The 54,825-nt window shown below is 73.0% G+C and carries 53 protein-coding genes, 1 other RNA gene, 2 pseudogenes and 1 riboswitch (1 of these 57 only partly in view); of the genes and pseudogenes, 30 read left to right on the top strand and 26 right to left on the bottom strand.

What is annotated here, in order from left to right; translation table 11 throughout:
• The 6 genes from ACFZCP_RS18170 to ACFZCP_RS18145 all read right to left on the bottom strand — a co-directional run.
• Window positions 1-122, bottom strand: the 5' end (the start) of a protein-coding gene (locus ACFZCP_RS18170; RefSeq protein WP_391428018.1) for an ECF transporter S component. Its footprint begins 706 nt before the window's first position; only the first 122 of its 828 coding nucleotides appear in the window; its start codon is at window positions 120-122; its stop codon lies off the left edge, out of view.
• A complete protein-coding gene (locus ACFZCP_RS18165; protein WP_391428017.1) occupies window positions 119-1,981 on the bottom strand; it encodes an ATP-binding cassette domain-containing protein in 1,863 nt (620 codons plus the stop codon). Before ACFZCP_RS18165 ends, ACFZCP_RS18170 begins: the two co-directional genes overlap by 4 nt.
• Complete coding sequence (locus ACFZCP_RS18160) at window positions 1,978-3,159, bottom strand: CbiQ family ECF transporter T component (RefSeq protein WP_391428319.1); 1,182 nt, start codon at window positions 3,157-3,159, stop codon at window positions 1,978-1,980. Before ACFZCP_RS18160 ends, ACFZCP_RS18165 begins: the two co-directional genes overlap by 4 nt.
• Before the next feature lie 451 nt (window positions 3,160-3,610).
• Window positions 3,611-4,273 (bottom strand): SCO2322 family protein, encoded by a 663-nt coding sequence (locus ACFZCP_RS18155; RefSeq protein WP_391428016.1) that lies wholly within the window; start codon window positions 4,271-4,273, stop codon window positions 3,611-3,613.
• Window positions 4,270-5,493: a prenyltransferase/squalene oxidase repeat-containing protein gene (locus ACFZCP_RS18150; protein ID WP_391428015.1), complete on the bottom strand. Its 1,224-nt coding sequence runs from the start codon at window positions 5,491-5,493 to the stop codon at window positions 4,270-4,272. Before ACFZCP_RS18150 ends, ACFZCP_RS18155 begins: the two co-directional genes overlap by 4 nt.
• A 113-nt stretch (window positions 5,494-5,606) precedes the next feature.
• Window positions 5,607-5,733: riboswitch (cobalamin riboswitch) on the bottom strand.
• A gap of 329 nt (window positions 5,734-6,062) precedes the next feature.
• Complete coding sequence (locus tag ACFZCP_RS18145; RefSeq protein ID WP_391428014.1) at window positions 6,063-7,106, bottom strand: hypothetical protein; 1,044 nt, start codon at window positions 7,104-7,106, stop codon at window positions 6,063-6,065.
• A 248-nt stretch (window positions 7,107-7,354) separates the two neighbouring features.
• On the opposite strand from ACFZCP_RS18145, the gene ACFZCP_RS18140 reads away from it, so the two are divergent.
• Window positions 7,355-8,071, top strand: a complete 717-nt coding sequence (locus tag ACFZCP_RS18140) for an XRE family transcriptional regulator (protein WP_391428013.1) — start codon at window positions 7,355-7,357, stop codon at window positions 8,069-8,071.
• 26 nt (window positions 8,072-8,097) lie between these two features.
• Here the strand turns inward: ACFZCP_RS18140 and ACFZCP_RS18135 are convergent, their stop codons facing one another.
• Entirely contained in the window at window positions 8,098-9,129 is a 1,032-nt protein-coding gene (locus ACFZCP_RS18135) for an ornithine cyclodeaminase family protein (protein ID WP_391428011.1), read from the bottom strand.
• A 350-nt stretch (window positions 9,130-9,479) separates the two neighbouring features.
• On the opposite strand from ACFZCP_RS18135, the gene ACFZCP_RS18130 reads away from it, so the two are divergent.
• The 4 genes from ACFZCP_RS18130 (at window position 9,480) to ACFZCP_RS18115 (ending at window position 13,300) form a co-directional block, all read left to right on the top strand.
• Entirely contained in the window at window positions 9,480-10,130 is a 651-nt protein-coding gene (locus ACFZCP_RS18130) for a helix-turn-helix domain-containing protein (protein ID WP_391428010.1), read from the top strand.
• Window positions 10,131-10,360: 230 nt separating this feature from the next.
• On the top strand, window positions 10,361-10,894 hold the full coding sequence (locus ACFZCP_RS18125) for a toxin (RefSeq protein ID WP_362679123.1): 534 nt from the start codon (window positions 10,361-10,363) through the stop codon (window positions 10,892-10,894).
• Window positions 10,891-12,069: an MAB_1171c family putative transporter gene (locus ACFZCP_RS18120; protein ID WP_391428008.1), complete on the top strand. Its 1,179-nt coding sequence runs from the start codon at window positions 10,891-10,893 to the stop codon at window positions 12,067-12,069. The genes ACFZCP_RS18125 and ACFZCP_RS18120 overlap by 4 nt, the downstream gene beginning before the upstream one ends.
• A 55-nt stretch (window positions 12,070-12,124) precedes the next feature.
• Window positions 12,125-13,300 carry an MAB_1171c family putative transporter gene (locus ACFZCP_RS18115; RefSeq protein ID WP_391428007.1) on the top strand — a complete coding sequence of 392 codons (1,176 nt, stop codon included), beginning with the start codon at window positions 12,125-12,127 and terminating at the stop codon, window positions 13,298-13,300.
• A gap of 76 nt (window positions 13,301-13,376) precedes the next feature.
• On the opposite strand, the gene ACFZCP_RS18110 is transcribed toward ACFZCP_RS18115, so the two are convergent.
• Window positions 13,377-14,405: an MBL fold metallo-hydrolase gene (locus tag ACFZCP_RS18110; protein ID WP_362679131.1), complete on the bottom strand. Its 1,029-nt coding sequence runs from the start codon at window positions 14,403-14,405 to the stop codon at window positions 13,377-13,379.
• Window positions 14,406-14,605: 200 nt separating this feature from the next.
• On the opposite strand from ACFZCP_RS18110, the gene ACFZCP_RS18105 reads away from it, so the two are divergent.
• The 4 genes from ACFZCP_RS18105 to ACFZCP_RS18090 all read left to right on the top strand — a co-directional run bounded on the left by ACFZCP_RS18105 (window position 14,606) and on the right by ACFZCP_RS18090 (window position 17,846).
• Window positions 14,606-15,400 (top strand): RHS repeat-associated core domain-containing protein, encoded by a 795-nt coding sequence (locus ACFZCP_RS18105; protein ID WP_391428006.1) that lies wholly within the window; start codon window positions 14,606-14,608, stop codon window positions 15,398-15,400.
• A 100-nt stretch (window positions 15,401-15,500) separates the two neighbouring features.
• Window positions 15,501-15,962: a hypothetical protein gene (locus ACFZCP_RS18100; protein ID WP_391428005.1), complete on the top strand. Its 462-nt coding sequence runs from the start codon at window positions 15,501-15,503 to the stop codon at window positions 15,960-15,962.
• Between the two features lie 196 nt (window positions 15,963-16,158).
• Window positions 16,159-17,610, top strand: a complete 1,452-nt coding sequence (locus tag ACFZCP_RS18095) for an aldehyde dehydrogenase family protein (RefSeq protein WP_391428004.1) — start codon at window positions 16,159-16,161, stop codon at window positions 17,608-17,610.
• A gap of 2 nt (window positions 17,611-17,612) precedes the next feature.
• The gene (locus ACFZCP_RS18090; RefSeq protein WP_391428002.1) at window positions 17,613-17,846 is read left to right on the top strand and encodes a 4Fe-4S domain-containing protein; all 234 of its coding nucleotides are present in this window, start codon (window positions 17,613-17,615) and stop codon (window positions 17,844-17,846) included.
• Between the two features lie 360 nt (window positions 17,847-18,206).
• On the opposite strand, the gene ACFZCP_RS18085 is transcribed toward ACFZCP_RS18090, so the two are convergent.
• The gene (locus ACFZCP_RS18085) at window positions 18,207-18,839 is read right to left on the bottom strand and encodes a TetR family transcriptional regulator (protein WP_362679143.1); all 633 of its coding nucleotides are present in this window, start codon (window positions 18,837-18,839) and stop codon (window positions 18,207-18,209) included.
• Window positions 18,840-19,059: 220 nt separating this feature from the next.
• Here ACFZCP_RS18085 and ACFZCP_RS18080 point away from each other — a divergent pair, with 220 nt between their 5' ends.
• Genes ACFZCP_RS18080 through ACFZCP_RS18070 form a run of 3 tightly spaced genes read left to right on the top strand, consistent with a single transcriptional unit; the run spans window position 19,060 to window position 22,249 of the window.
• Entirely contained in the window at window positions 19,060-20,436 is a 1,377-nt protein-coding gene (locus tag ACFZCP_RS18080) for a glycosyltransferase (protein ID WP_391428000.1), read from the top strand.
• Window positions 20,430-21,182 (top strand): class I SAM-dependent methyltransferase, encoded by a 753-nt coding sequence (locus ACFZCP_RS18075; RefSeq protein WP_362679149.1) that lies wholly within the window; start codon window positions 20,430-20,432, stop codon window positions 21,180-21,182. The genes ACFZCP_RS18080 and ACFZCP_RS18075 overlap by 7 nt, the downstream gene beginning before the upstream one ends.
• Complete coding sequence (locus ACFZCP_RS18070) at window positions 21,179-22,249, top strand: prenyltransferase (RefSeq protein ID WP_391427999.1); 1,071 nt, start codon at window positions 21,179-21,181, stop codon at window positions 22,247-22,249. The genes ACFZCP_RS18075 and ACFZCP_RS18070 overlap by 4 nt, the downstream gene beginning before the upstream one ends.
• Before the next feature lie 4 nt (window positions 22,250-22,253).
• On the opposite strand, the gene ACFZCP_RS18065 is transcribed toward ACFZCP_RS18070, so the two are convergent.
• Window positions 22,254-22,544 (bottom strand): hypothetical protein, encoded by a 291-nt coding sequence (locus ACFZCP_RS18065; protein WP_362679155.1) that lies wholly within the window; start codon window positions 22,542-22,544, stop codon window positions 22,254-22,256.
• Window positions 22,545-22,693: 149 nt separating this feature from the next.
• Between ACFZCP_RS18065 and ACFZCP_RS18060 the strand changes: the two genes are divergently transcribed.
• Entirely contained in the window at window positions 22,694-23,260 is a 567-nt protein-coding gene (locus tag ACFZCP_RS18060; protein ID WP_391427998.1) for a hypothetical protein, read from the top strand.
• On the opposite strand, the gene ACFZCP_RS18055 is transcribed toward ACFZCP_RS18060, so the two are convergent.
• The 5 genes from ACFZCP_RS18055 to ACFZCP_RS18035 all read right to left on the bottom strand — a co-directional run bounded on the left by ACFZCP_RS18055 (window position 23,257) and on the right by ACFZCP_RS18035 (window position 28,842).
• The gene (locus ACFZCP_RS18055) at window positions 23,257-24,267 is read right to left on the bottom strand and encodes an LLM class F420-dependent oxidoreductase (RefSeq protein ID WP_391427997.1); all 1,011 of its coding nucleotides are present in this window, start codon (window positions 24,265-24,267) and stop codon (window positions 23,257-23,259) included. The two genes, ACFZCP_RS18060 and ACFZCP_RS18055, sit on opposite strands and share 4 nt — an antisense overlap.
• A gap of 104 nt (window positions 24,268-24,371) precedes the next feature.
• On the bottom strand, window positions 24,372-25,226 hold the full coding sequence (locus ACFZCP_RS18050) for a hypothetical protein (protein WP_391427996.1): 855 nt from the start codon (window positions 25,224-25,226) through the stop codon (window positions 24,372-24,374).
• 83 nt (window positions 25,227-25,309) lie between these two features.
• The gene (locus tag ACFZCP_RS18045) at window positions 25,310-26,266 is read right to left on the bottom strand and encodes an N-acetylmuramoyl-L-alanine amidase (protein WP_391427995.1); all 957 of its coding nucleotides are present in this window, start codon (window positions 26,264-26,266) and stop codon (window positions 25,310-25,312) included.
• 10 nt (window positions 26,267-26,276) lie between these two features.
• Entirely contained in the window at window positions 26,277-26,939 is a 663-nt protein-coding gene (locus ACFZCP_RS18040; RefSeq protein WP_362679170.1) for a class I SAM-dependent methyltransferase, read from the bottom strand.
• Window positions 26,940-27,099: 160 nt separating this feature from the next.
• Entirely contained in the window at window positions 27,100-28,842 is a 1,743-nt protein-coding gene (locus ACFZCP_RS18035) for an MFS transporter (RefSeq protein WP_391427993.1), read from the bottom strand.
• A gap of 163 nt (window positions 28,843-29,005) precedes the next feature.
• On the opposite strand from ACFZCP_RS18035, the gene ACFZCP_RS18030 reads away from it, so the two are divergent.
• The 4 genes from ACFZCP_RS18030 to ACFZCP_RS18015 all read left to right on the top strand — a co-directional run bounded on the left by ACFZCP_RS18030 (window position 29,006) and on the right by ACFZCP_RS18015 (window position 33,309).
• On the top strand, window positions 29,006-30,193 hold the full coding sequence (locus ACFZCP_RS18030) for a beta-ketoacyl synthase N-terminal-like domain-containing protein (RefSeq protein ID WP_391427992.1): 1,188 nt from the start codon (window positions 29,006-29,008) through the stop codon (window positions 30,191-30,193).
• 258 nt (window positions 30,194-30,451) lie between these two features.
• Window positions 30,452-31,900, top strand: a complete 1,449-nt coding sequence (locus tag ACFZCP_RS18025; protein ID WP_362679180.1) for an MFS transporter — start codon at window positions 30,452-30,454, stop codon at window positions 31,898-31,900.
• 51 nt (window positions 31,901-31,951) lie between these two features.
• Entirely contained in the window at window positions 31,952-32,491 is a 540-nt protein-coding gene (locus ACFZCP_RS18020; protein ID WP_391427991.1) for a SigE family RNA polymerase sigma factor, read from the top strand.
• Window positions 32,491-33,309, top strand: coding sequence for a hypothetical protein (locus ACFZCP_RS18015; protein ID WP_391427989.1), 819 nt, complete (start codon window positions 32,491-32,493; stop codon window positions 33,307-33,309). Before ACFZCP_RS18020 ends, ACFZCP_RS18015 begins: the two co-directional genes overlap by 1 nt.
• Window positions 33,310-33,333: 24 nt before the next feature.
• On the opposite strand, the gene ACFZCP_RS18010 is transcribed toward ACFZCP_RS18015, so the two are convergent.
• Window positions 33,334-33,945: a response regulator gene (locus ACFZCP_RS18010; RefSeq protein WP_391427988.1), complete on the bottom strand. Its 612-nt coding sequence runs from the start codon at window positions 33,943-33,945 to the stop codon at window positions 33,334-33,336.
• A 109-nt stretch (window positions 33,946-34,054) separates the two neighbouring features.
• Window positions 34,055-35,341, bottom strand: coding sequence for a histidine kinase (locus tag ACFZCP_RS18005; RefSeq protein ID WP_391427986.1), 1,287 nt, complete (start codon window positions 35,339-35,341; stop codon window positions 34,055-34,057).
• 493 nt (window positions 35,342-35,834) lie between these two features.
• Between ACFZCP_RS18005 and ACFZCP_RS18000 the strand changes: the two genes are divergently transcribed.
• From ACFZCP_RS18000 to ACFZCP_RS17990, 3 genes are read left to right on the top strand one after another with little or no spacing between them, the layout of a single operon-like run.
• The gene (locus tag ACFZCP_RS18000) at window positions 35,835-36,710 is read left to right on the top strand and encodes a MaoC/PaaZ C-terminal domain-containing protein (RefSeq protein WP_362679201.1); all 876 of its coding nucleotides are present in this window, start codon (window positions 35,835-35,837) and stop codon (window positions 36,708-36,710) included.
• A gap of 29 nt (window positions 36,711-36,739) precedes the next feature.
• Entirely contained in the window at window positions 36,740-37,816 is a 1,077-nt protein-coding gene (locus tag ACFZCP_RS17995; protein ID WP_391427984.1) for an alcohol dehydrogenase catalytic domain-containing protein, read from the top strand.
• A gap of 11 nt (window positions 37,817-37,827) precedes the next feature.
• A complete protein-coding gene (locus ACFZCP_RS17990; protein WP_391427983.1) occupies window positions 37,828-38,766 on the top strand; it encodes a 3-oxoacyl-ACP reductase in 939 nt (312 codons plus the stop codon).
• Window positions 38,767-38,968: 202 nt separating this feature from the next.
• On the opposite strand, the gene ACFZCP_RS17985 is transcribed toward ACFZCP_RS17990, so the two are convergent.
• Together ACFZCP_RS17985 and ACFZCP_RS17980 are read right to left on the bottom strand one after the other, a co-directional pair.
• Window positions 38,969-39,127 carry a hypothetical protein gene (locus ACFZCP_RS17985; protein WP_391427982.1) on the bottom strand — a complete coding sequence of 53 codons (159 nt, stop codon included), beginning with the start codon at window positions 39,125-39,127 and terminating at the stop codon, window positions 38,969-38,971.
• A 94-nt stretch (window positions 39,128-39,221) separates the two neighbouring features.
• Window positions 39,222-40,427, bottom strand: a complete 1,206-nt coding sequence (locus tag ACFZCP_RS17980; RefSeq protein ID WP_391427980.1) for a hypothetical protein — start codon at window positions 40,425-40,427, stop codon at window positions 39,222-39,224.
• A gap of 188 nt (window positions 40,428-40,615) precedes the next feature.
• Between ACFZCP_RS17980 and ACFZCP_RS17975 the strand changes: the two genes are divergently transcribed.
• From ACFZCP_RS17975 to ACFZCP_RS17965, 3 genes are read left to right on the top strand one after another with little or no spacing between them, the layout of a single operon-like run.
• A complete protein-coding gene (locus ACFZCP_RS17975) occupies window positions 40,616-41,524 on the top strand; it encodes a Nif3-like dinuclear metal center hexameric protein (RefSeq protein WP_391427979.1) in 909 nt (302 codons plus the stop codon).
• A complete protein-coding gene (locus ACFZCP_RS17970) occupies window positions 41,521-42,264 on the top strand; it encodes a C4-type zinc ribbon domain-containing protein (RefSeq protein ID WP_391428318.1) in 744 nt (247 codons plus the stop codon). Before ACFZCP_RS17975 ends, ACFZCP_RS17970 begins: the two co-directional genes overlap by 4 nt.
• 12 nt (window positions 42,265-42,276) lie before the next feature.
• Window positions 42,277-43,806 (top strand): bifunctional RNase H/acid phosphatase, encoded by a 1,530-nt coding sequence (locus ACFZCP_RS17965; protein WP_391427978.1) that lies wholly within the window; start codon window positions 42,277-42,279, stop codon window positions 43,804-43,806.
• Here the strand turns inward: ACFZCP_RS17965 and eda are convergent.
• Complete coding sequence (gene eda, locus ACFZCP_RS17960) at window positions 43,778-44,440, bottom strand: bifunctional 4-hydroxy-2-oxoglutarate aldolase/2-dehydro-3-deoxy-phosphogluconate aldolase (protein ID WP_391427977.1); 663 nt, start codon at window positions 44,438-44,440, stop codon at window positions 43,778-43,780. The two genes, ACFZCP_RS17965 and eda, sit on opposite strands and share 29 nt — an antisense overlap.
• 263 nt (window positions 44,441-44,703) lie before the next feature.
• Window positions 44,704-45,495 (bottom strand): peroxide stress protein YaaA, encoded by a 792-nt coding sequence (gene yaaA / locus ACFZCP_RS17955; RefSeq protein ID WP_391427976.1) that lies wholly within the window; start codon window positions 45,493-45,495, stop codon window positions 44,704-44,706.
• A 141-nt stretch (window positions 45,496-45,636) separates the two neighbouring features.
• Between yaaA and ACFZCP_RS17950 the strand changes: the two genes are divergently transcribed.
• Entirely contained in the window at window positions 45,637-47,070 is a 1,434-nt protein-coding gene (locus ACFZCP_RS17950) for an RNB domain-containing ribonuclease (RefSeq protein WP_391427975.1), read from the top strand.
• Here the strand turns inward: ACFZCP_RS17950 and ACFZCP_RS17945 are convergent.
• From ACFZCP_RS17945 to ACFZCP_RS17935, 3 genes are read right to left on the bottom strand one after another with little or no spacing between them, the layout of a single operon-like run.
• Entirely contained in the window at window positions 47,021-47,623 is a 603-nt protein-coding gene (locus ACFZCP_RS17945; RefSeq protein WP_391427974.1) for a hypothetical protein, read from the bottom strand. The genes ACFZCP_RS17950 and ACFZCP_RS17945 overlap by 50 nt on opposite strands.
• Window positions 47,620-48,375 (bottom strand): MerR family transcriptional regulator, encoded by a 756-nt coding sequence (locus ACFZCP_RS17940; RefSeq protein ID WP_391427972.1) that lies wholly within the window; start codon window positions 48,373-48,375, stop codon window positions 47,620-47,622. The genes ACFZCP_RS17945 and ACFZCP_RS17940 overlap by 4 nt, the downstream gene beginning before the upstream one ends.
• A 33-nt stretch (window positions 48,376-48,408) precedes the next feature.
• Window positions 48,409-49,980 carry an FAD-dependent monooxygenase gene (locus ACFZCP_RS17935; protein ID WP_391427971.1) on the bottom strand — a complete coding sequence of 524 codons (1,572 nt, stop codon included), beginning with the start codon at window positions 49,978-49,980 and terminating at the stop codon, window positions 48,409-48,411.
• Window positions 49,981-50,027: 47 nt separating this feature from the next.
• Here ACFZCP_RS17935 and ACFZCP_RS17930 point away from each other — a divergent pair, with 47 nt between their 5' ends.
• The 6 genes and pseudogenes from ACFZCP_RS17930 (at window position 50,028) to rnpB (ending at window position 54,253) form a co-directional block, all read left to right on the top strand.
• Window positions 50,028-50,768 (top strand): TetR family transcriptional regulator, encoded by a 741-nt coding sequence (locus ACFZCP_RS17930; protein WP_391427970.1) that lies wholly within the window; start codon window positions 50,028-50,030, stop codon window positions 50,766-50,768.
• 104 nt (window positions 50,769-50,872) lie between these two features.
• A complete protein-coding gene (locus tag ACFZCP_RS17925; protein WP_391427968.1) occupies window positions 50,873-51,316 on the top strand; it encodes a DUF4260 family protein in 444 nt (147 codons plus the stop codon).
• 4 nt (window positions 51,317-51,320) lie between these two features.
• Window positions 51,321-51,830, top strand: a complete 510-nt coding sequence (locus ACFZCP_RS17920) for a WHG domain-containing protein (RefSeq protein ID WP_391428317.1) — start codon at window positions 51,321-51,323, stop codon at window positions 51,828-51,830.
• A gap of 270 nt (window positions 51,831-52,100) precedes the next feature.
• Entirely contained in the window at window positions 52,101-52,919 is an 819-nt protein-coding gene (locus ACFZCP_RS17915) for an AraC family ligand binding domain-containing protein (protein WP_391427967.1), read from the top strand.
• Window positions 52,920-52,944: 25 nt separating this feature from the next.
• Window positions 52,945-53,730: pseudogene (locus ACFZCP_RS17910) on the top strand (DMT family transporter); the annotation flags it as partial.
• 118 nt (window positions 53,731-53,848) lie between these two features.
• Window positions 53,849-54,253: RNase P RNA component class A (rnpB, locus tag ACFZCP_RS17905), an RNA gene on the top strand.
• A 38-nt stretch (window positions 54,254-54,291) separates the two neighbouring features.
• Here rnpB and ACFZCP_RS17900 read toward each other — a convergent pair.
• Together ACFZCP_RS17900 and ACFZCP_RS17895 are read right to left on the bottom strand one after the other, a co-directional pair.
• Window positions 54,292-54,645 (bottom strand): MazG-like family protein, encoded by a 354-nt coding sequence (locus ACFZCP_RS17900; RefSeq protein ID WP_391427966.1) that lies wholly within the window; start codon window positions 54,643-54,645, stop codon window positions 54,292-54,294.
• Between the two features lie 80 nt (window positions 54,646-54,725).
• Window positions 54,726-54,825, bottom strand: a pseudogene (locus ACFZCP_RS17895) (IS481 family transposase); the annotation flags it as partial.

The following is a 54,825-nucleotide window of genomic DNA, read 5'->3' as shown; positions in this document are numbered from 1 at the left end:
TCCGGCGGCGCGAGGAAGGGCCAGCAGAAGGCGACCACACCCACCGCGCTGACCAGCACCAGCGCGGCGAGCGAACGGGCGCCGAGACGGACGGCGCGGACCCGGGCCCGCGGGGCCGTCATGCCAGGGCCTTTCGGACCTCGGCCACCGTCAGCCACTGCTGCGGCGCCAGGATCTTGGTGACCTGCGGGGCGAAGGACGGCGAGGAGACCACGATCTCCGCGGTCGGCCCGTCGGCGATCACCTCGCCGTCGGCGAGCAGCACCACCCGGTGCGCGATCTCGGCGGCCAGCTCCACGTCGTGCGTGGCCAGGACGAGCGCGTGCCCCTCGGCGGCCAGGGCGCGCAGCACCGTCACCAGGCGGGCCTTGGCCGCGTAGTCCAGGCCGCGGGTCGGCTCGTCGAGCAGGAGCAACGGAGGACGGGCGGTCAGGACCACCGCGAGGGCGAGCGCCAGACGCTGGCCCTCGGAGAGGTCCCGCGGATGTGTGTCGTCCGTGATGCCCGGCAGCAGCTCGGACACCAGGGCCCGGCAGGTGCCGGGCTCGGCACCCGCGTCCCGGTCGGCGGCCGTGCACTCGGCGCCCACCGTGTCGGCGTACAGCAGGTCGCGCGGCTCCTGCGGGACGAGGCCGACCCGGCGCACCAGCTCGCGGGGCGCGGTGCGGTGCGGGACGGCTCCGCCGACGCGGACCGTGCCGGACGACGGCTCCACCAGCCCGACCAGCGAGCCCAGCAGAGTGGACTTCCCTGCGCCGTTGCGGCCCATCAGCGCGATGGTCTCTCCGGGGGCCACGGCCAGGTCGACGTGGCGCAGCGCGGTGATCCGGCCCCGCCGGACGGCCAGGGCGCGCACCTCGGCGACCCGCTCGGGCACTCCCGGGCCGGGCACGACGGCCCGCCGGAACAGCCGACGAAGCGGACCGCCGGTGCCGGGGGCCGCCTCGGTCGCCCGGTCCCCGGCGGCGGACACGGTCCCGCGCGACGGAATCCCGACGGCGGACGACGCCGACTGCCGTCCCGGGACTTCGTCGGTGGGGGCCGTCTGCTGGGCCGGGACCCCGCCCGTGGGCGTCGGCTGCTGGGCAGGGGCCCGGGTGCCGGGCGCGGGCCGATGCGTCGCCCGGGCTCCGATGCCGGACTGCGGCTCGTTCGGGTCGTGGGCACCCGTCAGCCGTTCGCGCAGCTCACCGGCGCGACGGCGGGCGTCCCGCACGGTCAGCGGCAGCGGGGACCAGCCCGCCAGCCGCCCCAGGTCCACCACCGGCGGGTACACCGGCGAGAGGGCCATCACCTCGGCCGGGTCGCCGCACAGCGGGGCGGCGCCGGGAGCGGGCAGCAGGACGACCCGGTCGGCGTACTGGATCACGCGTTCCAGACGGTGCTCGGCCAGCAGCACCGTCGTACCGAGGTCGTGGACCAGGCGCTGCAGGACGGCCAGGACCTCCTCCGCCGCGGCCGGGTCGAGCGCCGAGGTCGGCTCGTCGAGCACCAGCACCCGGGGATGCGGGGTGAGGACCGAGCCGATCGCGACCCGCTGCCGCTGCCCTCCGGAGAGCGTGGCGATGGGGCGGTCGCGCAGGTCGGCGAGGCCCAGCAGATCCAGGGTCTCCTCCACCCGGCGCCGCATCACCTCCGGGGCGAGCCCCAACGACTCCATGCCGTAGGCGAGTTCGTCCTCCACCGTGTCCGTCACGAAATGCGCGAGCGGGTCCTGCCCCACCGTGCCCACCACGTCGGCGAGTTCGCGCGGCCGGTGGGTACGGGTGTCCCGGCCGGCCACCGTGACCCGGCCGCGCAGGGTTCCGCCGGTGAAGTGCGGAACCAGCCCGCTGACCGCGCCCAGCACGGTCGACTTGCCGACCCCGGACGGGCCGACGAGCAGGACGAGTTCACCCTCCGGCACCTCGAAGTCGACACCGCTCACGGTCGGTTCGGACGCGCCCTCGTAGGTGACGGCGACCTCCTCGAAGCGGATCACGACGGCTCCTTGGAGTCATGGGGGGCCTTGGGCACGACGAAGGCGGGCAGCAGCGCCAGCAGGACGGCTGCGGCCGGCCACAGGGGAAGGGTGGGGGCCGTCAGGGGGACGACGCCCGGGTTCAGCGCGTCCGGATCCCGTGCGGCGGCGAGCGTGAGCAGCGCGGCGACGGCGGCGCCCGAGCCCGCGACCAGCCAGGCACGCACGCCCCAGGGCTCCGGGCGGTACCGGGTGCGCGGGGTGCGGCGGCCGCCCAGGCGCAGGCCCGCGAGCGCGGCGACCACTCCGGCGCCCAGCACCGGCAGCCCGTAGGTGCCGCCCTCGGCGGTGAGCAGTCCGTACGTTCCCGCGCACACGCCGAGCAGGCCGCCGAGGGTGAGCGCGGCCGTCGTACGGCGCACCGAGGCGGGGACCTCGGCGGTACGGCCGTAGCCGCGGGCGTCCATGGCGGCGGCGAGGGCGACGGAACGCTCCAACGCGCCCTCCAGCACCGGCAGTCCCACCTGCAGCAGGCCCCGTACACCCCGGTCCGGGCGGCCGCGCAGCCGGCGGGCCGCACGCAGCCGCTGGACGTCGGCGATGAGATGGGGCGCGAAGGTGAGCGCGACGACGACGGCCACGCCCGTCTCGTACAGGGCGCCGGGCAGGGACTTCAGGAGCCGGGCCGGGCCGGCGAGGGCGTTCGCGGCGCCGACACAGATGAGGAGGGCGGCCAGCTTCAGGCCGTTGTAGCCGGAGAAGAGGAGGGCTTCCGCGGTGACCTCACCGCCCAGACGGATGCCCTGGGCCCAGTGGGGGAGGGGGACTTCGGGGAGGGTGAGCAGGGTGTGGGTGCCGGGGACGGGGGAGCCGAGCACGACCGTGAAGGCGAGGCGCATGAGGAGGACGGCGACGGCGAGCTTGGCGAAGGCGGTGTAGGAGCGGGACCAGGGGGCGGCGGAGCGGTGGGTGGCCACGACGTAGCCGGCGGCCGCTATGAGGAGGGTGAGGAGGAGGGGGTTGGTGGTGCGGGTGGCGGCGGTACCGAGCCCGAGCGACCAGAGCCACCAGGCCCCGGGGTGAAGCGGGGCGGGGCGCTGATGCCGGGCCGGGGGCGCGACCGCCGCCCGGCGCTGTCGGGGTACCGCTGCGCCCGCCCTTCCCCGCTCTCGGCTCCGCTCAAGCGGGGGGACCCCGATCGCCCCAGCGGCACGACTGCCCGCAACCAGGCGGACACGATGACCCGCACCCGCCCCGACGCGACGGCCCGCAGCCATGACGAGCCTGCCGCCGGAGGTGGCGTGATTCCCCAGGGGCGCGGGGAGCTGCGCGACCGGCCCTCGCGAATTCGCGGCCGGCGGACGAGCGTGCTGGTTCGTAGCGGGGCCGAGTTTGTCGCTGGGGGTGGCGTGATTCCCCAGGGGCGCGTGGAAGTGCGCGACCGGCCCTCGCGAATTCGCGGCCGGCGGACGAGCGTGCTGGTTCGTAGCGGGGCCGAGTTTGTCGCTGGGGGTGGCGTGAATCCCCAGGGGCGCGTGGAACTGCGCGACCAGCCCCCGCCAACCCGCAGCCACCCGACGGCCCGCAGCCAGGCGCCACCCCGTACTCAGGCGCTGCCCCGTACTCAGGCGCCACCCCGCAGGAACACCGCTAGACATTCCCGCGCCGCCGCGCCTGCCACACCGCCGCACCGCCCAGAAGCACGACCACGGCCACGCCGATCGGCAACCCCAGTGAAGGGCCGCCGTCCGACCCCTTCTGCTGCTTCCCCGGCGTCTCCGGCGTCGCCGACTTCTGCGAGCCACCGGCGGCCACCTGCTCCCCGCACCCCTTCTTCGGATACCCGACGATCGCGCACAGCAGGGCGTTCGAGTCGTAGCGCAGGGGACCCGCCACCGCGGCCAGGGCCTCGGCCGTCGTGGCGTCGGGGGCGACCCGCGCACAGGCAGTGCGGCGGGCGGGCGGCGTCTCGCCGGACGGCGCATCCGCCGCCGTGCCGGAGTCGATGACCAGGGCCACCCGCTTCGTGCCCGTCTTCGCGGGCGTGTCCGCGCAGATCGTGGCGAAGTCCGCCGTGCCGCGCGGCCGGCTCGCGTCCGCGGAATCCGCGCTCACCGCGAAACGGAAGCCCTGGACCGCACCGTCGTCGGGGCGGGCGGTCGAGGGCCCCTCGGTGGCGTACGTCCAACGGCCGCCGTCCCGCTCCCAGAAGGACCAGTAGCGGTATCCGGCGGCCTGCGCCTGGGCGCAGGCACCGGCCACGAGGACGAGCGCGGCGACGAGCAGGGCCGTGGCACGGCGGACGGCGGTCACGGCTGCTGCCGCTTCCGGCGGCCGCTGAGCAGGAAGCCGATGCCGATGCCGGCGACGAGACCGACACCGACGATCCACCAGACCTTCGTGCCCGTCTCGTGCTTCGACTGCTTCGCCTCGGTGTGCCCGGCCTTCGCGGCCTGCGGTGCCGGCCCCGTGGCGTCGAGCGCCCGCACCAGATCGGTTCCGCCGAAGTCGCGCGGGTTCTCGCCCATCGCGTGGGCGGCGAAGATCAGCTCGGCGTAGGCGGCCGGGCTGGTCTGCTGCGCCCACTTCACCGCGTTCTTCTCCAGCCAGGCGTACGGCTTCTTCGCCTGCTGCGTCGAACCGGTCGCGGCGAGCGCGACGACCGCGTCCGCGGTGTTGCCGTAGTCGGGCTGGTCCTTGGCACCCGCCAGGGAGGACATGAGATGGCCGGTCCCGGCGACGGCGCCGGCGAGGTACGCGGCGGCGTTGTCCGCCATCTGTGCCGGGGTGGGCTTGCCGGAGGCCGCGCAGGCGGGGGCCTTGTCGCGGGTCTTGCCGGGCTCGACGACGAAGCCCTTGCCGAGCGCGCCCAGCACCCCGGCCGCGGACGCGTCCGCGTTGGCGGCCGGCTTGCCCTTCTTGGCCGCCTGGTAGGCGAACGCGCCGCCGCCGTCCGCGGAGCAGGGGATGGACAGCGTGGCCAGCGCATCGAGCGGGCTCTTGCCCTCGGGGCGCAGCCCGTCGGCGTTCTCACCGGCCGCGGTGAGGGCGCCGATGACGTCGGCGGTGTGGTTGGCGTCGGTCGGCTGACCCGGTGCGTAGCCCCAGCCACCGTCCTTGTTCTGCGTCCTCTTCAGCCAGGTCACGGCCTTGTGGACCTCGCTGTCGTGCCCGCCGAGCGCGTGCAGGGCCTGGACGGCCACGGCGGTGCTGTCGATGTCCGGCTGGGCGCCGCCCTTGCCCAGGCAGGGCTTGGCCGGGTCCGCGCGGAAGGCGGGGAAGCCCCCTTCGTCGCACTGCTGGCCGACCAGCCAGTCGACGGCGGAGGAGGCCGGACGCTGGCCGAGCGTGTGCTGTGCGAGCAGGGCGAACGACTGGCGCCACACCCCGTCGTAGGTCGGGTCGGTCTTCCCGAACAGCCCCGACGGGATCGGCGTCTTCGGGGAGGGGGACGGGCCGGCGGCCATGGCGGGTGCGGCGGCGGCCAGCACGCCTATGGCGGCGAGAGCCGCGGCGCTGCGGCGGACGTTCATGGTCGGCGACTGCCTCTCCTGCGGGGAACCGGCAGCGCACGGGGACCCCCGGGCGGCTCGGCTCCGTAAACCTCGACGGTGCCGTGCGCGACGGGTCGTCGTGCACGTGAGCCGGTCAACGTTCCGTGCGAGGCGGTCCGGCTCACCGTGCGAGACGGCTTACGGCTGCGGGTCAGCGCCGGAATTGCACCGGCTTCCCCCCGTACGAGTGTGATGACGACCCCGCCACTTTACCGGCAGCCGCGCGCGGGCCGAGGGGTGGTCGTGGGCACAGCGCGGCGGTGACCAGGGTCACGGCCACGACGACTGCGGCGGACCGTACCCCTCCGGGCGTCGGCCGGATCATGCTCGTCCTGGCGCCGGCCGGACCGCGCTTGTGCTGGCGTCGGCCGAAATGCACTCGTCCTGGCGTCGGCAGGACGGCGTTCGTCCTGGCGTCGCCCGGATCGTGCTCGTCCTGGCGTCGTCGCCCGGACCATGTGAGCCCCGGCGTTGGCCGGACGGCGCTCGTCCTGACGGCGGCCGGACCATGTTGCCCTGGCGTCGGCCCGATCGTGCTCGTCCGCGGCTCAGGCCGCCTGGGGGCGCAGGGAGCCGACGGCGACGTCCAGGTAGTTCGCCATCCGGTGCAGTGCGCGGGCGCACTCCGGGGGGTCCTCGCCCTCGGCCACCCAGTGGGCGAGCCGGTCGGCCGGGCCGGCGTGCCAGGCCGCCGTGACCTCGTCGCCGGCCTGCCGGGTGAGGACCATGCGCTCGGCGGACGGCTCGTGCGCGACGGCCGGATCCAGGTCGAGCCGGGTCAGCCGGCCGGTCGCGGCCGGGTAGGCGAACTGGATCGCGGCGGCCCGCTGCCGGGTCGGGGCCACGGCCGGCAGCCCGCCGGTGGCCAGGGCCGCGGCGGCCCGTGCGAGATCGACGCCGGTGGCCCGCTCTACCAGCAGCGGGATCAGATCACCGGGCAGGTGCGGGACGACGTCGGTGACGCGGGGCCCGCGGGCGGTGAGCCGCAGACCGATGTGCACGACGGTGTGCGCGAGACCGAGCGCCCGCACGGTCCGCTCCACCGTGTGCCGCAGGAACGGGTTGTGCAGCAGCCCGTCGTGGGCGTGCACGACGTGACGCAGCGGCTGCCGGGCGGGGGGCGGGCCCGGAGTCGTACGGGTGAGGGCGGCGATGCGGACCTCGTCGTCGAGGACGACGGTCTCGGCGGAGACGAGCGGTCCCTCGGTGTCGTCCCGGCCGGCCGGCGCGATGGCGCGGCGGGCCAGCAGGGACCGTAACGCGGCCGGATCGGCGCAGGCCCGGGCCGTCTCCTCGGGGATGCGGGGCAGCCCCAGCCGGGCGGCGATCCGGGCCGCGGCGGGCAGGTGGCCGCGGGTCCAGGTCAGCACGCCGCATATCCCGTACCGGGCCGCGTGCCGCGCGACCGCCTCGGCCGTGGCCGGCCCGTGGCCCGGGTCGGCCACGATGTGGCCGGCCAGATAGGGCAGCGCCCAGCCGGGCGGGGCGGCGCCGGCCAGGACCACCGGGTGGGCCGCGGCGATCCGCGCCAGCGCGAACTCGCCGTACGCGGCCCGCCGGACGGCCCCGAGCAGAAGGACGGGATGCGGCATGGTCGCCTCGCCATCGCGGGGAGAGTGCGGACAGAGGAACGCCCCGGATGCTGCTCCCCCATAGGCAGCACCCGAGGCGGGTCGATCTTGCTCTCTGTGTCTCGATCCTCACCCACCGCACCGTCAACTGTCAACGATTACTGCCTAATTCCGCAGGAGGTGTTGGCGCATCTGGTCGGCGCACGGGTGACCGGGTAGCCTCGCGTCAGCCAGCCACCGAACGGACGACACGCCCAGGGGGGACCTCGGTGAGTGACACCCATGCCCCGCTGGCCGCTGCGCTGGAGCGGCTCGGGGAGCTGACCGGCCGCCCCGGCCGGCTGCCGGAGGTCCTGGACGTGACCGACCTCTCCCATCGCACCGGCATTCCCGTCGGCGTCGTCGTCGAACTGCTCTCCGGAGGCCGCGCGCCCGAGGCCTGCCTCGCCCAGCGGGTGCGGCAGCGGCTGGACTTCATCCGGGAGACCCGGCGGCGCCCCGACGGCAAGCGGTACTCGCTCGACGAACTGGCCCGGATCGCGGGAACCAGCAGGCAGTGGCTGAGCGAGTGGCGCAAGAGCGGTATGCCGGGCCTCGAACACGTCGACCGGCTGCGCAGGTTCTTCGGTCTGCCGGCCGGCTTCTTCGCGGCGGACGAACCGGAGGCGCTGCACGAGGCGTTGCAGCCGGTGCTGCAGAGCCTGGAGGCGGAGGCGGACCCGCTGCTGCGGCTGCGCGAGTGCGGACTGGTCCGGCTGGCCGCACGCGCCCCGCAGATGAACGCCCGTCAGCTGGCCACCCTCGCCGACCTGGTGGAGATGATCATCACCTCGGGGCAGGGCGAGAGCGTCGGGGAGCCGGGCGAAGGCTCCGGGCAGTCGGGCGCGAGCTTCGCGAACTCGGGTGAGAACTTCGCGAACTCGGGCGCGAGCTTCGCGAGGTCGGGCGAGAGCTTCGGGGAGTCGAAGGTCGCGGGTCGCTCCTGATCCGGTTCCGGCGGTCACCCGGACGCTCAGTCGCCGAAGGTGTAGGGGTCCAGGGCGTCGATCGGGACGTGCTCCATGAGCATCCGCTCGCCGACGCCCGTCTCCTTGGCCATCTGGATCAGGACGTCCAGGGCCACATGGTCCTCCAGGGCGTACCCGGTCGAGTCGAAGACCGTCGTCCGGTTCCGGTAGGGCGCCCAGCGTTCGGGGTGGGCGCACACGGCGGACAGCCGGGGCCCGATCTCGGGCTCGGACAACTGCTGGCACTCGCCCTCGTGCCGCGCCTGGTCCAGGTGGTCGGGTACCACGAGTGCCACGCGCAGCAGCGGGAGCGGAAGCTCGGTCCTGCCGACGGAGTCGGCCCCGACGGCGTTGATGTGCACGTGGGGCTGCAGACCCTCGGCGGACAGCACGGGACCCTCCCCGACCGCCACGGTGGTGGCGGTGCAGATGATGTCGGCCCTGGCGGCCAGTTCCGCGAGGCCGGCCCGGCGCACCTCCAGATCCAGAAAGCCCACGCGGTCCCGGAAGGAGGCGGCATGGCTCGCCTCGACGTCGTGGACGAGGATCTCCGTCAGGGGGAAGAGGCGGCTCAGCGCATGGGCCTGGGTCACCGCCTGGGCGCCCGCCCCCACCAGGCCCAGCACCCGGCTCTCCGGCAGCGCCAGCATCCGGCTGGCCACGGCGGAGGCCGCGCCCGTGCGCACCGCGGTGAGCAGCCGCGCGTCGCACACCGCGGTCAGCCGGCCGGTCACGTCGTCGAAACGGGCCAGTGTCCCGCTGAGGGACGGTAAGTACTGAGGGACCGTCGGGAGGGAGGGGGTGTACGACACCGTCTTGAGCGTCATGCACTCACCGGGCAGGTGGTACGGCATCCACTCGATCGCCCCGGTGTCCCCGGGGCCCCTGCCGAAACCGGCCCGGGGGGGCGCAACCCCCCTGCTCCTGCCGGCCAGGGCCCGGTGCAGCCGGTCGATGACCAGATCGGCGAAGAGGTCGCGGCCGCAGAGCTCGACTATTTTTCCCACGTGGCGTTGCGTCAGAACCAGGGCGTCCATGTTCTTCCTTCCGGGTCGGGGTGGGCAGCGCTCAGCCCTGAGCGGATACGCGGGGAGATCGGTCGGCGTTCGCCGGGCATCCTTACGCCGGCTGTTCCGAGACCGGGGGAAGGCGGGGGCGGCAGGCGATGAGCCCAGGCCGTGAGCGGTGGTGCCGGCCTGGGGTGCCAAGGGCTCAGACAACCGCCATCGCAGGTGTGTGGTGATCCTGCTACCGCGCTCCTTCGGATGTCAAGATCTTCTGCATTGCCCTGCAGATGGAGCCGACGCTCTGGTTGTCGGGAAGATGACCGGATACGCTCACGTCTGCCTCAGCACCAGAACAGACGACGCCCCCCGGAGAACGCTCGGTGGCTCACGACGACGCATATGCCAGGCTGGCCGAAACCCTCAAGTCCCTGCACTTCGCGGCAGGGGGGCCGGAGCGGCTCGCCGAGGCCGAGGCCGTGGACGTCGCCGCACTGTCCCTGCAGACGGGCATCGAGCGGCATGTCGTCGCCGCCCTCCTGGGCGGCGGCCGCGCCGAGGAGACGTCCGTGCCCGCCCGGGTGCGCGGGCGGCTGGATTTCCTCCGTGTGCACTATCTGCGCAAGGACGGCAAGCCGTACTCCCAGCAGGAGTTGGCCGCCATCGCCGGTGTCACCCGGCAAACCCTCAGCGAGTGGTACAAGAGGGGCCTGCCCAGTCTGGAGGCCGCCGAGAGGCTGCGTCAGTTCTTCAACCTCACGCCGGGGTTCTTCACGACGGACGAGCCCACGGCCCTCAACCTCGCCCTCGTCCCGGTGCTGCAGGAGCTGGAGCGCAAGTCGGACCCGCTCGGACCGTTGCGGACCAAGGCGATGTACCGCCTGGCGCGCCGGGCCCCGAGCATGCCGGACGGCGCGCTGGAGGGCCTCCTGTACTGGGCGGAGCGGATCACCCGCCCGCAGGACGGGGCCGGCGGGGCAGCCCGGGGGCCGCAGGTGCAGGGTGTCGAGAGGGCCGGCCGCGAAGGGGCGTGAAGGCGCCGCGTTTTGGCCACTTGTCACGCCGTCAAGCACCCCGTTTCCGCGTTACATCCCTTTCCTCCCGGGCGCGGTTAAACGCCGAAGGTGGCTGAAGTGACATGAGCTTGGCATATTTGCGACCACACGTGACCGTCCTGCCACGTTGAGCTGCGATCCGGCCCGCCCGCGGCTCCTTCCATCCCATTCGAGGGCCGACGGGGAGAATGGTGCGTACGACCAGGAAGATGCGTCGGCTTGCCAACGCGCTCATCGACCCGATCAGGGTTCCGATTCCCGCGGATCCCGGCGATCTGCTGGACGCGCTGGTCGCATCGGCCTCGGAATGGCGGGGGCGCCCCATCGTGGTGCACATGGCCAACTTCCCGGCGCCGCACACCGCCACCACCGGACTGTGGATCGAGCGCGACACGCGCGACGACATCATCATCGAAGCGGGTGCTCCGCCCTGGATGAAGCTGGTGATCCTCGGGCACGAGCTGTGGCACATGGCGGACAACGACCCGTCCGCGCTCACCGCGCACTCCGGGAACCTCATTCCCCCGGCGGACGCCGAAGCGCCCCGGCCGGCCGCCGCGCGCACCCGATTCCAGGAAGTCGCCGAACAGCGGGCCGACCTGTTCGGAATGCTCATCGGCGACCGGCTGCGTCCCTGGCTGAAAGCCTCGCCCGACTCCGTCTATGCGGCACGGACCGCGAACACGAGCGATCTCGCCGGACGCATCGGGGCGGCCCTCAATTATCGCGGGACCGAGAGATGAGCGGCTGGATCAACTATGTGAGTTGCGGAATTCTGGGGCTGGGCCTGCTCGCCAAAATCCCCGACCTCGTACGTCGGCGGCGCGACCCGTTTCTGCTCGCCATCAGCTGTGTCCTGTCGTTCGCCGCCCTGTGCTTCCTGTTCAGTGCCCCCCGCACGATCGGGTTCATCAACTCGGTCAGCGGCGTGCCGAACCTGGCGGCCCCGCTGACCTACGGAGCCATCACGGCCTACAGTGCCGCGTCCCTGGTCCTCATCGTGCAGTGGCGCGGCGGCCCGAACACGGCCCGCACCGCCCGGAACTGGATCCTCGGATACGCGGCCGTCCTCGTCGGCATCGCCGCCATGTTCGCCCTGGGCCGCGCACCGGTGGAACGGCGGACGGACTTCGACACCTACTACGCCACCACGCCGTACATCGCCGAACTGATCGTCCTGTACCTCGTCGCGCACCTCGTGGCCGTCGTGGTCACCGCATACCGGTCGCTGAGCTGGGCCCGGCAGGTGAAGGGCCATCTGCGGGCCGGGCTGCTGATGATGGGCATGGGTACCGTCCTCGGTGCCGGTTACAGCGCGATCAAGATCGTGGCCGTGGTCGCACGCTGGCGGGGACACGACTGGGCCCGGCTCGGTACGACGGTCTCGCCGGCCTGTGCGGGGCTGGGGGCGGCGCTGACCGTCGCGGGCACCGTGATCCCGGTGGCCGGCCCCTATCTGGCGAACCGTGCCCGGTGCTGGCGCGCCTACGCGCGGCTGGGCCCGCTCGAAGGGGAGCTGACGGAGCTGCTGACCCGCGAATACCTGCGGGCCCCGCGGCCCTTCTGGCCCTCGGCCACCCGATGGCTGACCTGGCGTCAGACCACCATCTACAACGGCCTGTACTACCTGGAGCGCTATGTCGACCGGGCGCTGTACCGGGACACGTACCTCGGTCAGCTGGACGCGGCAGGTGACGCGCACCGGGCGGAAGCCGTCGCGTGGGCCACCGCCATCACCGCCGCGACCCGGGCCGCCGGTGACGGGGAGGACGGGTTCATGGCCGTCGGCGTCCGCGAACCCCTGCCGGCCCGCCCCGACCTTCCGGCACTCCTGTCCATCGCCGACGCACTGCCCGGCTGCAGGGGCGTGACGGCCCTGCGCCTCGACGAGAGCGCCGCCCCCGCCGGACCGGTATGACGCCGACGCTCACCCGCGGCGCACCGGCGCCCACGCCGAACGGAGCTCTCGACCCATGAGCCTTGTCGTGTACTCGGCGGCATGTTTGTTCGGGATGGCCGCGTTGCTGCTCTTCCATACGCCGCGCGTCGCCCTGAGGGATCCGCTGACGGCCACCACCTGTGCCGCGATCTTCCTCGGCGGCCTGTGCTACTTCTGTTCCGCGCCCGTCACCCTGGACGCGGTGAACGACGTCACGGGGATACCCAACTTCGGTGCTCCGATGACCTACAGCGTCATCTCGGCGTACAGCGCCTCGCTGCTGATCCTGCTCATCACCTGGCGCGGCGGTCCCGGCGACCGGATCAGGTGCTGGAGCGTGCGGATCGCCGTCGTGTACAGCCTGCTGATCGCCGCCATCATCACGATGTTCGCCCTGGCCGACGCGCCCGTCGAGCGGCTGCGCGACCTCGACACGTACTACGCGAACACCCCGTACATGCGGGAGATGATCGTTCTCTATCTCGCCGGACACGGCGCCTGCCTGCTCACCATGTGCTACGTCTGCCGGCGCTGGTCGCGCGAGGTGACCGGAATCCTGCGGACGGGACTGCGCCTCATCATGCTGGGGCTGGCGTTCGACGTGATCGGTTTCGAGGGCGCGAAGTCCACGGCGGTCGTCGCCCGGTGGACGGGACACGACCTGGACTTCCTCTCCACCGACCTCGCACCGCCGGTGACCTCGCTGGGCGCCCTGATCTGCACCGCGGGCTTCGTGCTGCCCCGGCTGCTGCCCGCGGCCCAGGCCCAGTGGCGCAGCCTGTGGGACTACCGGGCGCTGGCCCCGCTCTGGGCCGAACTCCAGGACGTGCCGACCGCGCCCAAGCCCGCGCCCCCACGATGGCAGCTGCCCCGCGGCAGGCTGTACTACCGCGAGCTGAGGATCCTGGACGCCCTGCTCGCCCTCCAGTCCCGCTGCGACGGCCGGATCCGGGAGGCGGCGTACCGGCAGGCGGTGGCCCAGGGCAGTTCGCCGGGCGAGGCCGGCTTCGTCGCGGCCGCCGCCATGGTGGTCGATGCCGCGCACCAGGCCGGGCGGCTGCGGCCATCCGGCTCGCCCGGGCCGCCCGGCACGTCCCGTCTGCACACGGCAGTCTTCTCGGAGACGGGCGAACTGGTCCGGCTGTCACAGGCCTTGGCGACCTCACCCGTCGTCGAAGCGGCACGCGACGGCGTGCAGGGGACCGCCTGAAGCGGCGGGGACGGCCCGGTGAGGCGCCACACCGCCTCACACCGCCTCACACCGCCTCACACCGCCTCACACCGCCTCACACCGCCACGTAGGACACCGGCTCGCTCCCCGGCACCGGTTCCGCGCGGCCCAGCTTCACCAGGCGGCGCAGATGAGCCTCGGCCTCCGAGACCGCGATGTTCCTCGACCCGTAGGGGATGTCGGCCCAGGGACGGTTCCACTGCATGCGCTCGGCCACCTGCCACGGCGTGAGCGGCTCGACCAGGAGCGCCAGCAGGCCGGTGAGACGCTCCTCGTGGTGGGCGAGCAACTCCCGCACCCGGGACGGCGCGTCGGTGAGGGTGTACTGATGGGCGGGGAACACCTCGGCCGGCGCGAGGCGCCCCACCCGCTCCAGGGAGTCCAGGTAGTCGCCGAGCGGGTCGGTCACCGTCGTGTCGTCCGGGTCCTCGTACAGACCGATGTGCGGGGTGATCTCCGGGAGGAGATGATCACCGCTGAACAGCCGCCCGTGGCCGGGCAGGTGAGCGGGGTGCTCCTCCTCCAGGTGCAGACAGACGTGGCCCGGCGTGTGCCCCGGGGTCCAGATCGCGCGCAGCCGGCGGCCGGGCAGCCCGAGCAGCTCGCCGGGGACGATCTCGCGGTCGGGCAGGGCGGGCGAGAGACCGGGAAGGGTACGGCCGCTGCGGGCGCGGCGCAGCGGGGCGACGTGCTCCTCGGGCGCCCCGGCGGCCGTCAGCTTCACGGCCATGTACGCGTACCAGCGCTCCGGACGCGTCTCGCGCGCCCGGCGCACGATCGCCGCGTCGGCCGCGTGCATCGCCACCCAGGCCCCCGAGGCCTCGCGCACCTGCCCCGACAGCCCGTGGTGATCCGGGTGGTGATGCGTGACGACGACACCGTGCACCTCCCGGACCGACGTACCACAGGCCGCCAGCCCCGCCGCCAGCGTGTCCCAGGCCGCCGGATCGTCCCAGCCGGTGTCGACCAGCACCGGGCCCCGGTCGGTGTCCACGACGTACACCAGCGTGTACCCGAGGGGATTGTCCGGAATGGGAACCTGGACGGACCGCACGCCCCCGCCGTGATCGAACGTCTTCGTCATCAGCCCTCCGCCCCCAGCGCCCGCGCCGCACGGCCGTGGCCCACTATACCCAGAACTGATGAAGCGTCAGATCACTGAGGGAACAGTCCACTTGGAACGGCGTCGCCCAGCGGCGCGGCCCTCGCCGCCGCCGGTTCGAGGGCACGCTCGTCCGCTCGGCCGGCCGCACGTCGTACGAGCACGATGCCGAGGGCCGCCTCGTGCGCCGGACCCGCAAGCTGCTGAACGGCCAGACCCGTACCTGGACCTACACCTGGAACGCCGAGGACCGTCTCACGGAGGCGACCGTCCCGGACGGCAGCCGGTGGCGGTACGCGTACGATCCGCTCGGCCGCCGTGTCTCCAAGCACCGTGTGGCCGACGACGGCTCCGTGGCCGACCGCACGGACTTCGTCTGGGACGACCTCTGCCTGGCCGAACAGACCGCGCCGGACGGCTGGGTCACCACCTGGGACCATGCGCCGGACGGTCCCCGCCCGGTCGCCCAGACGAGCCACAGGCCGACGGCGACGGCCGCCAACACGTCCTTCCTGGCGCAGTTGGCACAGGAGTCGGATCCCGAGCACGAAGCCCGGTTCCACACCGTCGTCACCGACTCGATCGGCACACCCACGGAACTGGTCTCCGCGACCGGGGTACTGGTCTGGCAACGCCGTACCAGCCTGTGGGGTACCCAGATCCCGGCCCCGCAGGAGGACGCGTCGCCGGTCGACTGCCCGCTGCGTTTCCCCGGCCAGTACGCGGATGCCGAGACCGGCCTGCACTACGACGTGCACCGGTACTACGACCCTGAGACGGCGCGGTACATCAGCGCGGACCCGCTGGGACTGCTCCCGGCACCCGATCACCACGCCTACGTGCCGAACCCGCTGGGCTGGAGCGACCACCTCGGCCTCGCCGGGAAGGGCCCGAAGGGGCCCTCGATAAGCATGGCGTCAAAGCCTCCGAAGTCGAGGTCCCGCCCAGCGTGGAGAACGCCACCAAGGGACGGATGATCTACGAACTGCGGAAAATCGGCCGCATCGGCCCCAAGGGGACCGAGGACATCACCGGAGACAAATGGAGGCGACCGCCTCTCGCCGCGGAAGGTTGCAAATGAAGTACGTCACGGCTGTCTGGGACGACGGTGGGTTCTTCGTGGATCCGAGGGCTTATCTGGCCGAACTCCCCAAGCTCCGCGACCGGTTGCCGGCCGGGGCCCGGGCCTTCGCGTCCGATCCGGCGCACTACAGTTTGGGGCACGGCAACAGTCACTGCGTCAAGGATCTGGAGTTGTCCGGTATCCAGGTGGACACCGACAAAAGCGGGGGACTGACCCTGGAATTCGCTCCAAATCAGTGGAAGCACGACTCCGGGCTGCGCATCAGCTATTCAGGCGTGACACATTTCTCCATCGACTACGAGCGTGCCATCGACTGGATGCTGGTCGACACCGTGCTCCTCGACGAGATCCTCCCGCACGAGGACGGCGGTTGCGTGCACGAGATCGCGCTCACCGACGCGTCGATCACCGTCCACTGCGAGGACCTGCAAGCCGTCTGGGGGGACGCGAGCTGAGCAGTGGCGGTCCGGCGGCGCGTATGGCCCGCGGAGACGACCCATGGACCGCCCGCGTGGCTTGACGGCACCCCCACCAGCGGCAAAGTCGCTGGTGGGGGCCTATTCGGTCTCGGCCCTGGCTTAGTCCAACCAGAACTGATATCAGTTCTGAAACAGCGTCAGAAACATGCGGTGCGGCGGGAGGCAGTCGGCCATGACCGAGCTCGTGGAACACGGACAGCTGTTCATCGGCGGGGAGTTGAGCGACCCCCGGGGCAAGGACGTCATCGAGGTGATCTCCCCGCACACCGAGGAGGTCATCGGCCGGGTCCCGCACGCCTGTCGCGAGGACGTCGACCGGGCGGTGGCCGTCGCGCGCCGCGCCTTCGACGAGGGCCCCTGGCCGCGGGCTTCCCTGGCGGAGCGGATCGAGGTGGTCACGCGGATCAAGGACGGCATCGCCGCCCGGCACGAGGAGATCGCCCGGGTGATCTCCGCCGAGAACGGCTCCCCCTACTCCTGGAGCGTACTGGCCCAGGCGCTCGGCGCGATGATGGTGTGGGACGCGGCCATCCGGGTCGCCCGCGACTTCAGCCACGAGGAGCGCCGCGACGGTGTCCTCGGCCCGATCCTCGTGCGCCGCGAACCGGTCGGCGTGGTCGCGGCCGTCGTCCCGTGGAACGTCCCGCAGTTCGTCGCCGCCGCCAAACTCGCCCCCGCGCTGCTCACCGGCTGCACGGTCGTGCTGAAGCCGTCCCCCGAGTCGCCGCTGGACGCCTACCTGCTCGGCGAGATCGCGCGCGAGGCCGGGCTGCCCGAGGGCGTGCTGTCGATCCTGCCCGCCGACCGCGAGGTCAGCGAGTACCTGGTCGGGCACCCCGGTATCGACAAGGTCTCCTTCACCGGCTCGGTCGCGGCCGGCAAGCGGGTGATGGAGGTGGCCGCCCGCAACCTCACCCGGGTCACCCTGGAACTGGGCGGCAAGTCGGCGGCGGTCGTGCTGCCCGACGCGGACGTGGCCACGGCGGTCGCGGGCATCGTCCCGGCGGCCTGGATGAACAACGGGCAGGCCTGCGTCGCCCAGACCCGCATCCTCGTCCCACGGGCCCGCTACGACGAGTTCGCGGACGCCTTCGCCCGCGCGGCGGGCGAACTGAAGGTCGGCGACCCGCTGGACGCGGCCACCCAGGTCGGCCCCCTGGTCGCCCGGCGCCAGCAGCAGCGCAACCTCGACTACATCCGCATCGGCCAGGAGGAGGGCGCCAAGATCCTCACCGGCGGCGGCCGCCCTGCCGGTCTCGACCGCGGCTGGTACGTCGAACCGACCCTCTTCGGCGACGTCGACAACTCCATGCGCATCGCCCGCGAGGAGATCTTCGGCCCGGTGATCTGCCTGCTGCCCTACGGCGACGAACAGGAGGCCGTGAAGATCGCCAACGACTCGGACTACGGCCTGTCCGGCAGCGTGTGGACGGCCGACGTCGAGCGCGGCATCGACATCGCCCGGCAGGTGCGCACCGGCACCTACTCCGTCAACACCTTCAGCCTCGACATGCTGGGCCCGTTCGGCGGCTACAAGAACTCGGGCCTGGGGCGGGAGTTCGGCCCCGAGGGGTACGGCGAGTACCTCGAACACAAGATGATCCACCTGCCGGCGGGGTCCTAGGGATGGGCGACCGCTGGCACGTCGAGGTCGACCGGTCCGTGTGCATCGGCTCGGCCCAGTGCGTCCACCACGCCCCGGACGGATTCCGCCTCGACACCGCCCGGCAGTCCCACCCCGCCGAGCCGGACACCGACGCGAGCGAACAGGTTCTGGAGGCCGCCGAGGGCTGCCCCGTGGAGGCGATCATGATCACGCTGGTGGGGAGCGGGGAGCCGGTGTTCCCGCCCGAGGACTAGGACCACCGGTCCCCGGGTCCCCGCCCACGGCCCGTACGGGAGACAGGGCGCGGTGTGCCGGTACGGCGCGCCGCGCCCCGCTCGCAGTTCCCGCGCCCCGCTCGCAGTTCCCGCGCCCCGCTCGCAGTTCCCGCGCCCCGTTCACGGTTCCCCCGCTCACAGGTCCCCCGCTCACAGGTCCCCCGCTCACAGGTCCCCCGCTCACAGTTCCCCCGCTCACAGTCCCGCTCGCAGTTCTCTCGCACGGGACCGGTGGGCGGTAGGTGGCGGGCGCGCTTGCGGCCGAAGGGGGCGGGGCGGCGGGACGCTTGCGGCCGAAGAGGGCCGGTCAGCGGCACGCATCCGGCGAAGGAGGCCGGGTCAGTGGGGCGTCTGCGGGTCCGTCAGGTCGATCAGGCGGCACACCGTCTCGATGTCGATCTTGACCTGGGCGATGGAGGCGCGGCCCGAGAGCCAGGTGATCAGCGCGGAGTGCCAGGTGTGCTCGATCACCCGGACGGCCGAGAGCTGTTCGGGGGTGGGGTGCTCCAGGCCCATCGCATCCAGGATGATCACCGTGGTCTGCCGGGAGACCTGGTCGACCTCGGGGGAGACGCTGCGGTCGGCGAACGTGAGCGCACGGACCATGGCGTCGGCCAGGTGCGGCTCCCGCTGCAGCGCCCGGAAGGCCCGCATCAGGGTCTCCGCGACCCGCTCCGCGGCCGTGTCGCCCGCGGGCGGCTTCTTGCGCAGCGTGCCGTGCATGTGCTCCAGCTGGTCCTGCATGGTGGCGACCAGCAGATGCACCTTGGACGGGAAGTACCGGTACAGCGTGCCGAGGGCCACCTGCGAGGACTCGGCGACCTCGCGCATCTGCACGGCGTCGAAACCGCCGCGGCTGGCCAGCTGTGCGCTCGCGTGCAGGATCCGGCGGCGGCGGGCCTCCTGCCGCTCGGTCAGCGGCGGCGAGGGGGGCCGGGCGCTGTGCGCTTCCACCTTGGATTCCGCAGGCATGGGTCCCGTTCCGTGACAGTCGGTTAGGGCGTCTGTAGGGCTTGTGATCATCCTGCACGGAGGGGGTCCGCGTCGTGGCGTGAATCACCTGATCCACTGCTCACAGCGCCCCTACCTGCCGGTAGATTCAGAGCCTCTTGAACGATCAAGTCTGAAACTTGTTCTAGATTAGCGTCCCGTCGTAGTCTCGCGGGACAGTGCAGCCAGAAGGGGGCCCGGAGTGACCGCTGAGGCCAGTCAGGCGGGTCCCCGACCGGACCTCGCCGCGGACGGCGAGCGACCCCTGCACATCGCGCTCCTCACCTATAAAGGGAACCCGTTCTGCGGCGGCCAGGGCGTGTACGTACGCCACCTCTCGCGCGAGCTGGCCCGCCTCGGCCACCGGGTGGAGGTCATCGGCTCCCAGCCCTACCCCGTCCTGGACGAGGGGTACGAGCGGCTGACCCTGACCGAGCTGCCCAGCCTCGACCTCTACCGCCAGCCCGACCCCTTCCGCACCCCGAAGCGGGACGAGTACCGGGACTGGGTCGACGCCGTCGAGGTCGCCACCATGTGGACCGGCGGCTTCCCCGAGCCGCTGACGTTCTCCCTGCGCGCCCGCCGCCATCTGCAGGCCCGCCGCGGCGAGTTCGACGTCGTCCACGACAACCAGACGCTCGGCTACGGCCTGCTCGGCGACATCGGCGCCCCCCTGGTCACCACCATCCACCACCCCATCACCGTCGACCGGCAGCTGGAGCTGGACGCCGCCGAGGGCTGGAAGCGCCGCTACTCGGTGCGCCGCTGGTACGCCTTCACCCGGATGCAGAAGCGCGTCGCCCGCCGCCTGCCCTCGGTGCTCACCGTCTCCGGCACCTCCCGGCAGGAGATCGTGGACCACCTCGGCGTCCGGGGCGACCGCATCCACGTGGTCCACATCGGCGCCGACACCGAGCTGTTCGCGCCGAATCCGGCCGTGGCCGAGGTGCCCGGCCGGATCGTCACCACCTCCAGCGCCGACGTGCCGCTCAAGGGGCTCGTCTTCCTCGTGGAGGCGCTCGCGAAGGTGCGCACCGAGCACCCGGCCGCCCACCTCGTCGTCGTCGGCAAGCGCCCCACCGAGGGCCCGGTCGCCCAGGCGATCGAGCGCTACGGCCTCGAAGGCGCCGTCGAGTTCGTCAAGGGCATCTCCGACGCCGAACTGGTCGACCTGATCCGCTCGGCCGAAGTCGCCTGCGTGCCCTCGCTCTACGAGGGCTTCTCGCTGCCCGCCGCCGAGGCCATGGCCACCGGTACCCCGCTGGTCGCCACCACCGGCGGCGCGATCCCCGAGGTCGCCGGACGCGACGGCGAGACCTGCCTGGCCGTGCCCCCGGGTGACGCGGGGGCGCTGGCCGCCGGCCTCGGCCGGCTGCTCGGCGACCCGGAACTGCGCACCAGGCTCGGCCGTGCGGGCCGTGAGCGGGTCCTGCGGCACTTCACCTGGGCCCGTGCGGCCGAGGGGACGGTGGCCCGCTACCGCGAGGCGATCGGTTCCGCGCCGGCCCAGAACCCCGGCCGTCCCGCGGCCCCGGCGACCGTTGCAGGCATCTCTTCCGAAAGCAGGGCCACGTGCTGACCGTCGACTTCTCCCGGTTCCCGCTCGCCCCCGGCGACCGTGTCCTGGATCTCGGCTGCGGGGCCGGCCGGCACGCCTTCGAGTGCTACCGGCGAGGCGCGCAGGTCGTGGCCCTGGACCAGAACGCCGAGGAGATCCGCGAGGTCGCCAAGTGGTTCGCGGCGATGAAGGAGGCCGGCGAGGCGCCCGAGGGTGCGAGTGCGACCGCGATGGAGGGCGACGCCCTCGCGCTGCCCTTCCCGGACGAGTCCTTCGACGTCGTCATCATCTCCGAGGTGATGGAGCACATCCCCGACGACAAGGGTGTGCTCGCCGAGATGGTGCGCGTCCTCAGGCCCGGCGGGCGGATCGCCGTCACCGTGCCGCGCTACGGGCCCGAGAAGGTCTGCTGGGCGCTGTCCGACGCCTACCACGAGGTCGAGGGCGGCCACATCCGCATCTACAAGGCCGACGAACTGCTGGCCAAGGTCCGCGAGGCGGGCCTGAAGCCTTACGGCACCCACCACGCACACGCCCTGCACTCCCCGTACTGGTGGCTCAAGTGCGCCTTCGGCGTGGACAACGACAAGGCGCTGCCGGTCAAGGCGTACCACAAGCTGCTGGTCTGGGACATCATGAAGAAGCCGCTGGCCACCCGCATCGCCGAACAGGCACTGAACCCGGTCATCGGCAAGAGCTTCGTCCTCTACGCGACCAAACCCCATCTGCCCCGGCTCGCCGAGACGGACGGGGCGGCCGCCAAGTGACGACGCCCCGGACAGAACACCTCGTCCTGCCCGGGGTCCTCACCGCCGAGCAGGCCGCCGCGACCGTCCGCGGCATCCTCGCCGTGCAGCGGGAGGACGGCGCGATCCCGTGGTTCCGCGGACACCATCTCGACCCGTGGGACCACACCGAGGCCGCGATGGCCCTGGACGCGGCCGGCGAGCACGAGGGGGCCGAGCGGGCCTACCTCTGGCTCGCCGCCCATCAGAACGAGGACGGCTCCTGGTACGCGGCCTACGCCGACGGAGCCCACGACGACGTCACCGACCGCGCCCGCGAGTCGAACTTCGTCGCCTACATAGCCGTCGGCGTGTGGCACCACTACCTGTCCACCGGCGACGACACGTTCCTGGACCGCATGTGGCCGTGCGTCTACGCGGCCGTCGAGTGGGTGCTGCGGCTGCAGCAGCCCGGCGGCCAGATCGGCTGGCGGCGCGACGACGACGGCACCCCCACCGCGGACGCCCTGCTCACCGGCAGCTCCTCCGTCCACCACGCCCTGCGCTGTGCGCTCGCCATCGCCGAGCAGCGTGAAGAGCCGCAGCCGGACTGGGAGTTGGCGGTGGGCGCGCTGCGCCACGCGATCCGCCGGCACCCCGAGCGCTTCCTCGACAAGGACCGCTACTCGATGGACTGGTACTACCCGGTCCTCGGCGGCGCGTTGACCGGCGCGGAGGCCAAGTCCCGCATCGAGGCGGACTGGGACCGCTTCGTCGTGCCCGGCCTGGGCGTGCGCTGCGTGGTGCCCAACGCCTGGGTGACCGGCGGCGAGTCCTGCGAACTGGCCCTCGCCCTGTGGGCGATGGGCGAGTCCGACCGCGCGCTGGAGATCCTCCAGTCCGTCCAGCACCTGCGCGACCAGGAGACCGGCCTGTACTGGACGGGCTACGTCTTCGACGACGACGCGATCTGGCCCCGCGAACTCACCACCTGGACGGCCGGCTCCCTCCTGCTCGCCGTCGCCGCGCTCGGTGGTCACGACGCCACCTGCGCGGTCTTCGGCGGGGAGCACCTGCCGTCCGGGCTCGCCCCGGACTGCTGCCGCTGAGGGGTCAGTGCCGGTGCAGCCGGCCGGCGACGGCATGGCCCACGAACAGGTAGACCACGGCGGCGAGTCCATAGCCCGCGACCACCCGGGCCCAGGCCTTGTCGAAGGTGAACAGATCGTGGGACCAGCCGGCCAGCCAGCGGGCCGTGTCATGGACGAACTGGACCAGGCTGTTGGCCCGGTTCGCGTCCAGCAGGTACATCAGGATCCACAGGCCCAGGATGAGGGCCATGATGTCGGCGACGACCGCTATGACCGTGCCGGCCTGGTTCGCTCCCGTGCGGTTTCTAGACATGGAATCCGGATTGCCGCAACCCGGGACATGAAACCCGGGCCCGGTGAATCCGCGACGGCAGAGCCGTCCCGAGTGGCGCACTGCGGCCGTTCGGGTGACGCTGGCCGGAGGCAAGACCCGCTCGGGGAGACACATGTCCGGAGGACCCCGTGCCCATACCGATACGGCGCCTCTGTGTGGCGCTCACCCTGTGCTGCGCCCTGGTGGCCGGCTCCGCCGCCTGCGCCGGCAGCGAGAAGACCAGTACGAGGGGCATCGCTGCGGTGACCGCCCTCCAGGCGGCCGAGCCCAGCCCGACCACGTCCGCCGAGCGCCAGAAGTTCGCCAAGACCCGCTTCGTCGCGAACGCGGCCCTCGCCGCCGGCGCCACGTACCAGTGGATCGTGAAGCCGTGGAAGGCGGGCAAGTTCAAGAAGGGCGCCCACGGCCGCAAGCTGGCCCTGGTGAAGGCCGGTCTCGCCGGTGCCTTCACCTACAACCGGCTCAAGGCGGCCCAGCGCAACGCCCAGGGCGACCCCGCGCTCGCCAAGGCCCTCGCCCCGCTGACCGCCGGTATCACAGCGCTCAAGGACCTGCCGTCCAAGCTGCGCAGCGGTGACACGGACGCGGCAGGCGCCTTCGACGACATCATCAACAAGGTCAAGGACGCCGGCAGCAGCGCCGGTGCGCCGGTCAAGGACAAGGTGCCGTCCGCCTCGCAGCTGAAGGGCGGCTAGGAGTTCAGCTCCGCCAGCACTCTGAGGGTGTGCGGGTCCGGTGACAGGGCCAGCAGGTCCGTCACCGGGCCCCTGCGCCACAACTCCAGCCGTTCGGCGATGCGTTCACGGGGGCCGACCAGGGAGATCTCGTCGGCGAAGGCGTCCGGCACCGCCAGCACGGCCTCCTCGCGCCGCCCGGCGAGGAACAGCTTCTGGATCCGCCGCGCCTCTTCCTCGTAGCCCATGCGGGCCATGAGCTCGGCGTGGAAGTTGCGGGCCGCGTGCCCCATCCCGCCGATGTAGAAGCCGAGCATCGCCTTCACGGGCAGCAGCCCCTCGGCGACGTCGTCGCACACCGTCACCCGCGCCATCGGGGCCACCACGAACCCCTCGGGCAGCTCCCGCACCGCGTCCCCGTACACCTCGGGCCGGCTCGGCGCCCAGTACAGCGGCAGCCAGCCGTCGGCGATCCGGGTCGTCTGGGCCACGTTCTTGGGGCCCTCCGCACCCAGCAGGACGGGCAGATCGCGGCGCAGGGGATGGGTGATCGGCTTCAGTGCCCTGCCGAGACCCGTGCCGTCCGCACCCCGGTAGGGCAGCGGATGGAAGCGCCCGTCCGACTCCACCGGCCCCTGTCTGCGCAGCACCTGCCGTACGACGTCCACGTACTCCCGTGTCGCGGTCAGCGGCGACGCCGGGAACGGGCGGCCGTACCAGCCCTCCACCACCTGCGGCCCGGACAGGCCGAGGCCGAGCATCATCCGCCCCCCGCAGAGATGGTCCAGGGTGAGCGCGTGCATCGCCGTGGTGGTCGGCGAGCGGGCGGCCATCTGGGCAACCGCCGTACCCAGTGCGATCGTCGACGTCCGCGCGGCGATCCAGGTCAGCGGCGTGAAGGCGTCCGACCCCCAGGACTCGGCCGTCCACACGGAGGTGTACCCGAGCCGCTCCGCCTCCTGGGCCAGCGCCACATGGCCGGTGCCCGGACCGCGCCCCCAGTAGCCGAGTGCCAGACCGAGCCGCATACCCGCCTCCTGACGAACCGTCAGTTCCTACCGGGAGGCGACTGTACGACAACGGCCCCCCGCCCGGAAGGGCGGGGGGCCGTTGTCGGTGGTACCGGTGCGGCTCAGCCGCGCTGGATCCCCGAGGTGTCCTGGAGCACGCCGCGGCGGCCGTCCTGGGTCTGGGCGACCAGCTGCGCACCGCGCTGCTCGACCGCCAGGTACCAGGTGCCCGGCGCCAGTTCGGCGATCGGAGTCTGCGAGCCGTCCTCCGCGAACAGCGGGCGCGCCACCGGAACGGCGAACCAGAACGGGGAGAAGTCCGCGGCGGCCGGCTGCGGCGCGGGAGCGGCCGCGGCGGCCGGAGCACCCTGGGCACCGGGAACGCCCGGAGCACCCGGCTGCCCGAACGGCTGCCCCGGCTGCGGCTGTGCCCCGTAGGGCTGCTGCGGCTGGGCGCCCGGGTAGCCGTAACCACCGGGCGGCTGGGCGCCGTAGGGCTGCGGAGCGGCCGGCTTGGCGGCCGGGACCAGGCCGGCCTGCAGGGCGGGGACCAGGGGGGTGGCGATCGCCGCGGCGGCCATCACCAGGGTGGCGATGAGCGCGAGGACCAGGCCCATACCGGCGCTCGGTCCCTTGTCGACGTTGTCGAAGTTGTTCGCGCCGCCGGCCGGGTCGATGACGTTGCCGAGGGCGCTCCACGCGGCGAACACGGTGAACGCAACACCGAACTGGCCGAGGTCCAGGCCCGCCACCTTGAGCGGCTTCTCCGTCGTACGGGTGAAGACGAGGAGCCCGGCGCCGATGATCCCCGCGAGGACGACGCTGAGCAGAACCGGTCCGCTGGCCCACAGGTTCGGGATATCGAGGCCGTCCGGTGCCCCGTCGTACGAGTAGTTGTCGAGGAACGACGCGATGAACAGCAACACCGCTGCTCCGATCACCACGCCGTCGCCTCGAGTGAGGGAGCGGATATTCACTTCAGGTCCTTCGTAGGTCGTCTCGTCGTCGGTAGACACTATCGTCCGCAAGAACCTGCTGTCCGGCCGGTTCCGCCCGCCGCTCACGACTCGCGCAGGAAACTCACGATTCCCTCAGAGATCCCTTGCGCGGCCTTCTGCCGCCAGGCGCCGCTGGTCAGCAGTGCCGCATCCTTGCTATCCCGCATGTTGCCGCACTCGATGAAGACCTTGGGAACTGTTGACAGATTGAGACCACCCAGGTCCTGACGTGTGACGAGACCGGTACCGTCGCCGATGTAGTTGGAGGGGGGTTCGCCCGTGACGCTCAGGAACCTGCCCGCGATGCGCTCGCCCAGGTCGCGCGAGGGGCCCACGATGGGACGGGTGTCGGCGGCGCCGGCGTGCACGGACGCCGGGAGGATGACGTGGAAACCGCGGTTGCCCTCGGCCGATCCGTCGGCGTGGATGGAGATGGCCGCGTCCGCGTGCGCCGTGTTGCCGATCCGGGCCCGCTCGTCGACGCACGGGCCCCAGGGCGGGGAGTCGCCGTCGCGCGTCAGTTTCACGGTGGCGCCCTGCTGTTCCAGGATCGCGCGCAGCCGGTGGGCGACGTCCATCGTGAACCGGGCCTCGGTGTAACCCGCGTTGGTGGACGTGCCGGTGGTGTCGCACTCCTTCTTGTTCGTGCCGATGTCCACCGGGCGGTTGATCTCGGCCGTGTGCCGGAAGTTGCCGGGGTTGTGGCCCGGGTCGATGACGACGACCTTGCCCTTGAGGGGGCCGGAGCGGGCGGGGGCGGAGCCGGAGGGCGTCGCGCCCGGCTTCTTGCCGTCGTCGGTGGCGGGCGCCGACCAGGGCTCGGCCGTGCTCGGCGAGGCGGCGGAGGTCCGCGCGCCCGCGGTGTCCGAGCCGTGCGAGCCGCCGGATCCGCCCACGGTCTCGTACACCAGCCAGCCCAGCAGGGCGCCGGGCACGAGCGCGGCGAGCGCGACGGTCAGCGGCCCGCGCCGGGGGCGACGGGGCTGCGGCGGTTCGAAGTCAGGGCCTACGTACGACACGAGTGCGACTCTAACCGTGGGTCCGGGTCGCCGCTTCCGTTCGCCGCAGGACGCGCAGCGACCCGGCCGCCGAGACCTCGGTGAACGCGCCCGACTCCAGGGCCCTCAGGTAGACCCGGTACGGGGCCTGGCCGGTGAACTCGTCCTTCGGGTCCGGGAAGACGTCGTGGATGACGAGCAGGCCGCCTTCGGCCACATGGGGGGCCCAGCCCTCGTAGTCGGCGCTCGCGTGCTCGTCGGTGTGGCCGCCGTCGACGAAGACGAGGCCGAGCGGGGAGTTCCAGATCGCGGCGATCTGCGGGGAGCGGCCGACCAGCGCGACCACGTGGTCTTCCAGGCCCGCCCGGTGCAGGGTGCGGCGGAAGGTGGGCAGCGTGTCCATCAGGCCGATCTCGGGGTCCACGGTCTCCGGGTCGTGGTAGTCCCAGCCCGGCTGCTGCTCCTCGCTGCCCCGGTGGTGGTCGACGGTGAGCGCGGTGACGCCGGCCTCGCGGGCGGCGTCGGCGAGCAGGACGGTGGACCGCCCGCAGTAGGTGCCGACCTCCAGCAGGGGCAGCCCCAGCCGTCCGGCCTCCACGGCCGCCGCGTACAGGGCCAGTCCCTCGTCGGTGGGCATGAACCCCTTGGCGGCCTCGAACGCGGCCAGGATCTCGGGCTTGGGTCCCGCGGTCATGGGGGTCCTCTCGGTCGTACGGCTGTCCGACCGTCCATGCTGCCGCACCCCCTGCCGCTCATCGACAGAGGGTGCGTGCGGCGCCCCGAAAGGGGCGCGGGGAACTGCGCGACGAGCCACGGCGAACCGGCAGCCGCCAGAGGGCAGAACTCCCCGAGCGCTACGCGCTCACCGCCTCCCCGGGCAGCGAAAGATCCAGATCGACAGCCCGTTCTTCCCCGGAATGCGTGGCGGAAGAGGCCAGTGGACCGTGCCCGGCGGCCCGTGCGGCCAGCACATACGCCCCCTGGGCGGGCACGGCGACCGCATAGCTGCCGTCCTCGCCGGAAACGGTCGCGCCCGCCTGGCGGCCCCGGCGGTCGATCAGGGTGACCTTGGCGCGTGCGACGGGGGAGCCGTCCGCGTCCAGCACCCGGCCGCGGAAGCCCTGCAGGACCTCTTCGGCGTGCTCGATACCGGCCTCCTCCTCGCTGCTCACCCGCAGCTGGGTGTGCTGGGAGGGGCGGGGGGCCTTCGGCAGGAACACCGCGAGCAGCAGACCGACCGCGACGGCGGCGGTGGCGATCAGGAAGGAGACGCGGAAGCCGTGCATGGTCGGGATCGCGATCCCGCCCACGTTGTTCGCCGTGTTGGCCAGCACCATGCCGATGACGGCGCTGGAGACGGACGTGCCGATGGACCGCATCAGCGTGTTCAGGCCGTTGGCCGCGCCGGTCTCCGAGGCCGGGACCGCGCCGATGATCAGCGCGGGCAGCGAGGAGTAGGCGAGGCCGATGCCGGCGCCGAGGACGACCGAGGTGACGATGGTCTGCCAGGCCGCGTCCATCAGGCCGAGTCCGCCGCCGTAGCCGAGGGCGATGATCAGCAGGCCGGTGATCAGGGTGACCTTGGGGCCGTAGCGGGCGGAGAGGCGGGCGTAGACCGGTGCCGTGAACATCATGGTCAGGCCCAGCGGGGCCACGCACAGGCCCGCGACGACCATGGACTGGCCGAGGCCGTAGCCGGTGGCCTTCGGCAGCTGGAGCAGCTGGGGCAGGACCAGCGAGACGACGTAGAAGCTGACGCCGACCATGATCGAGGCGAGGTTGGTGAGCAGCACCTCGCGGCGGGCGGTGGTGCGCAGGTCGACCAGCGGTGCCTTCGCGCGCAGCTCGTACACGCCCCACAGGAGCAGGACGGCGACGGACGCGGCGAACAGGCCGAGCGTGGTGCCGGAGGACCAGCCCCAGTCGCTGCCCTTGGTGATGGGCAGCAGGAGCAGCACCAGGCCGGTGGACAGGCCCAGGGCGCCGGGCGCGTCGAAGGAGCCCTCGGCGCGCATCGGGGACTCCGGTACGGCGACGAGGGTCAGGACGATGGCGAGCGCGCCGAGGCCGGCGGCGCCGTAGAACAGGGCGTGCCAGTTCGTGTGCTGCGCGACCAGGGCGGCGGCGGGCAGCGCGAGGCCGCCGCCCACGCCTATGGAGGAGCTCATCAGGGCCATGGCCGAGCCGAGCTTCTCGCGCGGCAGCATGTCCCGCATCAGGCCGATGCCGAGCGGGATCGCGCCCATGGCGAAGCCCTGGAGGGCACGGCCCACGATCATGGTGAGCAGCTGGCTGGTGAGCGCGCTGACCAGGGCGCCGACCACCATCACGGCGAGGCTGAGGATCAGCATGCGCCGCTTGCCGTAGAGGTCGCCGAGCCGGCCCATGATCGGGGTGGCCACGGCGCCGGACAGGAGGGTCGAGGTGAGGACCCAGGTGGCGTTGCTGGGGGCGGTGTCGAGCAGCTGCGGCAGGTCCTTGATGACCGGCACGAGCAGCGTCTGCATCACCGCGACGACGATGCCCGCGAAGGCGAGCACCGGGACCACTGCCGCGCCGGCCCTCCGGTCGGGCTGGTCGGTCGTCGTGTGGGTCATGGGGCAAAGGCCTTCCGCGCGAGATGAGTGCTGGATAAACCTCGTATGCACAGGCAACTATTCCGTTGCTTCGGGCCCCTAATGAATTCTTGACCAGTCCATGGGTTTCTGAACTGTCGTCAGGGTCTGGCGTGTTGGTGGAACACGTTCTACTCTCCGCGCCATGAAGGCCTATGTCGCCGGGGTCGGTATGACCCGCTTCGAGAAGCCCGAGAGCCGGGAATGGCAGTACTGGGACATGGTTCGGGAGGCGGGCGGCGCTGCACTCGCGGACGCCGGCCTCGCGTACTCCGATGTGGAACAGGTTCCCGTCGGCTACTGCTTCCAGCCCTCGACCGCCGGGCAGCGCGCCGCCTACGAACTCGGCCTGACCGGTGTCCCCGTCTACAACGTCAACAACAACTGCGCGACCGGCGCGACCGCCCTGATGCTGGCCCGCCAGCTGGTCGAGGGCGGTGTCTGCGACTGCGTGCTGGCCCTCGGCTTCGAGAAGATGAAGAAGGGCGCGCTCGGAGGAGGGGCCGACGGGGGAGACTTCGCCACGTCCCCGGTCGCCCGGCACTACGGGATCATGGCCGCCCGGCACGGATTCGAGACGAGCCCGCCCACCGCGCAGATCTTCGGCGACGCGGCCCGCGAGCACATGGAGCGCCACGGCACCACCGAGGCCCAGCTCGCCGCGGTCGCGGCCAAGAACCACCGCCACTCGGCGCACAACCCCAACGCCCAGTTCCGGGACGTCTACGAGGTGGCCGACATCCTCGCCGCGCGCACCGTGCACAGGCCGCTGACCAAGCTCCAGTGCTCGCCGACCTCGGACGGCGCGGCCGCGGCCGTGGTGGTCTCGCGGCGGTTCGCCGAGGAGCGCTCCCTGACCGGACTGGTCGAGATCGCCGGGCAGGCCATGACCACGGACACCGGGGAGTCCTTCGCGTCCGGCTCGTGCATCGACGTCGTCGGGCAGCCGATGTCCCGCGAGGCGGCCCGGCAGGCGTACGAGAGGGCCGGGCTCGGCATCGAGGACGTGGACGTCGTGGAGCTGCACGACTGCTTCTCCGTCAACGAACTGCTCACCTACGAGGCGCTCGGCATGTGCCCGGCCGGGGAGTCCGGCAAGCTCGTGGAGTCCGGGGCGACGACGTACGGCGGCCGCTGGGTGGTGAACCCGTCCGGCGGGCTGATCTCCAAGGGCCACCCGCTCGGTGCGACGGGCCTCGCCCAGGCCGCCGAGCTGGTCTGGCAGCTGCGCGGCGAGGCGGGCAAGCGGCAGGTGGCCGGGGCCCGGGTGGGGCTCGCCCACAACATCGGTCTGGGCGGGGCCGCGGTGGTGACCCTGCTGCGGGCGGTCTAGCCCGGGCACGGCACGCGGAGTGGTCCGGGCGCGGGACACGGAGTGGTCCGGGCGTGGCTCCCGGTGCCGTCAGGACGTAGTTCCCGGTGCCGTCGGGGCACAGCTCCCGGTGCCGTCCGGGCGTAGCCCTCGGCGCGGTCCGGGCGTCCCCCGGTGCCGTCCGGGCGTAGTCCCACGGTGCCGTGCAGGCCTAGGACGTACGACCCAGGACCCGGTGGTCCGAAAAGCCGATGCAAGGACCGTAACGGGGTTGAGAGCATGACACTCATGCTGGAAGCCGCCGACACCTCGCCCCTCATATCCCGCCGCGTCACCCCGCCCACCTGGCTGGTGGTGGCGCTGGCCTGCGCCGGACAGTTCCTGGTCGTGCTCGATGTGTCGGTGGTGAACGTCGCCCTGCCCTCGATGCGCACGGACCTCGGGCTGAGCGCCTCGGGCCTGCAGTGGGTGGTGAACGCGTACGCCATCGCCTTCGCCGGGTTCATGCTGCTCGGCGGGCGGGCCGGGGACCTGTACGGCCGCAAGCGCATGTTCCTGGTCGGGCTCGGCCTGTTCACGCTGGCTTCGCTGGGCGGCGGGCTCGCCCAGGAGGGCTGGCAGCTGCTGCTCGCGCGGGCCGTGCAGGGGCTGGGCGCGGCGGTGCTGGCGCCCTCGACGCTGACCCTGCTGACGGCGGCGGTGCCCGAGGGCCCGGCCCGGGCGCGGGCGATCGCGACCTGGACGGCGGTGGGCGCGGGCGGCGGGGCCGCGGGCGGCCTGGTCGGCGGAGCGCTGGTGGACACGCTGTCCTGGCGCTGGGTGCTGCTGATCAACGTGCCCGTCGGCGCGGTGGTGCTGGCCGGCTCGCTGACGTGGCTCACGGAGAGCCGCGCGGGGGAGCGGCGGCGGCTCGACCTGCCGGGCGCGCTGCTGGTGACGGCGGGTCTGGCGACGCTGGCCTACGGCATCTCGCAGACCGAGGCCGAGGGGTGGACGGCGGCGGCCACGCTGGTGCCGCTGGCCGCCGGACTCGCCCTGGTCGGGCTGTTCCTCGCCGTCGAGGCCCGCACCGCGGCCCCGCTGATGCCGCTCGGACTGTTCCGGCTGCGCTCGGTCGCGTCGGCCAACACGGCGATGTTCCTGAGCGGTTCGGCGATGTTCTGCATGTGGTTCTTCATGACGCTGTACGCGCAGAACGTGCTCGGCTACTCGCCGCTGGGCGCCGGACTCGCGCTGGTGCCCAGCTCCCTGGCGGTGGTGCTCGGCTCCAAGCTCGCCCCCCGCTACCTGCCGACGCTGGGCGCACGCAACGTGGCCGTGCTGGGGGCGCTGGTGGCGGCCGCCGGGTTCGCGTGGCAGTCGACGATGAGCGCCCACGGCGCGTATCTCACCTCCATCATGGTCCCCGGGATCCTCATGATGCTGGGCGCCGGACTCTCGGCGACGCCGCTGGCCGCGCTCGCCACCTCGGGGGCGACCCCCTCGGACGCCGGACTGGTGTCCGGTCTGGTCAACACCTCGCGCACGATGGGCGGTTCGCTCGGGCTCGCGGTCATGTCGACGATCGCCGCGTCGCGCACCGCCCGCACCGGAGACGGTGTCGGGGCCGAGGCGCTGACCGAGGGGTACGCGCTGGCGTTCCGTGCCGGGACCGGGGTGCTGCTGGGCGGGGCGGTGCTCATGCTGCTGTGGCTGCCGCGGAAGATTTCTCCGAGTTCCGCGCACTGAGGCAACGGTCCGGGCGGCCCGTGGACTCCTTTTGACATCAAGGAGGTGCCCATGGGGGATCGGAAGCAGGCTCGGGACGAGGAGTTCCAGAGCTTCATGATCGGTCGCTGGCCGCGGCTGATGCGTACGGCATTTCTCCTCACGGGGGAGCAGCACGCCGCGGAGGACCTGGTCCAGTCGACGCTCGAACAGGTCTATGTGCACTGGCGCAAGGTCGCCTCGGCCGACGATCCGGAGGCCTACGTACGGCGCGTGATGATCAACGCGCATGCGCGCAGGCACAGAAGACGGCTCAAGGAGTTCCTGGCGCCGAAGGACGACACGGGCCTGGTGCACGAGGTGCCCGAGACGGGCGACCGGATCGCACAGGCCGACGACCGCAGTGCCCTGCTCAAGGCGCTCGTCCAGCTGCCCGTGCGGCAGCGCGAGGCGGTGGTCCTGCGCTACTGGGAGGACCTGACGGAGACCCAGACGGCGGAGGCCATGGGCTGCTCGGTCGGGACGGTCAAGAGCAACGCGGCCAAGGGCATCGCGAAACTGCGTGCCCTGCCGGGACTGGTGGAGACGGTGACGCAGGGAGGGCGGAAGTGATGAGCGCGGACCGGGAGATGCACGACATGACGCAGACGGACATCGCCTTCCTCCTCGCGGACGCCGCGGACGGGGTCGAGATCGGCACGGCGCCGGTGCACGCGGTGCTGCGTGGCGGCCGTCGGCGCAGGGCCCGGCGGTGGGCGGTGGCGTCGGCCACGGCGGTGGTGGTGGCCGGGACGACGGGCGCCCTGGCGGTGACGGGGCTACCGGGCGGCGGCCATGCGGACCGGCAGGCGAACGTGGCGAAGCCGCCGGCCTCGGCCGAGGCACGGCACGTGTACGAGCCGCAGCGGACCGAGCTGGCGCGGGGGACCTACCGGGGCAAGGAGTGGCACGCCGCCGTCCAGGTGTGGGGAGCACCGCGCGACGAGGCCGAGGCGGACCGGCAGTTCGACGCCATGGCCGAGCTGGGCATCCAGCCGGCGGAAGCGCGCAAGCCCGCCGACCTGATCGGCCGGATCTCGTACTTCGCGACCCGCGGCTGGGGCGAGCACCGGCCGCAGCAGGTGATGTTCAACTCGGTCGAGAAGTTCGAGCGGTTCTCCGGCACGGACATGGAGGCCGCTGCGACCCGCCTCGGCTACACCGGCGAGAGCTCCGGCCGGCTGGTGATCGGCATGGTCGCCAGGACCGCCCGGCAGGTCACCTGCCACTGGAAGGACGGTACGACGGCCGTGGCCGAGCGGGCCGAGGGCTTCTCCGCCCACGACACGGGATCGGCGATCCGCTCGGTGGACGGTTTCAAGGGGGCCAACTGGTTCACGTGCGTGGCACCGGAAGGAACGTCCTACGACTCGGCGGAGGTGACGAAGTAGCGGCCCCGGGAGGCCACCGCGGGGTCACAGCCACCCCTGCTGCCGGGCCTCCCGCACCGCCTCCGCCCGGTTGCGCGTACCCGTCTTGCCGATGGCGGACGACAGGTAGTTGCGGACCGTCGACTCGGACAGATGGAGCCGGCCGGCGACGTCGGCGACCGTCGCCCCGTCCGCCGACGCCTTCAGCACGTCGCACTCCCGGGCGGTCAGCGGATTCGGTCCGGCGCTGAGCGCCGCCGCGGCGAGCGCCGGATCGACCACCGTCTCCCCGGTGAGCACCCGCCGGATCGCCGCGGCCAGCTCCTCCACCGGCCCGTCCTTGACGAGGAACCCGGCGGCTCCGGCCTCCATGGCCCGGCGCAGATAGCCGGGCCGCCCGAAGGTGGTCAGGATCAGCACCCGGCAGTCCGGCGCCTGCTCCCGCAGTTCGGCAGCCGCGTCCAGGCCGCTGATGCCCGGGAGTTCGATGTCCAGCAGCGCCACGTCCGGACGGTGCAGCAGGGCGGCCGGAACGATCGCGTCGCCGGTCGAGACCTGGGCGATCACCTCGATGTCGTCCTCCATACCGAGCAGCAGGGCGAGGGCACCGCGCATCATGCCCTGGTCCTCGGCGAGCAGGACTCGGATGTTCGTCACGGCCCAAGCGTAGCCAAGAGCGGTCCCGTCAAAGGCTCCTCGTTGTTCGGCTCCATCGGCTCCTTCTTCGAGGGCGTGACGACCTCCAGCGACGACGCGAGCCGGGCGGTCAGCCCGCCCTGGACGCCGTAGCCGCCACGGCCGCAGCCGGCTGCGCCGGCTGCGCCGGCTCCACGGGCAGGCCGGCCGTGACCGTGAAGCCGCCGCGCGGCGACGGGCCGGCCGTGAGGGAGCCGCCCGCCGCCGCGAGGCGTTCGGTCAGCCCCTTCAGGCCGGTGCCGCCGATGCCCTCGCGGGGCCGGCCGACCGCCGTGCCGGTGCCGTTGTCGGTGACGGTGAGCCGCGCCTGTTCGGTGGTGCTCTCGACGGTGATCTCGCAGCGAGTGGCGTCGCTGTGCCGCACGACGTTGGTGACCGCCTCGCGCACCACCCAGCCGAGCAGCGCCTCGGTCTGCGGGGCCAGCGGCGTCCCGGACTGGCGTACCACCGGCTCCACGCTCGCCGCGGACAGCGCCGAGCGGGCCCGGGTCAGCTCGGTGGCCAGGCTGCCCTCGCGGTAGCCGGTCACCGCCTCGCGGATCTCGGTGAGGGCCTGCCGTCCCACCGACTCGATGTCACCGATCTGCGTGAGTGCCGCGTCCATGTCGCGCGGGGCCAGCCGCCGGGCCGCCTCCGACTTCACCACGATCACCGACAGGGTGTGTCCGAGGAGGTCGTGCAGGTCGCGGGAGAAGCGCAGCCGCTCCTTCTCCACCGCGCGCCGGGCCAGTTCCTCCCGGGCGGCGCGCAGCTCGCGCACGGCCTCGGACAGGCCGAGGATCGCGGCGGTCACCATGCTGGACAGGAAGGTCGCGTAGCCGATGTTCGACGCGTCCCCCCAGCCGTCGCGGACGCCGGAGACGGCCCCCGCGTACACCGAGAGCAGCACGCCGGTGCGGCCCAGCCAGGGGCCGCGCAGGGTGGCGCCGGTCGCGAGGCCCAGCAGCGGGAAGAACATCAGCCAGTTGCCGCCGTACCCGATGGCCAGGCCCGTGGTCAGCAGGGCCATCAGGAGCAGCGCCACCCGCGTGGAGAGCGCCTCGCGCTTGGCGCGGTCGAAGGCGCGGAAGGTGATGTAGACGTACAGGGAGTTGAAGGCCAGCAGGCCCAGGGCGCCGATCCACGGGTCGGGGGTCCTGCCCTGGAGCAGGTTGGAGAAGGCCCCCATGCCCATCAGCAGCCAGGGCAGCAGGGTGAAGCCCGTGGGCGGCGGGCCCGGGTGGTCGACGGCCGGTGCCTTCCCGTTCTTCCCGGCGGCCCGCTGTGCGACCTTGAAGGCCTCCATGTCCGCCTGCCAGCGGGCCCGCGCCTCGCGCATGCACCGGATGCGCCTTCTCGTCTCCGTCCACCACGACATGTTCCTGTTCCCCCGATCAGATGGTGCCCGCCCCACGGCGGTGCGGCAGCACAGCGTACGAACCGGACGCCGGCAGCCGGATGGTCAGCATGATGATCGCACCGGAGGCGGGCCGAAGCCCTCCATGACCGGGGCGCCCGGCCGGGCCGCGGTCCCGCCGCTCGTGACGTCCGTGCCGGTGCGTGCGGAGCGCGCACGGCGCCGTGCCGCCCGGCCGTCCCCGTGCGGAACCCGGCGCGCTGCGTCTGTGCCATGCCTACGACGGTAGGAGGCCGGGCGCCGCCCCGGCAGATGCGGATGTCCGCACTCGGGCGGTACAAATGTCACACCCCCACCATCTGACGCGACGTCAGGAGCCTTCACAACTGCGGAACGCTGGGCTATACAGGGGGCGCCGGACTGGAACGCGTTCTAGATCCGACCCGTGGACGACCTCGGTGCGGCCGACGGTGCGGACGTCCGCACCGAGGTCTTGAGACCCGTCAGGAGCCCCATGCCCATCGACGCAGCCAAGGCCCTCGCCGCCGAGCCCCGGACCGGCGAGATCACCTGGAGCACCAAGGACGTCCAGCTCTACCACCTCGGCATCGGCGCCGGCGCCAACCCGGACAAGAGCAGCCCCGCCACCGATCCCGACGAGCTGCGCTACACCCTGGAGTCCCGGCTGCACGTCCTGCCGAGCTTCGCCACCGTCGCGGGCTCCGGCTCGCCGGGCGTGATCAGGGGGCTGTCCCTGCCCGGTGTGGAGGTCGAACTGGCCAAGGTCCTGCACGGCGGGCAGACGGTGGAGATCCACCGCCCCATCCCGGCAGAGGGCACGGCGACCGTGACCCGTGGGCTCGCCGCCCTCTACGACAAGGGCAAGGCCGCCATCCTGGTCCTGCGCACCGAGGTCGCCGACGCCGACGGCCCTCTGTGGACCGACGACTCCCAGATCTTCGTACGCGGCGAGGGCGGCTTCGGCGGCGACCGGGGCCCGTCCAGCCGCCTCGACGCGCCCGCCGGCGAACCCGACCGGATCGTCGAACGCCCGGTGCGCGAGGACCAGGCCCTGCTCTACCGCCTCTCCGGCGACTGGAACCCGCTGCACGCCGACCCCGAGTTCGCCGGACTCGCCGGGTTCGACAAGCCCATCCTGCACGGGCTGTGCACCTACGGCATCACGCTGAAGGCGGTCGTGGACACGCTGCTCGGCGGCGATGTGACCCGGGTCCGCTCCTACACCACGCGCTTCGCCGGGGTGATGTTCCCGGGCGAGACCCTGCGCATCCGCATGTGGCGGCAGGAGGGCAGCGTCAGGGTGGCCGTGAGCGCCGTGGAGCGGGACGACGCGCCGGTCCTCGCCGACACCATCGTCCGACACTCCTGAGCCAACCCACCCCCGAGGGGAGCCGCACCATGCGCGCAGCCGTACTGCACGAGATCGGCCAGGACAAGCTGGAGGTCCTCGAGGACATCGAGGCGGTGGGCTTCGGGCCCGGCAAGGTGAGGGTCCGGGTGCGGGCCACCGGGCTGTGCCACTCGGACCTGTCCGCCATGAGCGGGGTGCTGCCGCAGCCGGCCCCCTTCGTGCCGGGCCACGAGGGCGCGGGCGAGATCCTCGAAGTCGGCGACGGCGTACGTCACCTGAAGCCGGGCGACCGGGTCGTCCTGTGCTGGCTGCCCGCCTGCGGCGCCTGTCCCGCCTGCCGGCGCGGCCAGACCCAGCTGTGCCTGGCCGGGTTCATGAACGCGGGCACCCCCAACTTCAAGCGCCCCGGCGGCGACGTCTTCGGCTTCGCCGGCACCGGCACCTTCGCCGAGGAGGTCGTCGTGGACGCGGGCTGCGCGGTGCCGATCCCCGAGGACGTGCCCTTCGACATCGCCGCCCTGATCGGCTGCGGGGTGACGACGGGCCTGGGTGCCGCCCTCAACACCGCGGACGTCCGGGCCGGTTCCTCGGTCGCCGTCATCGGGTGCGGGGGCGTCGGCATCTCGGCCGTGCAGGGGGCCCGGCTCAAGGGTGCCGCCGAGATCGTCGCCGTCGACCCGGTCGCCTCGCGGCGCGAGTCCGCGCTGCGGTTCGGCGCCACGAAGGCCGTGTCGCCGGAGGAGCTGGCCGACGTCAGGCAGAAGGTCACCGGCGGCGAGGGCTTCGACTACGTCTTCGAGGTCGTCGGCCGGTCCGCCACCGCCCGCACCGCCTACGAGAACACCCGGCGCGGCGGCACCCTGGTCGTGGTCGGCGCGGGCGCCATGGACGACTTCCTGCAGCTCAACATGTTCGAGCTGTTCTTCGACGAGAAGCGGATCCTGCCGTCCATGTACGGCGGCGGGGACGTCCTCAGCTCCTACGAGCGCACCATCGCCCTGTGGCGGGCGGGCCGCGTCGACCTGGAGGGCCTGATCACCCACCGGGTGCTGCTGGCGGAGATCAACGAGGCACTGGACCAGATGCGTACCGGGACCGCCCTGCGTACGTGCATCGAGATCTGAGGACCTGACCGATGTCACTGCCACTTGAAGGGCTGTCCGCCGTCGTCACCGGCGCCGGGCGCGGCCTCGGCCGGGCCGAGGCCCTCGAACTCGCCCGGCTCGGCGCGGCCGTCGTCGTCAACGACTACGGACAGCCGGGCCGCGACGGCTCCGGCGCGGCCTGCGCGGGCCCCGCCGAGGAGGCCGCCGCCGAGATCCACGCGAGCGGCGGCCGGGCTCTCGCGCACACCGGCGACGTCGCCGACCTCGGGCAGGCCCGTGACCTGGTCGACCTGGCGATCGCCGAGTTCGGCAAGCTGGACGTCCTCGTCAACAACGCGGGCATCCTGCGCGACCGCATGGTCTTCTCCATGTCCGAGGACGAGTGGGACTCGGTGATCCGCGTCCACCTCAAGGGACACTTCAACACCACCCGCTTCGCGGCCGCACACTGGCGCGAGCGGTCCAAGGCGGCCGGGGCACCGGTGTACGGGCGGATCGTGAACACCTCCTCGGAGGCGTTCCTCGCCGGTTCCGCGGGGCAGCCCAACTACGCGGCGGCCAAGGGCGGAATCGTCGGCCTGACCACCTCCACCGCGCTCGCCCTCGCCAAGTACGGCGTCACGGCCAACGCGATCTGCCCGCGGGCCCGCACCCGGATGACGGAGGACGTCTTCGCGGGCCTGGCCCGGCCCGGGGACGGCCTCGACCCGCTCGCCCCCGAGCATGTCGCCCCGCTCGTCGGCTATCTGGCCTCGCCCGCCGCGGCCGGGGTCAACGGCCAGCTGCTCGTCGTCCACGGCGGCATGGTCGCCGTCATGGAACGGCCCCGGGTGCAGGCGAAGTTCGACAGCAAGCAGGAGACGTTCACCTACGACGAACTCGACGCGCTGCTCACCCCGCACTACGCGGACCGGCAGCCGGGGGAGACGTTCGCCGCGGCGGAGGTACTCGGCCTCAAGCGCGGGTGAGGGAACCCTGAAGCGGAGCTGGGGCGAATCCTGAAGCGCGGCTGAGGAGAACCCTGGAGCGCGGCTGAGGGGAACACCGGAGCGCGGCTGAGGGGAGTTCTCGAACGCGGATGCAGGCAACCCCGGGCGCGGGCGCCGACGCGGGCGAAAAGAAGGAGGGGCTCTCCGTCCGGTGACGGAAAGCCCCTCTTCTCTCTTACGGTCAGGCAGCCGCCTCTGCGCTCTCCTCGGCCGGCTTGCGGTGCCGGCCGTGCGCAGTCGTCTCTCCGTCCTGGGCCGCGATCGGGCCCCGGTGCCGGCCGTGGCCGACAGCCTTCTGAGAGTCGGCAGACAGCTGCTCCGTCGTGCTGGTGTCGCTCATCGGAAGTATTCACCCCGTCAACATGATCTCTTACAGCCGGGCGAGTGTAACCGGCGCACCTCGGGCCGGATCCAGGCGGCCACGCCGACCGGTGCTACTTCGTTACAAGTCGTCCGAGCGGTGCCTGTTGCAGCGGTACAGGCCGGGCCGCGACCGGCTCCGGAGGTTCCGGTTCCGCCGCCGGGCGGGACACTCCGGGCACCCCGGCCCCGGAGCCGACCCGGGCCGGATCCCCGAGGCCCGCGTCCTTGGGTCCCGGCATCTCCTGCCCGGGCGCCGCCAGTTCCGCCACGCCGCACCGGACCTCCCCCGTGGCGTACGGCAGTCGCAGCACCGCGTCCCGCGTCCACAGCCCGGACCCGGTCAGCCACCCGTCGGGCGCAGCCAGATGACACACCCTCCGCTCGGCGGGCCGCCAGATGCCGACCCAGCTGCCGACCGGCCCGTCGATGCGCAGCGCCACCGCACAGTTCTCCGGCATCAGCACCTGCCCCGGCTGGATCGCGAACGGCGTCACCGCACAGTCCGGGATGCGCAGGCACTCCGGGAAGCGCACCGGCAGCGTGCTGCCCAGGACCCCCCAGCCCAATCGTTCCTGCCCCGGGGAGGGGGCGTCGGAGGAGAGCAGCAGCAGTCCGCTGTCCGGGTCGGCGAGCAGCAGCCGATCGTCGCTGCCGTCCGCGATCTGCAGCAGGGGAGAGATCTCGCCGCCGCGCTCCAGGTCCACCACGACCGCCTTGGTGCGTCCGCCCAGTTCCCGGTCCAGCGCCAGCATCCGCCCGGTGTGGTCCAGCCAGACCCCGCCCGAGCAGTGCCCCGGGACCTCGGCCAGCTGCTCGGGCCCGAAGGCGCCGCCCGCCACCAGCCACACCGCCGTGGAGCGCGGACCGACGGCGAGGGCGTAGGCGGACGCGCCGCCCGGCGCCGGCGGGAGCAGAGCGAGCCGGGTGCCGGGCTCCGGGGACTCCACCGCGCCCAGCGGCAGCTCGCCGGTGCCGGGGCCGGTCGGGTAGAGCAGGGAGAAGGCGTGCCGCCGTTCGACGAGCCGGTGGATCAGCACCCGCCCGTCCGCCATCGGCTGCACCTCGGTGCCGGGCTCCTCCGGCTGGTTGCCGGGCAGCGGGACCGCGTACGGCTCCGGGCCGTCCAGGGTCCAGCGCTCCGGGAACAAGGAGTCGCCGTCCCGCGCGAGGCGGGCCGCGTACGCGCCGCCCGCCGTGATGGCGCATCCCGCCCGGGGCACACCGTCGTCCGCACCGGACGCCCCGGTGGAAGGGGGTTCGATCGCACAGGCCGTCATCGTTCGGTCACCTCCTGCGACGAAGCTAGTTTTCGCACGCACAGACGTGGGACCGGCTGACCCGGGCTTCACACATACGGGTGTTGCAGAACCGATTCGCCTGAGGGAACGGAGACGCATGTGCTGAGCTGGGCCGCGCGGGAGCAGAGCGGTACAGCCCCGCAGAACGGACAGGTAGCCTTTTCCCCGTGCCCCGTCTGTCTGAAGTCATCGCCGCGCTGGAGACCCTGTGGCCCGCCGAGCGGGCCGAGTCCTGGGACGCGGTCGGCACGGTCGTGGGCGACCCCGGCCAGGAGGTCACCCGGGTCCTGTTCGCCGTGGACCCCGTCCAGGAGATCGTCGACGAAGCGGTGAAGCTCGGCGCCGACCTGCTGGTCACCCACCACCCGCTCTACCTGCGCGGTACGACCACGGTCGCGGCCACGCACTTCAAGGGCCGGGTCGTGCACACGCTCATCAAGAACGACATCGCGCTGCACGTCGCCCACACCAACGCCGACACGGCCGACCCGGGCGTCTCCGACGCCCTCGCCGGGGCGCTGGACCTGAGGGTCGTACGCCCCCTCGTGCCGGACCCGGCCGACCCCGAAGGCCGCCGCGGCCTGGGTCGCATCTGCGAGCTGGACCATCCGCTGAGCCTCGCCGAGCTGGCCGCCCGGGCCGCCGAGCGGCTGCCCGCCACCGCGCAGGGCATCCGGGTGGCCGGCGACCCCGGGGCGGTCATCCGCACGATCGCCGTCAGCGGCGGCTCCGGCGACAGCCTCTTCGACCAGGTCCGCGCGGCCGGCGTCGACGCCTTCCTCACCGCGGACCTGCGCCACCACCCGGCCTCCGAGGCCGTCGCCCACAGTCCTCTCGCGCTGCTCGACGCGGCGCACTGGGCCACCGAGTGGCCCTGGTGCGAGCTGGCCGCAGCCCAGCTCGACGAGATCTCCGACCGTCACGGCTGGGACCTCAGGGTCCATGTCTCCAAGACGGTCACCGACCCCTGGACCGCCCACGCGGCGTCCTCCGTCCTCACCCACCCGTCGCCCACCACCGCCCTTCCCACGAGCGCTTCGAGCGCCTCTTCCGATACAACGGGAGCCCCCAACTGAACGCCGCGCCCGCCGACCAGATCCGACTCCTCGACGTCCAGTCCCTCGACGTCCGCCTGCAGCAGCTGGCGTACAAGCGGAAGTCCCTGCCCGAGCACGCCGAGATCGAGTCGCTGACCAAGGACCTGACGCAGCTGCGCGACCTCTTGGTCGCCGCGCAGACCGAGGAGAGCGACTGCGCCCGTGAGCAGACCAAGGCCGAGCAGGACGTGGACCAGGTGCGCCAGCGCGCCGCCCGCGACCAGCAGCGCCTGGACTCCGGCGCGGTCACCTCGCCGAAGGACCTGTCCAACCTCCAGCACGAGATCGCCTCGCTCGCCAAGCGGCAGGGCGACCTGGAGGACGTCGTCCTGGAGGTCATGGAGCGCCGCGAGGCCGCGCAGGAGCGGGCCCGTGAGCTGACCGAGCGGGTCGCCTCCGTCCAGGCGAAGATCGACGACGCGGGCAGCCGCCGGGACGCCGCGTTCGAGGAGATCGACGGCGAGGCCGCCACGGTGACCAAGGAGCGCGAGGTCATCGCCGGCACCGTTCCCGCGGACCTGCTCAAGCTGTACGACAAACTGCGCCAGCAGCAGGGCGGCATCGGCGCGGCCAAGCTGTACGCCCGCACCTGCCAGGGTTGCCGCCAGGAGCTGGCGATCACCGAGCTGAGCGAGATCCGCGCGGCGGCGCCGGACACGGTGGTCCGCTGCGAGAACTGCCGCCGCATCCTGGTGCGCACGGCCGAGTCGGGTCTGTAGGGAGCCTGCGCGGTGCGGGAGTTCATCGTCGAGGCCGACGGCGGGTCGCGGGGCAACCCGGGGCCCGCGGGCTACGGGGCCGTGGTCAGCGACGCGGCGACGGGGGAGGTCCTGGCCGAGGCCGCCGAGTACATCGGCGTCGCCACGAACAACGTGGCCGAGTACCGGGGCCTGCTGGCCGGCCTGCGCGCGGCGCACGCCCTCGACCCCACCGCGAGGGTCGGCGTCCGGATGGACTCCAAGCTCGCCGTCGAGCAGATGTCGGGCCGCTGGAAGATCAAGCACCCCGACCTGAAGCCGCTCGCGACCGAGGCGCGCCGGATCTTCCCGCCGGAGCGCATCACCTACGAGTGGATCCCGCGGGAACGCAACAAGCACGCCGACCGCCTGGCCAACGAGGCGATGGACGCGGGGGCGAAGGGCGAGCAGTGGACCCCGTCCGGGTCCCGCGCCGCCCTGGACACCCCAGCGGCCGCCCCGGAGCCGCCGGGCCCACCGGGCGACGCGACAGCAGGCGCGGCAAAGGCCCGAGCGGCCCTGACCCGCACCAGAACACCCGCCACGGCCGATACGTCTGCCGCTAGGGCCGATACGTCTGCCGCCACGGCCGGCGCGCCCGCCGCTGCGGCTGACGCGTCAGGTGCAGCCGCAGCAGCCGCTTCGGCCGAGGCAGCCGGTTCAGCCGAGGCAGCCGCTCCGGCCGACGCGGCCGAGGGCAGCCGTGCCGCTGGGGCGCCGGGGGTCCCGCCGCTCGACCGAAGCCGTGAGCGGGCGACGGCGGACGCGGCGGCCCTTTCCTGTGAGCAGCGCTCCACGGCCCCGGCCCCCGGCGATCAGTCCCCTGCCGGCAGCCGAGGGGGACACCCGGCCACCTCCGGCGAGCAACGGCCCGGCTGGAGCGCCGCCCCCGACATGGGCGCCCCCGCCACCTTCGTCCTCCTCCGCCACGGCGAAACCCCCCTCACCCCCCAGAAGCGCTTCTCCGGCAGCGGCGGCACCGACCCCTCCCTCTCCGACGCCGGTCGCGAGCAGGCCCGCCGTGTCGCCGAGGCACTCGCCAGGCGCGGCACGATCCAGGCGATCCTCGCCTCCCCGCTCGCCCGCACCCGGGAGACCGCCGGCATCGTGGCCGCCCGTCTGGGCCTGGACGTGACGGTCGAGGACGGCCTGCGCGAGACGGACTTCGGCGCCTGGGAGGGCCTCACCTTCGGCGAGGTCCGTGAGCGCCACCCGGACGACCTGAACGTCTGGCTCGCCGACCCTCAGGCCCACCCCACCGGCGGCGGCGAGAGCTTCGCGGAGACCGGCACCCGGATGGAGGCCACCCGTCGCAGGCTGGTCGCGGCGTACGCCGGCCGCACGGTCCTGCTGGTCACGCACGTCACCCCGATCAAGACCCTCGTGCGGCTGGCCCTCGGCGCTCCGCCCGAGTCGATGTTCCGCATGGAACTGTCCGCCGCCTCCCTGTCGGCGGTGGCGTACTACGCGGACGGCAACGCGAGCGTGCGGCTCTTCAACGACACGTCCCACCTGCGTCCCTGAGTCCCGCGGCGCCCCGCGCCAGCTCCTCGACGCGGGCCCAGTCCCCGGCGGCCACCGCGTCCGCCGGGGCCATCCAACTGCCGCCCACGCAGCCGACGTTGGGCAGGGAGAGGTACTCCGGCGCGGTCACCGGACCGATGCCGCCGGTCGGGCAGAAGCGGGCCTGCGGCAGCGGGCCGGCCAGCGACTTCAGGTAGGCCGTGCCGCCCGCCGCCTGCGCCGGGAAGAACTTCATCTCCCTCACCCCGCGCTCCAGCAGTGCGACGACCTCCGAGGTGGTCGACACGCCGGGCAGGAACGGCACCCCGGACCCGCGCATCGCCTCCAGCAGGGCGACCGTCCACCCCGGACTGACCAGGAACCGCGCCCCGGCCGCCACGCACCGCGCCACCTGCTCCGGCGTGATGACCGTGCCCGCCCCGACCACGGCGTCCGGCACCTCGTCGGCGATCGCCCGGATCGCGTCCAGCGCGGCCGGGGTCCGGAGGGTCACCTCGATCGCGGGCAGCCCGCCGGCCACCAGGGCCCGCGCCAGCGGTACGGCGACGGCGGCGTCCGGCACGACCACCACGGGGACGACGGGTGCGAGATCCAGCACGGAGGCAGCCGAAGAGGAGGGCAGCGGCGAGGTCATGCCCTCATCGTGCCCACGAACAGCACTATGCGCAAAGGTCATTGCGCATGCTGCAATGAGTTGGCCGACGGCCCCGGTCGATGGCCTCCCGGAGGCAGGCGAGGCAGGCGACGGCCTCCCGAGGCAGGCGACGGCCTCCCGAGGTAGGCGATGGCCTCCCGACGCAGGCGACGGCCGCTCGGAAGGCCTGCCTGCCGGCCTCCGGCCCGTCATCCGATCCCTTCGGAAGGCCTGTCGACCGGCCTCCGCCCGTCAGCCGGCCCCTAGTGGATCTCCTCCACCAGCACGTCCAGCGCCCACGGCTTCCCCGCCTTCCCGGGCGCCTGCGTCTCCACCTCGTACCCGAGGTCCCGCAGCGCGTCCACCAGCGCGGCCGGGTCCTGGGGAGCGGCCCCGGCCGACAGCAGGCTCCGTACGATCCGGCCCTTCGTCGCCTTGTTGAAGTGGCTGACGACCTTCCGCGTCGGCGCGTGCAGCACCCGTACGGTCGCCGTCCGCCCGGCGACCTCGCCCTTCGGCTTCCAGGCCGCCGCATAGGCAGCCGAGCGCAGGTCCAGCACCAGTGCGTCGCCCGCCGCCTCGGGCAGCACCTCGGCCATCGGCGCACGCCAGTGACCGGCCAGCGCTCCGAGCCCCGGCAGCTTCACGCCCATCGAGCAGCGGTAGGAGGGGATCCGGTCCGTCACCCGCACCGCGCCCCACAGCCCGGAGAAGACCAGTAGCGAGCGCGCGGCGCGCTTCTTCGCGGCCGCGTCCAGCGAGGCCAGGCCGAGCGCGTCGTACAGGACACCGGTGTAGATCTCCCCGGCGGGGCGGGCACCGGCCGTGCGCAGTCCGGCGTTCTTCGCGATCTCGCCGCGCAGTCCCTCGCTCAGCCCGAGCACCTCGCGCGCCTTCTCGTTCTGCTCGGGGTCCCCGGCGCACAGCTCGACCAGCTCCCCGAGGACGGCCTCCCGCGCGCCGGTCAGCCCCGGCAGGGACAGCGACTCCGGCTTCAGCGGGGCGCCACGGCCCGAGGACGCCTTGCCTTCCGAGGGCGGCAGCAGGACAAGCACACGTACTCCTTACGTAGACCTCCGCGCAAGGGTACGGCTTTCGCCGTGACCGCCCGGGGGCACCGCCCCGGACCCCCGTTCGGCCGGAACGGCCCCGTCCGCGAAGGCCGGACGGGCCGCTTTGTGCCTACGCTCGGTGGTATGCCCCGCCGCCCCATCCGCGTGACCGGCGCCCCCGAGGCCCCTCTGAGGGTCGCCCTCGCCGCGCTCCGCGACGGCCTCGGCATCCCGGAGAGCTTCCCGGCCGGGGTCCGGGAGGAGGCGGAGCGCGCGGCCAAGGCGCCCGCCCTGCCGTCGCACGACGCCACGGACATCCCCTTCTTCACCGTCGACCCGCCCGCCTCCGACGACCTCGACCAGGCGATGCACCTGTCCCGGCGGGGCACCGGCTACCGGGTCCGGTACGCCATCGCCGACGTCGCCGCGTTCGTCGCACCCGGCGGCGCCCTGGACGCGGAGGCGCACCGGCGGGTGAACACGCTCTACTTCCCGGACCGGCAGATCCCGCTGCACCCCGCCGTGCTCGGCGAGGGCGCCGCGAGCCTGCTGCCCGGACAGCCGCGGCCGTCCGTGCTGTGGACCCTCGACCTGGACGCGGAGGGCCGTACCGTCGCCGTCGACGTGCGCCGGGCCCTGGTCCGCAGCCGGGCGAAGCTCGACTACGCCGGTGTGCAGCGCCGGATCGACGACGGGACGGCCGAGGAACCGGTCGCGCTGCTCGGCGAGATCGGCCGCGCCCGCGAGGCGCTGGAGGTGGAGCGCGGCGGCATCTCCCTCAACGTCCCCGAGCAGGAGATCACCGAACGGGACCACACCTACGAGCTGGCCTATCGCGCCCCGCTGCCCGCCGACGGCTGGAACGCCCAGATCTCCCTGCTCACCGGGATGGCCGCCGCCGACCTGATGCTGAGCGCCGGCAACGGCGTCCTGCGCACCCTCCCGGCCGCCCCCGACGGCGCGGTGGCCCGGCTGCGCCGTACCGCGACGGCCCTGCACATCGAGTGGCCGCACCATGTGTCGTACGCGGCGCTGATCCGCACCCTCGACCCGCACCGACCCCGGCACGCGGCCTTCCTCCAGGAGTGCACGACCCTGCTGCGCGGCGCGGGCTACACGGTCTTCCGGGACGGGCAGCTGCCCGCGATCACCACGCACGCCGCCGTCGCCGCCCCCTACACCCACTGCACCGCCCCGCTGCGCCGCCTGGCCGACCGCTACGCCTGCGAGCTGTGCCTCGCGGCCGCGGCCGGCCACGCCCCGCCCGACTGGGTGCTCGCCGCGCTCGACGCCCTGCCCCGGCAGATGGCCGAGGGCAGCCGCCGCGCGGCCACCGTCGAGCGGGAGTGCATCGACCTGGTCGAGGCCGCCCTTCTGGAGGACCGGGTCGGAGACCTCTTCGAGGCCTGTGTGGTGGAGCTCTCGGACCACCAACCAGCCTCCGGAACCGTGCAGTTGGCGTCCCCGGCCGTCATCGGGCGGATCGAGGGCGAGCATCTGACGCTCGGGCAGCGCCTGCGGGTCCGGCTCACCCGGGCGGATCCGGGGACGGCGAAGGCCCTGTTCGTGCCCGCGTGAGGGCGCCCACGAGCGCCCGCGCGTCGTCGGCGTGCAGCCGGACCACCCCGACCTCACGGGGACGGCCGAGGAGCGGCACATGGGCGACGGGCGTGCGGAGTTCGAGCGTGACGGAGGTCTGCGAGCCCACCGCCAGGTCCAGTTCGCCCTCGGCGGGCCGGTGCGTGATCCGGGTCTCCCGGCGGACGGCGCGGAGCGCCTCCAGGGGTATGCGCAGGTCCACGTGGACCCCTTGGCGGACGCGCAGGGCGTCCGGGGTCAGGACGTGCGGGCGCACCACGCCGGCCGCGTGCAGGCCGACGACGAGCAGCACCGTGTAGACGTCCAGGGCCAGCACCACCCGGTGCGCCACGGGCCACTCGCGCAGCAGCACGGCCATGCCGAACGTCTCGACCGCGCACACGACGACCAGACCGGCCATCGTCGCTCCCTGGCCGCGCGCGTACCCGAACGCCCGCCCGCCGTCCGTGCCGTGGGTGCGCCGGGTCGCCCAGAGGGCGAGGCTCGTCCACAGCCGCGCCTCGTGCCGGACCAGGCCGCGGACGATCCTCATGGCCGCTCCCCGGTGAGGAGATGGAGGGCGCGGCGGACGGCCTCCGCCTGCGCGGGTGCGAAGTCGGCGTAGAACGCCCGCAGGAAGGCGTCGTGCTCGCCGACGTCCTCGGCCCGGAGCAACTCGGCGGGGATGCAGGCGGCCAGCGCCCGCGCGGCCCGCTCCACACCGGGGTCGCCCGTCTTCGCGTCCGCGAGCGCGTCGAGCAGCGCGTACGCCTCCTGCACCCGCGCCAGGACGTCCGGGTCGTCCAGGGCGCCGCGCAGCGCGGACAGCAGTCGCTCGCGGGCCTCGGGGGCGGCCGTGGTCTCGATCAGGGCGAGCATCTCGCGGTCCTTGGCGGCCATCGGGGAGCCCGTGTCGGGCAGCCCCGCGAGCAGGCGGGCCAGCTCGGGGGAGAGCGGTCCCCAGGCGGACGGCTCCCCGGCGGTGCCGGCCTCCAGGAGCGCCCGCAGCCGCTGCCGGCGCTCCCGGACCGCCGCCTCCTGCCGGGCGAGGTCCTCGTCCAGCTCGGTGAGCACCTCCGCCAGGTCCTTGCCGGCGTCGTCGGCGAGCACGTCCCGTACCTCGGCCAGGCCCACCCCCAGCTCGGTCAGGCGCCGGATCCGGGCGAGGACGACGGCGTGCCGCAGGGTGTAGTTCCGGTATCCGTTGGACAGCCGCTCGGGTTCGGGCAGCAGGCCCAGGTGGTGGTAGTGCCGTACCGCGCGCGTCGTGACGCCGACCGCGGCGGCGAGTTCTCCGATCCGCATGGGACCAGTACAGACGTTGACGTCGCGGCAGGGTCAAGCGGACGGCCGGACGGTGGCCAGGGGGGTGCCGAGCCAGCGCTCCAGGGCCCCGGGCAGTGCGCTGCCGTCGTCCCCGGTGTCCGCCGCCCAGGCCACGAACCCGTCCGGCCGTACGAACAGCGCGGCCAGACCCGGCCGGGCGGGGCAGGAGGTGGTCAGGACGTCCAGCCGGTCGCCGTACGCCTCGGCGCGGGCGCGCAGCCCGGCGTCGTCCGCGAGGTCGAGGAGGAGGGCCCGGCCGGTGTGCAGCCGGTCGCCGAGCCGGGTGCCGTCGGCCAGTACCAGGTCGGGGGCGCTGCGGCCGGTCAGCGGGTGGTCGCCGGGCAGGTCGTGGGTCTGCCAGACGCCGGAGATCTTCGTGACCAGGTAGGTGGTGCCGGTGGTGGTCAGCGCCATGTCCGTCACCACGCGGCGCAGGGCGCGGGCGTGCCGGTCGGGGCGCATCAGGGCGATCTGCGCGCGGGTCCAGTCGAGCACCCAGGCGCCGATCGGATGCCGTTCGGCGGTGTAGCTGTCGAGCAGGGACTCCGGCGCCCGGCCGGACACCACGGCGGCGAGCTTCCAGCCCAGGTTCATCGCGTCCCCGATGCCGAGGTTGAGCCCCTGTCCGCCGAACGGCGAGTGCACGTGCGCCGCGTCGCCCGCGAGCAGGACACGGCCCTTGCGGTAGTCGGTGGCCTGCCGGGCGTTGTCGGTGAACCGGGTCGCCGAGATCACCTTCGTGACGGCCACCTCCGGCACCTGCGACACCCGGCGCAGGCTCGCCTGGAGCTCCTCGGCGGTGACGGGTGCCGAGCGGTCGGCGGGCGGCCCGTCGAACTCCACGGTGAGGATGCGACCGGGGAAGGGCCCGTGGGCGTACGTCCCGACCTCGGTGGTGTTCCAGCCCTTGCCGAGCCGCTCGGCGCCGGTCAGCTCCACGACGGCCTGGTAGCCGGTGATCTCCGGGGCCGTACCGGGGAAGTCGAACCCGGCGAGCTTGCGGACCGTGCTGCGGCCGCCGTCGCAGCCGACCAGCCAGCCGGCCCGGATCTCCTCGGCGCCGCCGTCGCCGCCGAGGCGCACGGTCACCCCGTCACCGTCACCGTCACCGTCCCCGTCCGCGGCGAAACCGGTCAGCTCCACGCCCCGGCGCACCTCGACGCCCAGTTCCTCGGCGCGCTCGGCCAGGATCCGCTCCAACTCGGCCTGCGGCACGCCGAGTCCGGCCTCGGCGGCCGGGCCTACGTCCGACCAGGCGGGGTCGGAGCCGTCGAACAGATCGGGGTTCATCATGATCCCGGCGAAGTGCCCGGCGAACTTCGGCGGAATCCTGTGCCCGTTCCCGGCGGCGCGCATGCGCTCCCGTGCGGCCTCCCACACGACCGCCATGGCGGGCAGCAGCCCCCGCCGGTAGAAGGCCACCGCGCTCGGGATGTTGACCGCGCCCGCCTTGATCGTCCGGTCGATCTCGGTCAGCCGCTCCACGACCAGCACCCGGGCCCCGCCGAGCCGCAGCTCGCAGCCGAGGAACAGCCCCACCGGCCCGGCGCCGGCCACTACCACGTCGTAATCCGTCGTCGTCATGAGCATCACTATAGTCACTAAAAGTTTTGATCGGCTATAGTTTTCTCATGACGGATGACGGCGTGACGGGTGATGGCCTGGCGGGCGAAGGCGCGACGGCCGGCGGCCTGGCGGGTGAAGGTGTGACAGCCGGCCGTCCGGCGGGCGACGAAGAGGCGGCGCTCCCTCTGAGGGAGCGCAAGAAGCGGCAGACGAGGCAGCGGATCTCCGACGTGGCGACGGTGCTGTTCGTGGAGCGCGGCTTCGACAAGGTGACCGTCGCCGAGATCGCCCGGGCGGCCGGCGTCTCCACCATGACGGTCTTCAACTACTTCCCGCGCAAGGAGGACCTGTTCCTCGACCGCATCCCGGAGGCCGTCGAGGTCTTCAGTGAAGCGGTGCGCCGACGCGGCCCCGGCGAGACCCCGCTCGCCGCGCTGCGCCGCCTCGCCCTCGAACTCCTCGATGCACGGCACCCGTTGAGCGGCATCGCCGACCGCTTCCCGCCCTTCTGGCGGATCGTCCTCGACTCGCCCGGTCTGCGTGCCCGCGCCCGGGAAGGGGTCGAGGAGGTGGAGGCGGCGCTCGCCGCGGCCTTCGCCGATGCGGGGGTCGCGGCTCCGGACCTCCTCGCGGCCCTGACGGTCGCCGCCTATCGCTCGGTGTACGTCGCCTCCGCGCGCCGCCTGCTCGCGGGGGAGCGGGCGGAGGGGATCGCCGAGGATCACCGGGCCCGGATCGGGGCGGCCTTCGACGCGCTGGAGCGGACGCTGCTGCAGGAGGGCGGAGAGCGGACCCTTGACGGCTAACACTGTTAGCCGTACGGTCGTGGTTAACGGCGTTAGCCAGCAGGGCTGGTGACCAGGTCCGCCGGCCTCGGCGCCGCACGACCGCATCTCCCTCGGAGGCAGCCATGACCAGCGCGACCACCGTCACCCCGTCCCGCTCCACCGGCTCCACCCGCTCCACCGGCTCCACCCGCACCGCCGTCCGCCGCACGGCCTGGCTGGCGAGCGCCCTGTTCTGGTCGGCCTTCGCCGTGCTCGAAGGCGTCAACCACGGCTGGCTCGCGGGCGGGGCGGCCCTCCTCTTCCTCGTCCTGCCCGACCTCACCTTCCTCGTCGCCCTGGACGAGGCGCCCCGCATGGCCAAGGGGCAGCTGCCGCCGCGCGCGGTGCCGTACTACAACGCCATGCACCGCGCCCTGATCCCCTTCGCGCTGCTGCTCGTCTACGCCGTCGCCCCCTTCGCCTGGGCCCCCGCCTTCGCGGCCCTGTGCGGCTGGCTCGCCCACATCTCGTACGATCGCGCCTTCGGATACGGACTGCGCACGAAGGAGGGCTTCCAGCGTGGCTGAGCGCCTGACACCGAGGGCACGGGAGGTCGCCGCGGCCGCCCGCGCCCTCCTGGAGGAGTCCGGGGCCGCCGCCCTCACCATGCGCACCCTCGCCGACCGCCTCGGCATCAAGGCCCCCTCCCTCTACAAGCACTTCCCGGACAAGCACGCCGTCGAGGTCGAACTGACCGCACAGCTGCTCACCGAGACGGCCGAGACCCTGGAGGCCGCCGAGGCCGGCGCCCCCGGCAACCTGGACGTGCTCGCCGAGGCCTACCGTGCCTACGCCCTCGCCCACCCCCACCTGTACTGCCTGGGCACCGAACGCCCCCTGCCGCGCACCGAACTCCCCGTCGGCCTGGAGGACCGGGCCGCCCTGCCGCTGCTGCGGACGTGCGCCGGCGACCAGGACCTCGCCCGCGCCGTCTGGGCCTTCGCCCACGGCATGGTGATCCTGGAGATCCACGGCCGGTTTCCCGCAGACGCCGACCTGGACGCGGCATGGAAGCGGGGCCTGAAGGCGTTGCAGCGGTAGGAGAAGGCAGCACGGCGGCAGCAGCTGTGGCAAGACGGCAGCGCAGCAGCAGCGATAGCAGACGGCTGGGCGGCCGCAGCGGCAGGAGCAGGCGGTACGGCAGCAACAGCGGTGGCAGACAGCGCCGCATTGGCAGACAGCGGCGGCAGCCGGAGCCGGAGCAGCGGCGGCCGGCGGTACGGCAGTCGCAGCGGCGGCAGGCAGTGCGGCAGTCGCAGCGGCGGTAACGCCGTCCCGGCGGTGGCAGGCAGTACGGCAAGGGGGTGCACGATGGCGGAAGAGGCGCTGTGGACGCGGGCCAGGCTCGGACGTTGCGGACCCCCGCTCGACCTCCTGACCGCGAGCTTCCGCAGGCACGTCTACGCCCCGCACGCGCACGAGGAGTACACCGTGGGCGTGTGCGTCGGCGGCTGTGAGGTCATCGACTACCGGGGCGGCCACATCCGAACCGGCCCCGGCACGATCGTCGTCCTCGAACCCGGCGAGATGCACACCGGCGGACCCGGCACCACCACCGACGGCTACGCCTACCGCGCCCTGTACGCCGAGCCCTCCCTGCTGGCCGACGGCACCCTCGGCGGCCTCCCGCACTTCCGTGAACCCCTCCTGGACGACCCCGAACTGGCCGCCGCCCTCCGCCTGACCCACGCCGAACTCAGCGCCTGCCCCGATCCGCTGGAGGCTGAATCCCGCCTCCCCTGGCTGCTCACGGCCCTGGCCCACCGCCACTCCACGGCGAGACCGGTGTCCGACCACGTCCCGGGCGCGGCAGCGGTCGCCCTGACCGTCCGCGACCGCCTGGCCGACGAACTCACCGCCCCGCCCTCCCTCGCCCTGCTCGCGGCCGACCTGGGCCTGTCCCGCTACCAGCTCCTGCGGGCCTTCCGTACGACGATGGGGATACCCCCGTACGCCTGGCTCGCCCAGCACCGGGTGGCCCGGGCCCGCGGCCTCCTCGAAGCGGGCCTGCGCCCGGCCGAGGTGGCGGGCCTGGTGGGCTTCGCCGACCAGGCGCACCTGACGCGATGGTTCCGCAGGGTGCTCGGGGTGACCCCGGCGGCCTATCGCAACAGCGTTCAAGACAGCTGAGGAAGGGGCGGCCGAAACTCGCCGTATGACTGCACGCGGCTGGTTCCTGTTCTCCCTGATGGGAGTGGTCTGGGGCATCCCTTATCTGATGATCAAGGTGGCGGTGGACGCGGTGTCCCCGCCGGTGGTGGTGTTCACGCGCTGCGCGCTCGGCGCGGCCCTGCTGCTCCCCTTCGCCCTGCGCCAGGGCGGCCTCGCCGGGACCGTCCGGACCCACTGGCGCCCCATGCTGGCGTTCGCGGCCCTGGAGATCATGGGCCCCTGGTTCACCCTCACCGACGCCGAACGGCACCTGTCCAGTTCGACGGCGGGCCTGCTGATAGCGGGCGTACCGATCGTCGGACTCCTGGTCTCGCGCCTCTTCGTCCCGTCGGACGCGGAACACCTGGGAGCCCGCCGCGTCACGGGACTGATGCTGGGCCTGGCGGGCGTGACGGTCCTGACCCTCCCGCACCTGACCGGCGGCGACTCCCTCTCCCTGGCAGAGGTCCTGGTGACGGTCCTGGGTTACGCGACGGCGCCCCTGATAGCCGCACGCAGCCTGAAGAACGTCCCGTCCCTGCACCTCACGGCGGCATGCCTGACCCTGGCGGCCCTGGTCTACGCCCCCGCGGCGGCCCTGACCCGCCCGTCCTCCCTCCCGTCCCCCTCGGTCCTGGCGGCCCTGGCGGGCCTGGGGGTGATCTGCACGGCGGTGGCCTTCGTGGCGTTCCTGGAGCTGATCAAGGAGGCGGGCCCGACGCGGGCGACGGTGATCACCTACGTCAACCCGGCGGTGGCGGTGGCGGCGGGCGCCCTGTTCCTGGGCGAAGCGCTGACCGGCACCGTGCTGGCCGCCTTCGCCCTCATCCTGACGGGCTCGGTCCTGGCGACGGCGGCCTCCGGTCCGCGCCGGTCCACCCGCCCGGTACCATGGTCGACACGGCAGACGAGCCGGGCGGACGGCCGCGTGGAGTCCCCCTAGGGGGCTTCCCGAGGAACGTCCGGGCTCCACAGGGCAGGGTGGTGGCTAACGGCCACCCGGGGTGACCCGCGGGACAGTGCCACAGAAAGCAGACCGCCGGGGACCTCGGTCCTCGGTAAGGGTGAAACGGTGGTGTAAGAGACCACCAGTGCCCAGGGTGACCTGGGCAGCTAGGTAAACCCCACCCGGAGCAAGGTCAAGAGGAGCGCCGTAAGACGCGCTCTGCGCGGACGTTCGAGGGCTGCCCGCCCGAGTCCGCGGGTAGACCGCACGAGGCCGGCGGCAACGTCGGCCCTAGATGGATGGCCGTCGCCGAGGGGCCCGCGAGGACCCCTCGGAACAGAACCCGGCGTACAGCCCGACTCGTCTGCCTCCTCCTGCGCGGGAGGAGAGGCTTCACCCTCCGGCTCACGACGATGGTCCGAGCGGCCGGTCCCGCACCCTCTTCAGGTGTTGCTCGAAGACCTCCCGCGCCTGCGGTGTCAGTGTGCGCAGTGCCACCAGGGCCGTGATCACGACGTCGCACAGTTCGGACTCGACGTCCTCCCACGCATGCGTGACCCCCTTGCGCGGGTTCTGGCCGGTCGCGCCGATCACCGCCTCGGCGACCTCGCCGACCTCCTCCGAGAGTTTGAGGATGCGCAGCAGCACGCCCTCCTGCCCGGCGTGCCTGCGCGTCTCCTCCAGGCGGCTCCAGAGTTCGTCGATCGTCGGCCAGAAGTCCCGGAGGGCAGGGGCCGCGGAGGTGTCCTGATCGGTCATGCCCGGCAGCCTGCCATTCCCCGCAGTCTGCCGTGTCCGGAATGGGCCAGTACCCCGGATGAGCCGGTGTTCCGGACGGCCTAGTTGTATTGCCCTGTGAGGTTGGGGACGCGGCTGGCGGGTGGTTGGCCCTTGAGCGCGGTGTGTCCGCGGTGGTGATTGTAGGTGTGCAGCCACTCG

The organism is Streptomyces sp. NPDC007971, from assembly GCF_042958635.1.
Taxonomy (GTDB): Bacteria; Actinomycetota; Actinomycetes; order Streptomycetales; family Streptomycetaceae; genus Streptomyces.
The sequence above is the reverse complement of the archived record's forward strand: the minus strand, read 5'-3'. Positions and strand labels throughout refer to the sequence as shown.

Coding starts and splice junctions, on each gene's coding strand:
- ACFZCP_RS18015 (WP_391427989.1), top strand. CDS start 32,491: ATGAGCGCGGACCGGGAGATGCACGACATGACGCAGACGGACATCGCC.
- ACFZCP_RS18085 (WP_362679143.1), bottom strand. CDS start 18,839: ATGCCTGCGGAATCCAAGGTGGAAGCGCACAGCGCCCGGCCCCCCTCG.
- ACFZCP_RS18125 (WP_362679123.1), top strand. CDS start 10,361: ATGCGTCGGCTTGCCAACGCGCTCATCGACCCGATCAGGGTTCCGATT.
- ACFZCP_RS17945 (WP_391427974.1), bottom strand. CDS start 47,623: ATGAGGATCGTCCGCGGCCTGGTCCGGCACGAGGCGCGGCTGTGGACG.
- ACFZCP_RS18095 (WP_391428004.1), top strand. CDS start 16,159: ATGACCGAGCTCGTGGAACACGGACAGCTGTTCATCGGCGGGGAGTTG.
- ACFZCP_RS17930 (WP_391427970.1), top strand. CDS start 50,028: ATGACGGATGACGGCGTGACGGGTGATGGCCTGGCGGGCGAAGGCGCG.
- ACFZCP_RS18055 (WP_391427997.1), bottom strand. CDS start 24,267: ATGCGGCTCGGTCTGGCACTCGGCTACTGGGGGCGCGGTCCGGGCACC.
- ACFZCP_RS18025 (WP_362679180.1), top strand. CDS start 30,452: ATGACACTCATGCTGGAAGCCGCCGACACCTCGCCCCTCATATCCCGC.
- ACFZCP_RS17990 (WP_391427983.1), top strand. CDS start 37,828: ATGTCACTGCCACTTGAAGGGCTGTCCGCCGTCGTCACCGGCGCCGGG.
- ACFZCP_RS18120 (WP_391428008.1), top strand. CDS start 10,891: ATGAGCGGCTGGATCAACTATGTGAGTTGCGGAATTCTGGGGCTGGGC.
- ACFZCP_RS17915 (WP_391427967.1), top strand. CDS start 52,101: ATGGCGGAAGAGGCGCTGTGGACGCGGGCCAGGCTCGGACGTTGCGGA.
- ACFZCP_RS18040 (WP_362679170.1), bottom strand. CDS start 26,939: ATGACCGCGGGACCCAAGCCCGAGATCCTGGCCGCGTTCGAGGCCGCC.
- ACFZCP_RS17980 (WP_391427980.1), bottom strand. CDS start 40,427: ATGACGGCCTGTGCGATCGAACCCCCTTCCACCGGGGCGTCCGGTGCG.
- eda (WP_391427977.1), bottom strand. CDS start 44,440: ATGACCTCGCCGCTGCCCTCCTCTTCGGCTGCCTCCGTGCTGGATCTC.
- ACFZCP_RS17995 (WP_391427984.1), top strand. CDS start 36,740: ATGCGCGCAGCCGTACTGCACGAGATCGGCCAGGACAAGCTGGAGGTC.
- ACFZCP_RS18145 (WP_391428014.1), bottom strand. CDS start 7,106: ATGCCGCATCCCGTCCTTCTGCTCGGGGCCGTCCGGCGGGCCGCGTAC.
- ACFZCP_RS17940 (WP_391427972.1), bottom strand. CDS start 48,375: ATGCGGATCGGAGAACTCGCCGCCGCGGTCGGCGTCACGACGCGCGCG.
- ACFZCP_RS18030 (WP_391427992.1), top strand. CDS start 29,006: ATGAAGGCCTATGTCGCCGGGGTCGGTATGACCCGCTTCGAGAAGCCC.
- ACFZCP_RS18090 (WP_391428002.1), top strand. CDS start 17,613: ATGGGCGACCGCTGGCACGTCGAGGTCGACCGGTCCGTGTGCATCGGC.
- ACFZCP_RS18035 (WP_391427993.1), bottom strand. CDS start 28,842: ATGACCCACACGACGACCGACCAGCCCGACCGGAGGGCCGGCGCGGCA.
- ACFZCP_RS18005 (WP_391427986.1), bottom strand. CDS start 35,341: ATGTCGTGGTGGACGGAGACGAGAAGGCGCATCCGGTGCATGCGCGAG.
- ACFZCP_RS18135 (WP_391428011.1), bottom strand. CDS start 9,129: ATGGACGCCCTGGTTCTGACGCAACGCCACGTGGGAAAAATAGTCGAG.
- ACFZCP_RS18000 (WP_362679201.1), top strand. CDS start 35,835: ATGCCCATCGACGCAGCCAAGGCCCTCGCCGCCGAGCCCCGGACCGGC.
- ACFZCP_RS17950 (WP_391427975.1), top strand. CDS start 45,637: ATGCCCCGCCGCCCCATCCGCGTGACCGGCGCCCCCGAGGCCCCTCTG.
- ACFZCP_RS17935 (WP_391427971.1), bottom strand. CDS start 49,980: ATGACGACGACGGATTACGACGTGGTAGTGGCCGGCGCCGGGCCGGTG.
- ACFZCP_RS18100 (WP_391428005.1), top strand. CDS start 15,501: ATGAAGTACGTCACGGCTGTCTGGGACGACGGTGGGTTCTTCGTGGAT.
- ACFZCP_RS18150 (WP_391428015.1), bottom strand. CDS start 5,493: ATGAACGTCCGCCGCAGCGCCGCGGCTCTCGCCGCCATAGGCGTGCTG.
- ACFZCP_RS18020 (WP_391427991.1), top strand. CDS start 31,952: ATGGGGGATCGGAAGCAGGCTCGGGACGAGGAGTTCCAGAGCTTCATG.
- ACFZCP_RS18065 (WP_362679155.1), bottom strand. CDS start 22,544: ATGTCTAGAAACCGCACGGGAGCGAACCAGGCCGGCACGGTCATAGCG.
- ACFZCP_RS18110 (WP_362679131.1), bottom strand. CDS start 14,405: ATGACGAAGACGTTCGATCACGGCGGGGGCGTGCGGTCCGTCCAGGTT.
- ACFZCP_RS17985 (WP_391427982.1), bottom strand. CDS start 39,127: ATGAGCGACACCAGCACGACGGAGCAGCTGTCTGCCGACTCTCAGAAG.
- ACFZCP_RS17900 (WP_391427966.1), bottom strand. CDS start 54,645: ATGACCGATCAGGACACCTCCGCGGCCCCTGCCCTCCGGGACTTCTGG.
- ACFZCP_RS18115 (WP_391428007.1), top strand. CDS start 12,125: ATGAGCCTTGTCGTGTACTCGGCGGCATGTTTGTTCGGGATGGCCGCG.
- ACFZCP_RS17925 (WP_391427968.1), top strand. CDS start 50,873: ATGACCAGCGCGACCACCGTCACCCCGTCCCGCTCCACCGGCTCCACC.